The sequence below is a fragment of the Cronbergia sp. UHCC 0137 genome, from assembly GCF_034932285.1.
GTDB lineage: Bacteria > Cyanobacteriota > Cyanobacteriia > Cyanobacteriales > Nostocaceae > Cronbergia.
Genome location: NZ_JAYGHC010000015.1, coordinates 49194 through 102900, shown reverse-complemented (window position 1 = coordinate 102900; position 53707 = coordinate 49194). Strand labels below are relative to the sequence as shown.

Below are 53707 nucleotides of genomic sequence, written 5' to 3'. Positions count from 1 at the left end.
ATTTAGGTTTTAACCCAATAAATCACTACGGGGTTTAAAGGTTTCTATTTCTCGCAATTTTTCGTAAAGTTCCCGTTCTTCTGGGGTGAGGTTTTTGGGGGTGAGGATCTGAATTTCTACTAATTGATCACCGCGACTACCGTTTTCGCTGGGGTAGCCTTTATTGGCGAGGCGAAATCGTTGACCAGACCTAACTGCTGGGGGAATGGTCATTTTCACGGGTCCATCTAGGGTGGGGGCTTCTACTTGACCACCTAAAGTTGCTTCACTGGGGGTTACTGGTACTTGACAGAAAATATTAGCGCCTTCTAATTTAAACAAAGGATGGGGTTCAACGGTAATTTTTAAATATAAATCACCACCGCCAATGCCTTGATTTCGCAAGCGGATGGTTTGACCTGTTACCATTGCTGGGGGCATGGTTACTTCTAGCGATCGCCCATCTTCTAATCGTATCCTTTCGTTACCACCTTGATAAGCTTTTTCTAAAGGTAAAGTCAATCTAGCTTCAATATCTCGACGGCTGCTACGGGGTGGGGGAGTATTAACTGTATAGGAAACTTTGGTTCGGGGTGTGCGAAAGGGGTCGCTGGTTGTGGTATTACCTCCACTGGTACGAGAACTTTGGGGATTGTTGACACCAATAACTTGATTAATAAAACTTTCAAAATCATTAAATTCGCTGGGGTCTACCTCCTGTTTACCACTGCGACCATTGGGACGATTATCTTCCCAAACTTTAGTTTTTGGTGCTTGTTTACCACCGGCAAAGCCTTTTTGTTTCCAATGGCGGCTAAACTGGTCATATTGCGATCGGCGAGTGGGGTCAGAAAGAACTTCATAAGCCTCACCGACAATTTTAAATTTTTCTTCTGCTTCCTTATTTCCCGGATTGAGATCGGGGTGATATTGTCTAGCTAACCGACGATAAACTTTTTTAATTTCTTCGTTAGAAGCATCTTTAGATACTCCTAAAATTTCGTAGTAATCGCGGAAATTCTGCAAATTTTGCATAGTTTTTTATTTATCTTAAAAGTGTCATTAATTTAAGGAAGAGGGGATTGGTGATTGGTGATTGGTGATTGGTGATTGGTGATTGGTAATAAAAGATTTATTCCTCCCCTGCCCCCTGCCCCCTGCCTCCCCTGCCTCCTGCCCCCTGCCCCCTGCCTTTTGCCTCCTTTTAATTACAGCCAATCATCATCATCATCCCAATTATCTTGGTAGGTAGGACGTTTTCTAGGGGCTGGACGACTATCATAGGAGGGGGAACGATTGTCTCTGCCATAATCCCTGTTATAAGAATCCCGTTCTCGATAGGTTTCTCTGGAAAAATCCCTTTCCTTTTCTTTATCACCGGTAAAGATTTCACGGATTGCACCGAATAGATCTTCATCTTCGTCTTCAGCATAATACTGACGGACTTCTCGATTCAGTTCATACAAAGCATCTTGAAGATCCACATAAGCTTGATCTATAGCGCGATCGCTATTTTCTTTCAATCCCTCACGTAGTTGTCGGCAAATATTATCAATTCTTTGGCGACGGTTGCGGGCAAATTGCATCCCCATTTCTAAGGATACTTCCCTCAATTGCCGTTCTGCTTGTAAAATTAAAGCTTCGGCGCGAGTGCGTTTTTCTACCCGTTCTTTGCGTTCCCGGTCAACTTCTGAGTATTTTTGAGCATCTTGAATCATCCGATTAACTTCCGATTCGCTCAAAGTAGAAGCCCCTTGAATCGTGATACTCTGTTCTCTTCCGGTGGTGCGATCGAGGGCAGTCACCTGTAAAATCCCGTTGGCATCAATATCATAGGATACCTGGACTTGGGGAATACCTCTCGGTGCGGGGGGGATGCCATACAACTTAAACCGCCCTAAAGACTTGTTGTTGGCGGCCATTTCCCTTTCACCTTGGACAACGTGGATTTCTACGCTGTTTTGGTTATTTTCTGAGGTAGAAAAGATATCCGAGCGTCGTACTGGTATAGTTGTGTTACGGGGAATGAGTTTTTTCATTACACCGCCGATGGTTTCTAATCCCAAAGATAGGGGTGTGACATCTAACAACAGTACATCCTTGAGTTCCCCAGCCAAAATCCCCGCTTGAATAGCTGCACCAACCGCCACCACTTCATCAGGGTTGACGTTTTCGTTGGGTTCTATACCAATTAAATCTCTGACTAGCTGTTTTACCATCGGTATCCTTGTGGAACCGCCCACTAGTACAACTTCTTCAATATCTGCTGGCGATAGTCCGGCATCTTTTAACGCCCGTTTGACTGGTATTCGCACTCTGCTGATTAAGTCGCTGCAAAGTCCTTCAAATTGAGAACGTGTCAGACGGGTTTCGATGTGTTTGGGTCCATCCTCTGTAGCGGTGATAAAGGGTAAGTTAATATCAGTGATGCTGACGGCAGAAAGTTCTATTTTCGCTTTTTCTGCGGCTTCCATTAATCTTTGTAAAGCTTGGCGATCGCGTCTTAAATCTACCCCTTCGGTTTCTAAAAATTGTTCTGCTAACCAATCAACTATTTTTTTATCAAAATCATTACCACCAAGTTGAGTATCTCCACTGGTAGATTTAACTTCAAATACGCCGTCACCTACTTCTAGAATCGAAACATCAAAAGTTCCACCACCCAAGTCAAAAACCAAAATTGTTTCTGTATCACCTCGTTCTAAACCGTAGGCTAAGGAGGCCGCCGTAGGTTCATTGAGGATTCGCAACACCTCCAACCCAGCTATTCTGCCAGCGTCGCGGGTAGCTTGGCGTTGGGAGTCATTGAAATAGGCAGGAACAGTAATCACAGCACCAGTTACCGGTGTACCCAAGTAACGACTAGCATCATCTGCCAGTTTTTTGAGAATCATCGCCGAAATTTCTTCCGGGGCAAATTCTTTATTAAGACGGGGACAGGCGACTTTTATATTACCAATTTCATCTTTACGGATTGTGTAGGGTACACGCTTAGAATCTGGGTTGAGTTCACCATATTTACGCCCTATGAAGCGTTTAACGGCAAAAAATGTATTTTGGGGATTCAGGACGGTTTGTCGTCGCGCCATTTGCCCTACTACCCGTTCACCTTCTTTACTGAAGCCAACGACGGAGGGGGTTGTTCGCATTCCTTCTGCATTGGCAATTACCACCGGCTTGCCACCCTCCATCACGGCGACTACTGAGTTGGTTGTACCCAAGTCGATGCCGACTACCTTGCCCATGCGTTACTCTTCTCCTCAATAATGAAATGAAAATTGGACTAAACTACCTTTAGCTTGCTGCTGATGGTATGATACTCATCAAAGCACATAGGGCTGTAACCTTAGCTTGAGGTGTTACTTGCAAAACTAGGATAGCATTGACAAAGGTGAGTGTGTCTCAGTACCCTCAAAACTGTTAGTTTAATTGATCTTAGAAATATTTTAAACAATTGTAAATAATTGTAGGTCATGTTGGGGACTGGAGAACGCTGGACTAGCATCTCGTAGACAATCGCTCAATTTTAGCTCAATTTTAATTATCAGCCCCATGTCTACCAAACGGCAAAGTTTTTCTTCAAGCCAGACTAATTGCCCTTAATTAACTTAAAGGATTGGCAAAGATGTTATTGGAATTAAAGCGCATTCATGTACCACCAGGACAAAGAGTAGTATTAAAAGATGTCACTTGGCCAGAATTAGAAACAATTATTGAAGAATTAGGAGAACATCGTGCAGCCCGAATTGCTTATGATAGGGGAACATTAGAAATTATGGCTCCATTACCAGAACATGAATATGATAAAGAAATAATCAGTGATTTAGTTAAAGCATTGCTAGAAGAACTAGATCGTGAGTTTGTTAGTCTTGGCTCTACTACATTTAAAAATAAATTCATGGTTCAAGGTATAGAACCAGATCAATGTTTTTATATTAGACATGAAACTCTAATTCGCGGTAAAAAGCGATTAGATTTAACGATTGATCCTCCACCAGATTTAGCCTTAGAAATTGATATTACCTCCCGTACATATCCTCATATTTATCAAACTTTAAAAGTCCCAGAATTGTGGCAATTTGAAAAAGGCAAGTTAAAAATTAATATCTTGCAAAATGGTATTTATGTAGAATCTCAGTCAAGTTTAAATTTTCCAAATTTACCTTTAATCGAAGTTATTCCCCAATATCTTGAAAAAAGTATGACAGCAGGTAGAAATGCAACAATTAAAGCTTTTCGGATTTGGATAAGACAGCATTTGTCGATAATTTAAAAACCGAAAACAATTATTTATTTTTGTACACATTATTAAGGATTAACGATGGAACCTATTTCTCTGATTATTGCTGCTTTAGGGGCTGGTGCGATCGCTGCTGCTAAGGATACCGCCGGAACTGCCGTTAAAGATGCCTATCTGGGTTTAAAAACCTTGATTAAAAAGAGGTTTGCAGAACAAGGAAAAACAGATTCATCCACAATTTTAGATAAATTTGAACAGAAACCAGAAAAAACGAAAGCTCTTTTAGAAGATGAGTTAACAGAATCGGGGCTTGATCAACTCGAAAAGGATGACGAAATTATTCAGTTAGCTCAAAGTTTACTCAATCAAGTTAAAGAACAGCCCGGTGGACAGCAAATTATTAACCAAAATATCAGTAACGTCAAATATGCAGCCACCTCTGGTTCTGGTAATGCTAGTATTAGTGGGATCACAGAAAAAGGCACGTCAAGGGAAGAATAGCCCTGGCGACTAGAAGTCGCGGCTACACAAACAAAGTCCGCCTACGCGGACTAATTGAGGATTTAAAACCCACGGTGGCTGTTAATGTCTGAACAAAGGGAGATTCAACAAAATATTACAGGGACTGAATACGCAGCTACCTCAGCAACTGGGGATGCAACTATCACCATCACCAACTACTACTATCGAGAAGAAGCAAAATTAGCCCCTGCAGATTCTACTGGTGCTGTTGATGAAGATATACCTTGTCCTTATCGGGGTCTGTTTCACTTTGGACCCAATGATGCTGAATTTTTCTTTGGACGGGAAATATTTATAGACAAACTTGATAAATGCACTAAAAACAGTAATTTTATTCCCGTGCTAGGTGCTTCAGGAAGCGGTAAGTCTTCGGTGGTACTAGCTGGATTAGTCCCTAAATTGCAAAAAGAGGGTCATTGGCAGTTTACACACTTCCGTCCTGGTTCTGATCCTTTTCAGGCGATCGCTCTAGCTCTTGTCCCTCTTTATACACCCAACCTAGATCAAACAGAACAAATTTTCCAATCCCGCAAGTTAGCTGATTACTTGCAAAATGCCTCTGTGCCTCTAGCTGATATTTTTGCTAAAATTCACCAAAATCACCCTAATTACCGGCTGTTACTGATTGTAGACCAATTTGAAGAAATTTACACCCTCTGTCACAATCAGGAAATTCGCCGCAAATTTCTCGATTGTTTATTAGCTAGTTTAGAAACCCCTACTTCCCTATCTTCATCAGCTACCGTGTTAGTAACAACAATGCGGGCAGATTTTTTAGGAAATGCTCTTTCCTATCGTCCCTTTGCTGATATCTTGCAAAATGCGGACATCAAGTTGGGACCAATGAATCGGGAAGAACTAACAGAAGTTATTGAAAAACCTGCCGAAAAATTAGGGGTGAAATTTGAAACAGGACTGGTAGAACGCATTTTAGATGATGTGCAGAATCAACCTGGCAATTTGCCTTTGTTAGAGTTTGCTTTAACTGAATTGTGGAACAAGCGAACAGGTAAACAATTAACTCATAAAACCTATGAAGAAATTGGTCAAGTAGAAGGTGCATTAGCTCGTCATGCTGATGAGAAATATGGCAATTTAAAAGATGAAGAGAAGGAAAAAGTCCGGCGGATTTTTATTCAATTAGTACGTCCAGGTGAGGGAACAGAAGATACAAGACGTATAGCCATGAAAGCAGAATTAGGGGATGAAAATTGGTTTTTGGTAAAACAATTGGCTGATGCTCGGTTAGTGGTGACAAGTCGCAATCTTACCAGTCAAGAAACAGTGGAAGTAGTTCATGAAGCTCTGATTCGGAACTGGGGAGAACTGCGAGAATGGATGAATACAAACCGTGTTTTTAGAGCTTGGCAAGAACGACTGCGTTCAGCAAAGGGACAATGGGAAGCAACGGAGCGAGATTCGGGTTCATTGTTGCGTGGTGCAGCATTAGAGGAAGCAGAAGAAAAACTGAAAGAACGCTCAGAAGATTTAATTGATGAGAAAGAATTTATCGAGCAGAGTATCCAAGAACGCGATCGCCTTAAACAAGCTGAAGCACAACAACGACAACGAATTATTCAATGGCTTTCTGGAGGTTTATTAGCAGTTTCAATTTTAGCTGGTTTAGCTCTCTGGCAATGGAAATTAGGAGAAGATGCACGCACAGCTACAAGACTTGAATTAGAAGGTGTAAATTCTCTCAATAAATTTGACGCTGATCAAGATATAGAATCGTTACTTTTAGCAATACGATCTGGTAGAGATTTACAAAGCAAAGTAAATAATAGCCGTCCTTTAAAAGATTATCCTGCCGTTAGTCCAATTTTAGCTTTGCAAACTATCTTAGATCGCATTCAAGTTAAAAATCAAGTTAAAGCTTCTCAAAATTCTGATTTATTAAAAAATTTCTCAAATAAATCTGCTTTAAAAAATAAATTGGCTGATTTTAACACAGGTCATGGAAAGAGCATAATTATCTATAATCCTGACATACCTAATTTTATCACATTAGGAGAAAATGGGACAATCCGATTTTGGCAATCACCGCAACAACCAATAAATACTGCTTTTAAAATCACTGATTCTTTTGATATTAATAATTTTCAAGAATATGAAAAAATATGGTTTAGTCCTAATTTACAAATAATTGCCGTCAGAAATTCATCTGAGGATGGCAATAGTGATGTTAGTTTTTGGGATGTAAATGGTACAAAAATCGGAAATTTTGGTAGTAATCAGATATTTTCTGTTAGGAAAGTAATTTTTAGTCAGGATGCCAAAAATATTGCTGTTTTAGAACAGTGGGATGGTGGTGAAGGCACACAAATTTTACACTTCCTGAAATATATTGACTCAAATCAGATTATAAATACTTCTCAATCTATACTTAGTTATTATGGAGAAATAAAATTTACTCAAGATGGAGAAAATATTCTGACTGGAGAAGTATCTGAATATCAAGACTTTATTCAAATTTGGAAATCACAGCCAGAATTACAAATTGTAGCAGTTCCAAAAGAGACATCAAGAAAAATTCTGGGTAATAAATATTTTAATAGTGAGGTAGATGATTTCATTTATCCATTATGGGCTGATGGCAAGGTTGAACTGGAATTAGGAAATAAACAAATAGTTGAATTAAAAGGTCAAAAAAATTGGTTTAATACGGTTATATTCAGTCCAAATAAACAACATATTGCCAGTTTAAGCGAAGATGGAAAAGTTAGATTTTGGAATTTATCTGGTAAATTGGTAGAAGAATTAAAATCTTCTCAAACTAAAATCAGCAAAATAATTTTTAGTCCCGATAGTCAATATATTGCGACTGTAGATGATAGCGGCTTGATGATCAGACAAGTAGGATCTAATTACAAAATTATCGCTCAAATTAAAGGACAACAAAGCTGGTTTTTTAGCATTAGTTTTAGTCCCGATGGGCAGAGAATTGTAGCAGGAAGCACTACTAACAGAATGGTGAGAATGTGGGATTTAGCAGGGCGTAAACTTGCTGAATTAAAAATTACAGATCCACGAGTTTTTGCAAAAATTAATCGGAGATTGAGTACAGGAGATGGATATTCTCTCAACGTGGGTTTTACTGTTGATAGTAAATATATTGTCATTGATACTTACATAGAGAATCCTATCCTACTCTGGAAAGTAGAAGGATTAGATGATTTATTAACGCGCGGCTGTAATTGGTTAGATGCTTATCTCAAAAATCCTGATATTAGTGAAAGCGATCGCTATCTTTGTCAGGGAATTTGAAAAAATAAGGGTAGCCAATAGTAAACATTATAGACAACAGGGTTTCTATTTTAATGGTAACCTACTCAAACACAGGTGGCCATATTTCAGAAATCGCCACTTCCCAACCAGGAAATAACTCAACAATCGTTAACTTATCATCCCCGGTCAAAACTTCAACATCACCATTGGGACGATAAACACTCACAGTTAATTCATCTGGATTAATTAAAATTCCTATTCTTGCACCTAACTCTAAAAACAACTTAACTTTATCTTCTAACTTAGAAATTCTATCTGTTTTTGATTTTATTTCCACAACCAAATCAGGGACTAAATTACCAAAATCTCTTACCGTTCTTTTTAACCTTTCCGCAGCTACAAAAGAAACATCAGGTGCGCGTAAATCTGTATTTGGCATAATAAAACCACCACTTGAGTCAAATATCCGTCCAAGTTTCCGGGGATTAATCCATAATTTCAGCAAAAATATTAACTCGGCCCCAATTTCACTAGATTCAATATCCGATGGACCCATAACTAAAATATTCCCCTCTTGCAATTCAACTTGATAGTCATCCTCATCTTCCCTTAATTTTTCTTGGAGCCTTTCTACATCTTCAATGGTGAGAGTCATATAAATTTCCAGATTTCCACTACTTTATATATTACTCCAATTCTCTCCGCGCCTCCGCGCCTCTGCGTGAGACAGCCAAAAATCCCTGTAAATCCAAAAAATCCTGATTTAGACAGTTACCGGATACTGTTGCAACACCTGGCGTAAATATTCCCCAGTGTAAGATTTAGGATTTTTCGCCACATCTTCTGGTGTTCCCACTGCAATTATTTCTCCTCCTTTATCTCCCCCTTCTGGACCCAAATCTATTACCCAATCAGCACAACGAATTACATCTAAATTATGTTCAATGACTAAAATTGAATTCCCCTTATCAACTAATCTTTGCAAAACATCCAATAATTTATGGACATCGTAAAAAGATAAACCTGTTGTTGGCTCATCTATTAAATAGAGTGTCTTTCCTGTGGCACGTCTAGATAACTCTGTCGCTAACTTCACCCGTTGCGCTTCTCCACCAGATAAAGTAGTTGCAGGTTGTCCTAACCTGACATAACCCAAACCAACATCAAATAAAGTTTGTAATCTAGTTACAGCTTTGGGAATATTTTGACAAAATTCTAAAGCTTCTTCAACAGTCATGTTGAGAACATCAGAAATTGATTTATCTTTATATTTTACCTGCAATGTTTCCCGGTTATATCTCGCACCTTTACAAACTTCACACTGTACATAAACGTCGGGTAAAAAGTTCATTTCAATGACATTTACACCTTGTCCACTACAAGCTTCACAACGTCCACCTTTAACATTAAAAGAAAATTGTCCGGGTTTATAACCTCTGGTTTTCGCTTCTACAGTTTGGGAAAATACGTCACGAATCACATCGAACACCCCTGTATAAGTTGCAGGATTAGAGCGAGGAGTTCTCCCAATGGGTGATTGGTCAATCACAATGGCTTTATCAACGGCATTTAATCCTTTGATTTCTTCCATTCCTTTGGGTAAAGGAGCTTTTTTCAACAGGTGATGTTGTAAAGCTGGATAAAGTAATTCATTAACTAAAGTAGATTTCCCTGAACCAGAAACACCTGTCACAGCAACAAGTTTTCCCAAGGGAATTTCTACATCTATATTTCTTAAATTGTTCTTTTGAGCATTTTTAATTACTAAATTGCGTCCGTTACCTTCCCGGCGTTGGGAGGGAGTATGAATTACTCTCCTACCTGATAAATAAGCACCTGTTAAAGAATCTTCTGCATCTAATAATGATTGTAAATCTCCTTGGGAAACAATATGTCCACCATGAATTCCTGCACCGGGTCCAATATCAACTATATGGTTAGCTGCGCGGATGGTTTCTTCGTCATGTTCAACTACTATTAGGGTATTTCCTAAGTCCCGTAATTTGGTTAAGGTTTTTAATAATTTACCGTTATCTCTTTGATGCAAACCTATACTGGGTTCGTCTAAAACATAGAGAACTCCTGTTAAACCAGAACCAATTTGTGTGGCTAGTCGAATGCGTTGGGCTTCTCCACCAGAAAGGGTCATGGCTGGACGATCCAGGGTGAGATAATTTAAACCGACATCTAATAAAAATTGCAATCTGGCTTTAATTTCCCTTAACACTAAATCGGCTATTTGGGTTTGCCGATCGCTCAGTTTCAATTCTTCCACTCTTTCTCGACAATCGCGAATGGAAACCGCTGTTAAATCTAAAATTCCATATTGTCCCAACTTCACTGCTAAGGCTTCCGGTTTTAATCTTTTTCCCCCACAAACTTCGCATGGTTGATCAATTAAATAATCTTCTAATTTTTGTTTTACCAATTCCGAACCACCCTCATATTGCCGTTGTAAGGTGGGAATTACGCCTCTAAAATTTTGTTTCCTGCCTTCAGTGGTTTTTCCTTCTTCTCCATACAAGATAATTTTTTGTTGCTCCTCTGTCAGTTGACTCCAAAAGGTCTGTAATTCAAACCCGTATATCTGTCCCAAACTATAAAGTAACTCTAAATAATAGGAATTATCCTTTTCTGACCATGGTGCGATCGCTGTATAAATCGGTGTTTCTGGGTTGGGTACTACCAACTCCGGCGCGAATCTCCTCAAACTACCCAAACCATGACAATGGGGACAAGCACCATAGGGAGAATTAAAAGAAAACAATCTTGGTGATAATTCCTCCATTACCGCACCATGTTCTGGACAAGCAAAGTTTTCAGAAAACACCATTTCTTCGGGTAATTCCTGTGAGGAAATAGTTGCATTTTCTGGGTCGGTTATGTTATACTTACTATCACGTCGCTCCAGCGTTACCTTATCGGATGTATCTTTTAATACTTCAATTATAGCAATTCCGTTAGATTGCTGAAGGCAGGTTGAGAGAGAATCTACCAAACGCTCCTGAATACCGGACTTTTTAACCAATCTATCAATAACCAGTTCAATAGTGTGGGTAATATTTTTATCTAACTCAATGGAATCAGACAGTTCTCGAACCTCTCCATTGACCCTGACGCGGACAAATCCTTGGGCTGCTAAACTAGATAAAAGTTTGCGGTGAGTTCCCTTTTTACCACGAACCACAGGGGCGAGAATTTGGAACCGGGTGCGGTCGGGTAGTTCTAAAATGCGATCGCACATCTCGTCGATAGTTTGGGGAGCAATACAGCGATCGCAGATGGGACAATGGGGTTCACCGGCTCTACCAAACAACAGTCGCAGATAATCGTAAATTTCTGTCACCGTCCCCACAGTGGAACGGGGGTTATGAGAAGTTGATTTTTGATCAATGGAAATCGCCGGACTTAAACCTTCAATGGCTTCCACATCCGGTTTATCCAACTGTCCCAAAAATTGACGAGCGTAGGCGCTGAGAGATTCCACATAACGACGCTGACCTTCAGCGAAGATGGTGTCAAAGGCCAAAGAAGACTTACCCGAACCAGAAACGCCAGTAAATACAATTAGGCGATCGCGTGGCAACTCCAAATCAATATTTTTGAGATTATGCTGCCTAGCACCTCGAATCCGAATTGTATTTTGGCTGTTGCTGGGGTGGGGAAGATGTTCGTTTAAGGATGCTGCTAGGTTTTCTGACATATTGACAGGCTGAAGGAATGTTGCACAGTGAAATAGCTTTCAATAATACTATCTTTACTCAAGTTATAATAGGGTATCAATCAACCTAATTTCCTACCCAGGACATCATCCTATATTAGAACGCAGATAAACGCAGATAAACACAGATAAAGGGAGAAAATCAAAACACGATACTTTTAAAATAAGATCCTCTAAATCTTAAAATCCTGGATATCCTGATTTAGATAAATAATCAAGTCGTATTATAATTTTACCTCAAGGAGTATTGATTTTGCCATTGATCCGAGTCCGTCAACACGTTAACCCACTAGCTAAAAAGTATCAAACACCAGCCAATCCCCTAGAATGGGAGAAAATATATACACAACCACAACAACAACTACACCTAGATATCGGTTCTGCTCGGGGAAAATTTATTTTACAGATGGCTCAATTAGCACCGAACTGGAATTTTTTAGGTTTGGAAATTCGAGAACCTTTGGTGGTTGAAGCAAATAGATTGGTTTTGGAGTTGGGTTTAACGAATTTACACTATCTGTTCTGTAATGCGAATAATTCTTTAGAACCACTTTTATCTTCACTACCACTAGGAGTATTACAGCGTGTAACAATTCAATTTCCTGATCCTTGGTTTAAGAATCGTCATGCAAAAAGGCGTGTAGTACAACCAGAATTAGTCAAAGAATTAGCCAATTATTTATCTATTGGGGGGGTTGTGTTTCTCCAATCGGATATAAAATTTGTAGCAGAGGAAATGCGCGATCGCTTTGCGGAACATCCGGCTTTTGAGAAAGTTGGTACAGAAACATGGTTAGCGGAAAATCCCCTACCTATTCCCACAGAAAGAGAAACTGGTGTTTTATCGCGGGGTGAACCTGTTTATCGAGCTTTATTTACCAGAAGACCTCTTGCATAAATACTTTGGTGTTCCCAAGAATATTCTTGAAAAGCTCACGCAATCGCGCAAAGACGCAAAGAAGAATTTGAAAATCACGACTTTTGCAAGAAGTCTAGAGTAGATGGTTAAGTTTTTTAGTTACATAGCTGTTGTTATTTCTAAATAACTGAGAAAAATTAATTGTGCATTTTTGAATTATCAGAAATCACTGTATTGTTCCCCAATCACCAATCACCCATTCTAATGACTAAAAACTGGTTCAGAGTCGGAATGTTAGCGATATTCATTCTTTCATTCAGTTTACGTTTTTGGGGACTGAATAGATTTAACACTTTAGTATTTGATGAAGTTTATTTTGCTAAATTTGGGAATAACTATCTTACTCATACACCATTCTTTAATTCCCATCCACCACTTAGTCAATATATTATTGGAATCGGGATTTGGCTTTCTCGTTATTTTCACTTTTGGCAAGATCCAGTAAATAGTCTCACAGGTTCTTTATTATCCCCTTGGAATTATCGCTGGACAAATGCCTTAATCGGTTCATTTATTCCCTCAATAGTTGTTTTATTAACTTATCAGTTAAGTTATCGACGCAGCTTTGCTTTATTAGCAGGGTTATTCACAGCTTGCGACGGTTTATTTTTAGTAGAATCGCGTTATGCTTTAAGTAATGTTTATATTATCTTTTTTGGTTTACTAGGACAGTGGTTTTTATTATTAGCTTTAGCAAATAAAAAACGTTGGTTATGGCTAGTTTTAGCCGGAATCAGTTTTGGTGCTTCAGTTGGAACTAAATGGAATGGTTTATGGTTGCTTGCCGGTGCTTACTGTCTGTGGATATTAGCTTGGGTAATTCGCTTTCTACAATCTGGTATTTCATCTATTTTCAAAAATTCATTTTCTAATCAATTACCAATACAAAAACTTACAGAAATTAACGCGATTCAAAAAATATTTTATTTGGGAATTATCCCAGCATCAGTTTATAGTCTGATTTGGATTCCTCATTTACAACTTGATAAAACTTATGGATTTATAGCCGTTCATCAACAAATGCTAAAGTTTCACCTCCAGTTAGGTGGTAATAGTTCTAGCGTCCATCCTTACTGCGCTGCGTGGTACAAATGGCCGTTAATGACTCGTCCTATGGCTTATTATTACCAAACTACTCAAAATATTCAAGATTCTCTACCTGTCTTGGGTCCTCCTTTACCTCCTGGTACAGGAAAAATAATTTATGATGTCCATGCAATGGGTAATCCTATTTTATGGTGGTTTGGTGTCGCAGCTATAGTATTTTTGGTAGGAATGCTATTAGGAAAAATTTTGGTATATAGGATCATCCAAAAGCGGTTTTTTCTACCTGAGAAATTAAGTGTCGATACGTGGATTGCATTGTTTTTAGTCATCAATTACGCTGCAAATCTATTACCTTGGGTAAAGGTAAATCGGTGCGTTTTTATTTATCATTATATGGGTGCAGTCATATTTGCGTTTATAGCGATCGCTTGGTTTGTCGATCAATGTCTCCATAGCTATTATCGCATAATCCGTGTTCTTGGTGTGACAATTACCTTCACTATCATCGCTGCATTTATCTTCTGGATGCCCATTTATTTGGGTTTACCCCTCTCCCCTCAAGACTATCAATTACGAATGTGGTTTAAAAGTTGGATTTGAATTAAAACTTCATATAACTACATATTTCAAAAAATTAGTTAATCACAGATTTTTACATTTCTTATCTGTATATTAGGCAGCAGACTGTTAGACTATAACAGACTAGCAGATTAGGGAAACTGTCTTTCAGACGACTGAGTAACCACAATAGATCAATCAGCATCACAATATAAATAAACTCAATAGGAGTGGCAATTTAGACTTAAACAAAGTGGTGATGAATGATAGAAAAGATTTTCATTTTTGACTTAGATAAATAAATAACTACAGCGTCCCCCTTGTTTTCAAAATATCTGCGAGTTAGTGAAATACAACCACCAAAAAGACTTAATCAAGTTGATTAATAGTCTTGATTTAGATTATCAAGGAAAAAAGGGATGCAAACAGATTTAAAACTGCAAAATATTAATGTAATTAGCTTGAAAGAAGCACCAATTCATCTTTCTAGCCAAATTCAACCCCACGGGATTCTGTTGGTTTTAGAAGAACCAGAATTAAGAATATTACAAATTAGCAATAATACTTTTAGCGTTTTCGGAACGACTCCCGAAAATATGCTAGGCAAAAAGTTAGAAGATTTAGTAGATCCCTACCAAATGGAGGGAATTAAAGCCGGGTTATTACAGCAAAACCTAGATTTTATTAACCCGACAAAAATCTGGATTAGAAAGAAAGGTGATGAATATACCGTATTTGATGCTATATTTCACCGCAACCCTGAAGGAGTTTTAATTTTAGAATTAGAACCAGCTATTTCCCAAACAAATATTCCCTTTTTAAGTTTTTATCACTTAGCAAGAGCCTCAATTAATCGTTTAGAAAGCAGCAAAAACCTCCGGGAATTTTGCCAAATCATCGTCCAAGAAGTACGTCAAATGACCGAATTTGATCGGGTGATGCTTTATAAATTCGATGAAGATGGACACGGTTCTGTAGTTGCAGAAGCCAAAATAGACGCATTAGAATCTTATTTAGGTTTACATTATCCTGAATCAGACATTCCTCGACCAGCTAGAAAATTATTTGTTTCCAACTCCATTAGATTAATCCCGGATACAAATTCTCAACCAATCCAACTTTTTCCTATCAATAATCCCGTAACTGGACGTTCAATTAATTTAACAAACTCTCATCTCAGAAGTGCCGCAAATTGCCATATAGAATATTTGCACAATATGGGTGTCGGTGCTTCTTTAACCATCTCATTAATTAAAGATCAAAAACTTTGGGGATTAATTGCTTGCCATCATCAGACCCCTAAATTTGTTTCCTATGAATTGCGGAAATCTTGCGAATTTTTAGGAAGAGTTATCTTTGCAGAAATTTCTGCTAAAGAAGAAACAGAAGATTATGATTATCGGATGAATTTGACCCATATTCAATCATTGTTAGTTGAATATATGTCTCAATCCGATCATTTTATTGATGGGTTAGTCAAAAATCAACCGAATCTTCTAGATTTAACTAATGCTCAAGGTGCGGCTGTTTGTTTTGGGGGAAATTACACCTTAATTGGTGAAACTCCGAAAGAAGAAGAACTAAACTTTTTAGTGGAATGGTTAAAGCATAATATTGAGGACGAGATATTTTATACAGATTCTCTTCCCAGTCTTTATCCAGATGCAATAGGGTTCAAAAATTATGCCAGTGGGTTGTTAGCGATTCCTATTTCCCAACGCAATTATGTTTTATGGTTTCGACCAGAAGTAATTCAAACTGTGAATTGGGGTGGAGATCCTAATAAGGCTTTTGAAGTTAATCAATCTCAGGGAAATTTACGTCTGTGTCCGAGAAAATCATTTGAACTGTGGAAAGAAACGGTTCGTTTAACATCTTTACCTTGGCAATTTGTAGAAATCAAAGCAGCTTTAGAATTACGAAAAGCCATTGTGAATATTGTGCTGCGTCAAGCTGATGAATTAGCTCAATTAGCTGAAGATTTAGAACGTTCTAACGCAGAATTGAAAAAATTTGCTTATGTTGCTTCCCATGACTTGCAAGAACCACTTAATCAAGTAGCCAATTATGTGCAACTGTTAGAGATGCGCTATCACGAAGAACTGGACGCAGATGCTAAAGAATTTATTGGCTATGCAGTCGAGGGAGTGAGTTTGATGCAGACCTTGATTGATGATGTGTTAGCATATTCTAAAGTCGATACGCAAGCGATCGCTTTCCAAGTCACAGAAGTAGATACAGCATTACAACGGGCTTTAAGCAACTTACGCAAACGCATTTCCGAAACAGGAACGATCATTACCCATGACCCCTTACCCACCGTCATGGCTGATTCCACCCAACTAATGCAGCTATTTTTGAACCTGATTGGTAATGCGATCAAATTCCGTAGTGATAAACCACCAGAAATTCATATAGGAGCAGAGAGACTAGAAGATGAATGGTTGTTCTCAGTGCGCGATAATGGAATTGGCATAGATCCACAATTTAGCGATCGCATTTTTATCATTTTTCAACGCCTGCATACAAGAGATGAATATCCTGGTACAGGTATGGGTTTAGCCATTTGTAAAAAAATTATCGAATGTCACCGGGGACGGATCTGGGTAGAGTCAGAAATCGGCCAAGGTGCAACTTTCTACTTTACCATTCCAGCCGGAGGACGTGAGCGTGACCGTAGAAACGGAAGAAAAACAGAGAATCATCTTTTTAGTTGAGGATAATAAAGCCGACATTCGCCTGATTCAAGAAGCATTAAAAACTAGCTCTTTACCCCATCAGGTAATCACCGTTAGAGATGGTGTGGATGCAATGGCTTATCTCCGTCAAGAAGGTGAATATGCTGATGCACCACGCCCTGATTTAATCTTATTGGATTTGAATTTACCCAAAAAAGATGGGAGAGAAGTATTAGCGGAAATTAAAGCCGATCCCAAACTAAAACGTATTCCCGTTGTCGTCTTAACAACTTCCAAAAACGAGGATGATATTTTCCAAAGTTATGACTTGCACGTAAACTGTTACATCACTAAATCTCGTAACCTCACCCAACTATTCCAAATTGTCAAGGGAATTGAGGAATTTTGGTTCTCCACCGCCACTTTACCTTTAGAGTAGACGGTGGGGAAATGGGAGGTAGGAGACTCAATATTTAGAGGGGGGATAAAACCAAAAAATTATGGCTGTGAGCTACTCAGTAAAAATCTTGTTGATTGAGGACAACTTGGCAGAAGCTCGGTTGTTACAAGAGTTTCTCAAGCAAGCCGCATCTCAAGAATACAATTTAGTTCATGTACAGCGATTGCGAGAGGGAATAAATCAACTAAATCAACATAATTATGATGTAATTTTGTTAGATTTAACCTTACCAGATAGCCAAGGATTATCATCATTACCTTTATTAATTAGTAAATCTCCTAGTACACCAATTGTTGTTTTAACAAATACAAACGATGAAGAACTAGCAATTGAAGCTGTACGAGAAGGAGCGCAAGATTATCTAGTTAAAAGGCAAGTTAATTGTGATGTGTTAGTGCGATCGCTCCGTTATGCAATAGAACGAAAACAGGTTTTAGAATCATTACGCACAGTCAACCAAGCATTAGAAAATAGAGTAGAAGAAAGCACTGCTGAATTGGTAAAAGCACAAGAATTATATCAGTTCAAATCAGAATTTGTCTCTATGCTTTCCCATGACATCCGTAATCCCCTAAATACTATTCTCTTAGCTGCGGGACTACTACAAAACAATGATGATAAATTAAGCAAAGAGAAAAAAACCAATCATTTGCGGATGATTCGTACTGCTATCAAAAATGTTGCTCAGTTATTAGATGAAGTTTCATTTATTGGTAAAGCTGAATCTGGTAAATTGCCATGTCAACTTACACATTTTAATATAGAATGTTTTTGTCATCAAATACTAGAAGAAGTACATTTAACTGCTTTAGAAAAAAATGTGAGAATAGATTTCACCAGTGTTGGTAAATTTGGTGATGCTTTTTGGGATGAAAGTTTATTACGACATATTTTAGGTAATCTACTCAGTAACGCCATTAAATATTCTCATTCTGGTGATCAAGTAAAAGTCGAATTAATTGCTGAAGAAAAAAAAGTAATTATCCGAGTTCAAGATTGGGGAATTGGCATTGAAAAACAAGATCAAAAACGCCTATTTCAAGCCTTTCACCGGGGTGAAAATGTGGGAAGTATTGCCGGCACAGGCTTAGGATTAGTTATTGTTAAAAAGTGTGTGGAAGCACATGGAGGTGAGATAATAGTCAATAGTCAACAGGGAGTGGGTACAACATTTACCGTTACCCTACCTTTAAGGGTTTAGTAAGCCTCTTTAGAGGGTGTTTTAAAAGCTTTGGGCGAATATAATAGAGCCTCCGGCTCCCGTAAGGGATACGCTACTACACAGGCAAAGTCCACCTGCGTGGACTAATGAAAAAATGGTTTGTTAACCCGCGCAGACGGGTTTAGTTTGTATAGCCGCGACTTCCAGTCGCCAAGGCTGTAATAAATTAGACTTTTGAAACAACCTCTTTAAAACTCCCAATTCAGCACTTGTTCCACTGTAAAAGGACATTCGGTGGGAAATATATCTATTGGATTTTGAGTTTCCTTCGCTGCATCCCTACGTGCGCGACGATAATATTTATCTATCCATTCCGAGTCTGCCAAAAAACGTTGCAAACTAGGAGTATCTTCCAAACAATCCTGAATTTTAGTTCGACAGTTCGAGATAGTGTTATCCCAACTTTTAGTTTTGCGTTCTGGTTGATACTGACATTTGAGTAAGTGCATTAACAACACTTGCAGGTAACTTCCCAGTTCCTTTTGTTCACTCCGTCCCAATGTTTCTAGTTCCTCAACCAAATTTTCCACATCCAACTCAGTCCAGCGTCCATTCTTGAGATATTCAGCCTGTTGCTGTGTCCATAGCAGAAAGTCTGTTGTTTTACTCATCAACGGTTCGCTAACTCTTAACTGCTAATAAAATTTTACTACAAACAAGTACAAAACCTCATTTCTCTGTGAACTCTGTGTCTCTGTGGTTAGTTTATTCCGTAACTTGTGCATAAGTCCTAAAGTATCTGCTCAAGAAGGTAACTTAACATTGCTAAACTAACTATTATTACTTGAGTGATCACAAAAATTCATTGAGGGAGATGGCAATTATGAAGAAGTATGATAAGGTATTTAACTCAGAAAAACGCTCTAAAGAATCACTGAGTCCAGAAGAGGCCGTTGCAGCGATCGCTGTCATTACCGCCTTAGTCGATTCTACCGTAGAAGACGTAGATGCCGAAAGTTTAACCGATATTCTCTGGGAATTTGAGGTTTTTGACGAATATTCAGAAGATGATATGGTGGAAATAGTGTATCGGCTAATAGCGATCGCTGAAGCTGAAGGACTAGGCCCTCTATTTAACACCGCTAGTGCCAGTCTCTCAGATGAACTGGTGCTGGATGCCTTTGCTGCTGGGGTGATCATGGTTTTAAATGACGAAGACCTGACAATTCCTACCCAAAAACAGCCTTATATTAAAAAACTACAGGCAGCTTTAGAACTGGAAGAAGAGGAAGCGGAGGAAATTATCAAAGAGGTAATTGCCGCTTTAGAAGAAGATGATGATGAAGAATATCCAGAAGACGAATATCAAACAGTCTTATTAGAAGATATTGATCAGCAGGTGTATCAATCACCTATGGGTAATTTTATTGTTCCCATACCAGTTACTTCCGAACAGGGAGGCAAAATTCAAAGTCAATCAGGAGTAGTCAGATTTTCTGATGATTTTGATAGTTTATTGAGAATTGATTATTATCCCTTTTCACCAGAACAAATTGAGGAAATAGAATCTCAAGGAAAGGAAAATTATCTCAAATCAATTCTTGAAGATAAATATGTACCTCAAGCCATATTTGCTAATTTACCAGAAGCTAGTATTAAGTCTAGCGAATACCTCAAAGATATCTGGCATGGTTCTTACTACGTGTTAGTTGATATGCCCCAAGGTTCGACAATTTCCAAACTAGACAATAACGGTTCTTCTGCCAGATTAGATGCTTATAGAGGTTTATTAGCCTTGATTAATCAGGATTTTTTATATGTAGTTAGTAGCCAACGTAGCTTTTTAAAAGGAGATTCTCCTGGTTCTATTGCAGAAGAATCTGAGAATATCAAGGAAAGTATTTTAAAGTTTGTTGATACAATTGAGTTTACCTAACTGCACATTTTAACCAATAGAGACGTTCTATAAAACGTCTCTACATAGGGTTTGATGAAAAAGTCTTTTCATTAGGGCTAGGAGTCAGGAGTCAGGAGTCAGGAGTCAGGAGTCAGGAGGAAGAATTAGAAGAAGAGAAGAATATACTTGAATCTGGTCAAGTGATAGATTTTTGGTAGTTTCAACGCTTATTCCTTGCACCAGACTCACCTTTTCAACCTTCAAACTCTTGATATATCTAAGTTTTAGCTTTATTAAGCAAGCCCTACATAGGGTTTCCAGAAATAGTCTTGAATCTGGTTAATTGAATAATTTTTAGTAATTTCAACGCTTTTATTCACCAAGCTTTAAATAAACTATATTCTATAAAAAAACTCAAGATAATCAAAGCTGTTAGCCCAACTGATTATTTTTTTAACTAAATACTTGAGAGGGAGTTGGCAATTGTATTGGTAAAGAAAGCACATAACGATAGCCTGAGTTTGTTGAACCTTGCATTACAACTTCTCCACCGTGTAGTTCTGCTAAACGGCAACTAAGCAATAAACCAAGTTTTTCACGAGACAAATTATTAGATAATTGGGCTAATTCTTCATCTAAATCATTGATGATAATATCTGAATGATTATCACTCAAATTCTCTAACTTCTCTAAGGTGGTTGATAATTTAGTTCTAGTTTCTGAATTAGTTTTGTAATCTGCTGCATCACCGACAATTTCCATCATTGGTAAGGTATTGATGTGAAAATAAGTATCAACTTCAGTAATACCATCTCCTAACCACGGATGAGAAACCCAAACTGTAATGCAAAGAGTATCTTGTTTATAAGAAATATGGATTCTCACAATGCTACCCGTAGCAGAAAGTTGAATCACGCTGAAAACTAAATGGTACACCATTTGCCGCACTTTGTCTTTATCTAAAGAAAAAATCCGACTGCGACCTGGTTCTATAGATAGACGAATATCTTGTTCACGACGACTTGCTATTTCTTCTAAAGTTTTGATCGCTTGTTGACATAACATTTCGATGTCTACAGAAACTAAATTCAGCACGTATGCACCTTCATCTATTACTCCTAATTCGGTAATTTCATTGATTAAGGAAAGCAAGTATCGTCCACTATGTTGGATAATTTCTACATATTCTTTCTGTTTGGTTGTTAAAGTCCCATAAATTTCACGACCCAGGACACTAGCCATACCAAGTACAGATGTTAAAGGTGTCCGTAACTCTTGAGTTAACTGTTCCAAGAGTTGTAACTTTACTAACTTAGTAGGCTCTGAGTCTTTTTCTAAAATTGGTGAATTAATTTTCTCCGCTTTGAGTGATAAGCTAGAAGTGCGTCTGACAGAAATTTTTTCTTGCTGATTTTGTAACAATCGGTTACGCTCAAATTCACTCATGCACCAACGAGCGATGATTTGCAAAAACTCAACATCTCGTTCCGCAAAATTCCGTGGCTTGCGATCCATTACTGCTAATGCACCTAAGCAATTTCCCTCAGCATCAATCAGTGGCACTCCCAAGTAAGAACGGATACCATAATTCAGAACCAATTTACTAGCACTCATCACTGGATCTGTAATATCTTTCGTGTCATTAATAACGACCAACTGAGCATTTTCTACTACTTGGCTACAAAAAGATTCTCTCCGTGGTAGTTGGCGAGTTTGTGCCAAATCATTCATTAGTCCTAATCTTGATAAGCCTATGGATGATTTAAACCAGTGAAGTTCTTGATCGATAAATCCCAAAATAGAAATTTCTGCTGCCAAAAAGTGAGCAGCGGTTTGAGTAGCTTCTTCAAAGACTGGAATTGTTTCTGAACGCCGCAAATTTAGTTCTAACAATACTTTGAGCCGTTGTTCTTCTTTTGTTGTTAGAGAGATATTAGTATCCGAAAATAGCTTTTGTTTAGACTGTACCATTAGCAGTGCTACCTTGATAATTAATCAATACTGTATTTTATGATTATGGGTTGAATATTTTCTTTTTTTCAGTATTCCCTCATTTAGCCTCCTAATCAACAATTTATTAACTCAACTGTATAAAATTCCAAACTTCATAAAAATTTTACTACTTTTTCATAATTTAGATTCAGACAATAAATTACGCTGAAATCAGAATATGTTAAACCAGGCAAGATAGTATTTTGATACTTAGTTTTTCCAGAGCCAGAAAATGAATCAATTGCCGATCAGGATTCCTTTTGTAGATTTAAATTTACAACACCGACCGATAGAGTTTGAGTTGCAACAGGCAATACAGGAGGTTTTAAACAGAGGTGATTTTATTTTAGGGAAGGGACTTTCAGATTTTGAAACTGCCTTTGCAAGTGCTTGTGGTACAGAATACGGGGTTGGGGTGGCATCTGGTACTGATGCGATCGCTCTTGGGTTGCAAGCTTGTAATATTGGTATCGGTGATGAAGTAATCTTACCAGCAAATACCTTTATAGCAACTTTAATTGGAGTTCTCCGGGCTGGAGCAAAACCAATTTTAGTTGACTGTCACCCAGAAACAGCCTTAATTGACTTGGAAGCAGCTACTAAAGCCATTACAGCACAAACTAAAGCAATTATACCAGTTCATCTCTATGGTCAAATGGTATCACCACGGCAATTGCTAGATTTAGCCGATACCTACAAACTACTAATTTTTGAAGATGCAGCCCAAGCACACCTAGCGGAACGGGAAGGATATCGTGCTGGTTCAGTGGGAATAGCCGCAGCCTTTAGCTTCTATCCTAGCAAAAATTTAGGTGCATTTGGGGATGGGGGGATGTTGGTGACAAGAGATGCTGATGTGGTGGCAAAAATGAGGTGTTTGCGGAATTATGGGGCATCACAAAAGTATGTGCATATTGAAATCGGGACTAATAGCCGCTTAGATAGCTTACAAGCCGCAGTGCTGCACCAAAAATTACCTTATTTATCGCAATGGAATAGCGATCGCTTAACCCTTGCCCAGCAGTATGATCTAGAACTAGCACCCTTAGCATCTGCTGGTATTATCCCCATGGAAAACCAAAGTTCTACAGGTCATGTTTATCATCTTTATGTAGTCAAAGTTAAGGATACCTTTCCCCTAAAACGTCAGCAACTACAAGATCACCTCACCGCAGGAGGTATTCAAACAGGTATCCACTATCCAATTCCCTGTCATCTACAACCAGCATTGGCCTATCTAGGTTATCAACCAGGAGACTTTCCTATAACTGAACTACTAGCAAAACAAATCCTATCCTTACCCATCTACCCAGGCTTAAAAAATACCCAAGTTACAGAAATCGCCACTACCATCAAATCAAGTTGTATAGCAGTTAGCACCTGAGAAGAAAAACAATCTTGATCAAATTATGATCAATACCACAGGGAATTAGGGAAATACAAGTAGGGCTTCTACAAGATTAGGACTTACACAAAAATCGCTCAAACTCTTATTTCTCTGTGTTCTCTGCGCCTCTGCGGTTAGTTTTCCCATAAATCCTAAAAATTACAAAAAACCTAGATTTGTAAAGATTGGAGTATCCCTTTTATGTATCAACTTAAAGTAAAACCTATTATAGGACTCCTAAATGATTTCTAAATAAATCTCAGTATTGTAGGGTGGGCTATGCCTTACAAAACCCGCAGATTATCGGCAATGTCCAACCTACGTGTATGTTCAAAACTCAAATAGGAGTCAAATATCAAAGATCATGCTAGTAAAATCACGAATTACCAATAAATTACCCACAGAGCTATTCAACCTAAGCATAATTAGTATCTTATTACTACTCTATGCCCCCCTAATATGGCATTGGTTTGATGGGTGGCTGCACAAAAACATTAGTACAGAACATGAATATTTCAGCCACGGAATCATCGGTTTACCCTATGCCGCTTATCTAGTTTGGATATACCGAAAAAAATGGCAACGTTTACCAACAATAAACCATCCCTTTAGTTTTTTTATATTATTAATCGGGGGAATTTTTTATGTAAGTGGTGTTACCGACTGGGTTAACCTTTCCTTACCCATCATCCTAGCCGGACTATGCCTATCCTTCAAAGGAATCCCCGGCCTAAAGATGCAAATATTTCCCCTCCTCCTAGTATTTTTAGCAACCCCAACAGCATTACCTTACCTCATAGCGCCCTATACCCTTCCGCTGCAAAGCTTTATTGCTGGTACAGCAGGTTTTATCATCAACCAATTTGGTATGGCAGTAACAGTTGAAGGTATTAACCTCTATGTTGGGGGAAGAATAGTAGAAGTTGCCCCCTATTGTGCCGGATTAAAAATGTTATTCACAACCCTCTATGTTAGTTTGATGTTGCTTTATTGGACAAATACCTTATCTTATCGTCGTCTAACCCTGACTTTTTTATCAATGTCCATAACCATTAGCGTCACTGCCAATATCATTCGTAATACCATACTCACCTTCTTTCATGGTACGAACCAAGATACAGCCTTTGCGTGGCTGCACGATGGTTGGGGTGGTGATCTGTACTCTGGGTGTATGCTTTTATTATTAGTTCCTTTATTAAACTGGCTCAGTAATTATATTGCCATAGAGCCAGAAAACCACCTAAAAAAAGAATCTCAAGATACACTACCTAACGTACAGAACTCCCCATAAAATCCCATATTTCCTTTCTCTGTGTCCTCCGTGCCTCTGTGGTTAGTTAACAAAACACTTATGATTTCCTCACTTGCATTTCTCAAAAAACACCAATGGAGACAGATAGCAGTGCTTGGTTTACTCCTACTAATACTAGGAATAGGAGCAATCCCCGGATACCTAACAGGCAAATGGCAATGGAAACAACCACCATCTCTCACCAATCTCCAGTCATTAAAACATCTCCGTGATGTAGGATTAGATATTCCTGGTTGGAAAACTATTGAGCAGTCAGTACAACCCATTGGTGAACATAAATGGTCTTTACAACTAATTCAAAAACAAGACTCGTCAAGTCAAGCTATACTACTTTTGTTACCGCAAAATGGATTAAGAGATCAACCAGAAGTCGAGTGGACAGAAATTAACAGTTGGGGGAGGATAAATAGGGGAAAGTGGAATTTAGCACAGTACCGCTCTGCTAATTTTACTGTTAAAAAACCAGAAAAATTAAATACAACAGGTGAAATTAAGATAGAAGCTAGATTTTTTCGTGTTACTACACCACAAGAAACCTTTGCTGTATTGCAATGGTACGCAATGCCAGATGGTGGTAATCAATCACCTTTTAAATGGTTTGTGGCAGATCAATTAGCACAATGGCAAAAAAGACGGGTTCCTTGGGTAGCTGTGAGCATTCTCCTACAAATTGAACCATTGGGACAAGTGGAACAATTTTGGGCAGAAACACAGTCTCTTGGTGCAACAGTTCAAACAGCTTTAATGGCAGGAGTTTTGTAGTGTATGGCTAATTAACAAAAAACTGTTCCTTTATTTAACCTACTAATACTTATATGCGTACATTAACTGCTCTGTTCTTGATTAGTTTTCAGGTAGGTGTTGGTTTAACAACATCTTTTCGACCTGTTGTAGCACAAACATTACCAATTTTAAAAAAGTTACCAGAACAATTACCCTCACCTGTAACTACCGATATTGTTTCTCCTAACATCAACGAAGAAATATCCTCACAATTTAACAATTATCTCTTAGGCAAAGGAGATACAGTCAGAGTTGTAATTCAGCGCCCTCCTGGCCCATATAAATTAGGCATTGGAGACACAATTAGTGTGTCAGTTCAACGGTTTCCTGATTTGACCTTTCAAGCGCCAATTAATCCAGAAGGTAATATAGTAGTACCGCTATTAGGAACAGTAGCCTTAAAAGGTTTAACTTTGACGGAAGCGCAAGAGAAAATTTACACTGGATTAAATCGATTTGTCATTAATCCCATCACAGTGTTATCGTTGGTAGGACAAAGACCTGATTTAAGTTTTGAAGCTTCAATCGGTCCCGATGGAAATATCGTTGTACCCCAAGCAGGAAAATTATTTTTAGAAGGTTTGAGTTTAGAAGAAGCACAGGAAAAAATCCGCTTGGCATTAGTTGGTAATATATCAGATCCAATTGTACAAGTATCATTGGGGGCAATGCGACCAGTCAGAATTACTATTACTGGGGAAGTATTTCGACCAGGAATTTATAATTCTGGTTCATCTATGCCCTATATTACAGATATTTTACCATTAGCTGGTGGCTCAAATTTATCAGCAGACTTACGCAAGGTGGAAGTACGTCGTAAGTTAAGTGATAACTCGATAGTTTCACAACATATTGATTTATATGGAACTTTGCAAAGTGGAATTTCTCCACCTGATTTGCGTCTGCAAGATGGTGATGTAGTTATTGTCCCACGTCGGGAAATTAGCACTACTGACAACTATGATCGTAATTTGATTGCGCGTTCTACCCTAGCTGTACCGAAAATTAAAGTTCGGGTTTTAAACTATGCTGCTGGTGGGATTGTCACTCAATCGTTACCCAATGGTAGTACATTTGTAGATGCTTTGGGAGGTATCAATGTCAATAATGCTAATCTACGTGAAATTGCTTTAATTCGATTTGATCAACAAGGAGGTAAGGCTATTACCCGGAAACTTGATGCTAAAAAGGTATTTGAAGGGGATATTTCTCAAAATGTAGCACTTCAAGATGAGGATGTAATTGTGATTGGTCGGAATCTGATTGGTAAGATTACTAATGTGTTGAATACAGTTACTCAACCATTTTTTAATATTCAAGGTTTTGTGCGCTTTTTTCAAAATTTTGGTAGTGGAATTTTTGGGGGAAATTCCGATTGAAGTTTTAAATATTTTAAGTTTGAATCCTGACTTTTTAATTAATTATGACACCACCAATTGTTAAACGTTATCTGATTGCTTTCGATAAGTATAAATGGATTGGATTAACCAGTTTTGCTTTAGTTGTCGCTGGTTCAACAGTGGTAGCTATGCAACCAGATCCGGTAGTTCAATACATAGCAGAATCAGCCTTGACTTATAACGGTCCGCCAGTTTCTTTTTCTCAAACTGGTAACGAAATTCAACAACAGGGGAAGGAATTAGAGGAAGATATTTTGTTATCTAATCAAGTTATTGAAACGGTAGCAGCAAAGGTGAATCTTAGACCCCGGAATTTGGCTAGAAATTTGGTTTTAACGATGCCAACCAAAAATAAAGAGGGCGTGTTAGAATCGACAATTATAGATATAAAATATAGAGATAACGATCGCAACAGAGCCAGAGACGTATTGCAGGAATTAATGGAGGCGATAATTCAGTTAAGTAGTGATATTAATACCAGTCGATTAAAGGCGATTATTCAAAAAATTACTGAGCGTTTACCTCAAGCAAAGTTAGAGTTAGAAGCGGCTGAAAACCAATTACAAAACTATGATCGTCGAGAGCGTCCGGCTATTTTGGCCGCAGAGAATGGTAGTTTATTAAGTGGAGTCACATCTAGCCAAAATCAACAACGGGAAATTCAACTAAATATTGCGGGGATTGATGCCCAAATTCAAAGTTTAAAGGGTAAGTTAGGGTTAACAGTGGATCAGGCTTATGTTTCTTCGGCTTTGAGCGCTGATCCGATTTTAGCGAGTTTGCGATCGCAAATCTATCAAGTAGAGTCACAAATCGCCCTGGTGAGGAAAGACCTACGACCAGAACACCCAACAATGGTTCAATTACAACGTCAAAAGCAAGCTGCGGAAGAATTACTAGAACAACGTGCGAATGAGGTATTAGGTGGTGGTGGTATGGCTGCACCATTTCGGGGTGATTTAGCCAAAATTCGCACTCAAAGCAGCTTAGATCCCACTAGACAAGGATTAGCAAATCAGATGGTGGCTTTGCAAACCCAACAAGAGATGCTAAAACAACAGCTAAGGCAGCAAATCGCCGAAGAAGCTAAATTAAGAAAAGAGTATTCCCAAATCCCCAATAAGCAGTTAGAGCGATCGCGTTTAGAACAGACTGTTACACTCAAAAAAGCTATTTACGACCAAATGCAAACCAAACTCACAGATGCTAGAGCCGCAGAGGTAGAAACTGTGAGTAGTTTCAGTGTGGCTAGAATCCCCATCGCTATCCCTGAACCAGCTAAACGTAAAAGTTTAAGTGTAACTCTAGGAGTTGGTGGTTTCCTGGGGCTGACAATAGGGGGTGGTGTGATTTTCTTGTTGGGGTCATTGGAAGGAGTTTTCAAAACCAGAGAGGATATCCGCGACAACCTCAAACAGTTAGAGGTGTTGTTGTTGGGAGAATTACCTTTGATGTTAGTGGACGACTTAGATCCTGAAGCTTTACCAGTCGCCCTTGCTCTCGATTCTCCTTATTTGGACTTTTATGAGAAATTTCGTAGTAATTTGCGGCGAATTGGCGGAAAAACTCTAAAAGTGGTGTTAATTACTAGCCTCAATCAGCAAGAAGGAAAGACCGTCAGTGCTTATAATTTAGGCATAGCTTCAGCCCGTGCGGGTAAGAGAACCTTAATTATTGAAACAGATTTGCGATCGCCCTCCCATGCTCCATCCCTAAAAGTTACACCCGATCCCGAAGCTGCTCTTGAACCCTTGCTTTATTACTCTAATTTGAGTAATTGTATTCGATTAGTTCCAGATGTCGAAAATTTATACATTATCCCCAGTCCCGGACCCCTTCGTCAATCTGCTGCTGTAATCGAATCTAGCGAAATGCGAAAACTGATGGAAGATGTGCGTCATCGTTATGATTTAGTGATTCTAGATACTAACGCCCTCAGCGTATCCAATGACCCACTATTAATTCAGCCTTATAGTGATGGGATTGTGTTGGTAACACGACCTAATTATACTCAAGAAAATCTACTCAGTGAGGTTGTTGAGCAATTAGTTGACTCTGAATTAGGGCTATTAGGAGCTATTATTAATAGTGCTGATATTGCTGTTGATTTACCCGAAATATTAGAATCTTTTAACCCTATATTAGAATCAGACTCAGAACCAGAAATCGTCGCTGTTGGACATGAACTGTAACCCCTATTCAGTATTCTTGAATTTTCCCGCTTTTTCAGCAAACCCTACTTAAATCGCTCTAGTAATTCTTCTATACTGGCATTATGATTAAAGAAGGAAAATAGGTGTCTATAAAGTAGTTTGCCATTTTCATCTAAGACAAATTGAGCCGGTAAAGGCGCGCCTAATGCTTGTCCTACTTGATAAGTCCGAAAGACATGACAACTAGGATCATTTAACAAGGGCATCTTTAAACCTAAATCTTTAACAACTATTTGGCTTTGCTTTTTATCGGTGCTAGTAATTAATAAAATTTCTATACCCTGATTTTTAAACTGGGTATAATTTTCATTTAAAGCTTGAATATGGGGATAACAAAAGGGACAATATTGCTTTTCTGTAAATATCCGCGTAAAAGCCAGTAATACAGGTTGTTTACCTTTAAAATCAGATAATTTTAAGACTCGATTATTGGTAATATCCGATAATTTAAAATCTGGTGTTTCCATTCCCAACTTTAGGGTATCTGTGGCTGGAATTGGCAAAATATTACGAAAGAAGCGCTCGTTAAATAAGCCTGTAAAATCCGTTGATGTTAGCATAGATAATTTTTGTGAAATGTGCAACCTGTTTTTTCTAAAAACTGAATTAATTCCCAAGTTGTTAGTTAGTAAAAGGGAGAAAGCGGAAGTAGAAATTTCATTGCTTTTTCCCCTATTACCCATTACCCATTACCCATTACCAATTACCCATTACCAATATCTAAACCGCAGCGAAATACACTTTAGATTTTACAGGATCAGGAACCATTGTTTTTTCACCAGGTTGCCAACCAGCAGGGCAAACTTCATCGGGGTGAGATTGGACGTGTTGAATGGCTTGCAATGTGCGTAGGGTTTCTTCCACACTGCGACCAAAGGCGAGGTTGTTAATGGTAGCGTGTTGAATAATACCATCTTTGTCGATGATAAATAAACCGCGTAGAGCTATGCCTGCGGCTGGATCGAGGACGTTGTAAGCGGCGCTAATTTCTTTTTTGATGTCAGAAATTAGAGGATAGTTTAAGTCTCCGACTCCACCAGATTTGCGATCGGTTTGAACCCAAGCCAGGTGAGAAAATTCGCTATCAACTGAAACACCGAGAATTTCAGTATTGAGGTTTTTGAAGTCTTCGTAGCGATCGCTAAATGCTGTGATTTCAGTTGGGCAAACAAAGGTAAAGTCTAAAGGGTAGAAAAACAATATTACATATCTACCACGACAATCGGAGAGTTTTATGGTCTTAAATTCCTGATCTACCACTGCTGTTCCTGTAAAGTCAGGAGCCTGTTGACCAACGCGGAGACATCCTTCTATTCCATAATTGAGGGTCATTAACCTAATTCTCCTTCTATATGCTTTTTTAGTGGTGGAGTTTGGCTCGAATAAAATTTACCTATCCACGGTGTGACAATTTGATTAGGATCTATTACAAATATATCATCATCATCACAATTTTGGGTCATAAATGAACGATTTAGATACAAGAGAATGGTTACTGATCAATAGGTTGGCTAGTTTTGCCAGTGCTACTATTTCTGATGTTCGGACAATAACTGATCATGATTGGCTATTTGCGGCTATAAATCTACCTGGGGGAAGAAAATCCAAGGTATTTTGATTAAGTATGGTTTTGAGGGGAAAACCCAGGGGTATTAAGGTGATCCTGGTAGCCCATTGCATAAATAATTTAAAGGATTTACAAGTATGTTTATTGCTCATGGAGATTGTTACCTTTGGCAGTCAGGTTTAATGGCTTTACACATTATTAGTAACGGATTAATTGCACTAGCTTATCAATCTATTTCTTTAATGTTATTATATTTTATTAGTCGGCTATCAGATATTACTTTTAAATCAATATTTGTCTTGTTCGGGATTCTGATTATTTGCTGTGGAACAACACATTTGTTAGAAATTTGGACAATTTGGCATTCAAATTATTGGTTATCTGGTTTGATCAAAACCCTTACAGCCTTAATTTCTATCTATGTAGCTTTGGAACTAAGACATTTATTACCGAGAGCCTTTGCTCTATCCAGTTCTAGAGAATTAATAACAATTAATAAAAAGTTACAAAATGAACTTGTTGAACGTCATCAGGCAGAGGAAAAAATGCGTCATACCCAAGAATTTTTAAGTTCGATTGTTAAAAATATGCCTAATATGATATTCCTGAAAAAATCTGATGATTTGAAATTTGTGAGTATTAATCAAGCGAGTGAAGATATGCTTGATCATTGGACAGAAGAACTATTAAATAAAAGTGATTTCGATTTTTTTGCGGAAGAATTTGCAGATCCAGAATTTTTGATGGAGCGTATATCAACAATAACTGCTAATAAATCTATTGTAATTAACGAAGAAGTGTTAATGGCAGATGGCAGGATTTTTGAGCATGATTATATCCCTGTTTTTGTCGAAAACGACTACTATGGACATTTATGTAAATATCAAGATATCACCCAACGTAAACAAGTAGAAAAAGAATTAAAGCAGAATGAGGCAGCCTTGCGAGCGCTGTATGAGGTAGCATCGGCTGAAAATTTTAACTTTAATCAACGCATCCAAGGTTTTTTAAAGATGGGTTGTGAAAAGTTCGGATTAGAATATGGTTTTCTCGGTCGCATGGAAGATCAAGTTTATCACTTATTAGCAATCCAAGCTCCAGATTCAGATATACAACAACAAGATAAATTTGAGCTTGCACAAGTTTTTTGTGATGAAGTTATAAATAGAAATGAACCTTTAGCAATTGAGTATATTGAAGTTTCCGAATGGTGCGATCATCCTCAACACAAGATTTTTGGAATAGAAACTTATATAGGTGTCCGAGTCTTATTGGAGGGTAAAGGTTACGGTGCTTTGAGTTTTTGTAGTCACCAACCCCGACAAAAACCATTTACATCAACAGAAAAAGAACTATTAAAGTTAATGGCACAGTGGGTAGGCAGTGAAATTACCCGTAATTACGCCGAAAATGCCTTAAAACAACAATTTAATCGAGCTTTATTGCTTAAAGAAGTGACAGAAGAAATTCGTCAAAGTTTAAATAGTCAAACAATTTTTCAAATTACAGCTAATCGGATTGGTCAAGAGTTCCAGCTTAATCGTTGTTTGATACATACATATATTTCTACTCCCATACCTAAAATTCCCATTGTAGCTGAATATTTAGAATCAGGTTATCAATCTTTATTGGGTATAGAAATTCCTGTGGTTGGTAATCCCCGTGCTGAAAAAATTCTGAAACAAGATAGAGCGCTCGTTTGTAATAATGTGTTGACAGACCCCTTATCAAGACCTCACGACCCAAATTGTCGTGTTAAAGAACTAAAATCCATGTTAGCAATTCGTACATCTTATCAAGGAGAAGCCAATGGAGTAATTGCACTACATCAATGCGATCGCTTCCGTAATTGGACCCAAGAAGAAATAGAACTACTCGAAGCAGTAGCAGCACAAGTGGGAATAGCGATCGCTCAAGCTAAACTTTTAGAACAAGAAAAACAACAAGGTCAAGAATTAACTCTGAAAAATTTAGCCCTTGAACAGGCAAAAGTGGAAGCAGAAACCGCTAACCGAGCTAAAAGTGAATTTTTAGCCATGATCAGTCATGAAATTCGTACTCCTATGAATGCTGTTATTGGCATGACTGGCTTACTTTTAGATACCAATCTCAACACCGAACAGCGCGATTTTGTATCCATTATCCGCAGTAGTGGTAATGCCTTATTATCAATTATTAATGATATTCTTGACTTTTCTAAAATTGAATCTGATCAATTAGATTTAGAAGAACAACCTTTTGGTTTATGCAACTGTATAGAAGAATGTTTGGATTTATTAGCTCCCCAAGCTGCTGCTAAAGGAATAGAACTAATTTATCTAATTACTCCTCAAACACCAAGCACTATTATCGGAGATGTTGCCCGTCTGCGCCAAATTTTAGTTAACTTATTGAGTAATGCTGTTAAATTCACTCAAACAGGAGAAGTAATCATCACTGTGACAGCTAAGAAATTAGAGCAAACCGCCAATACTTATGAAATTGAGTTTGCGGTTAAAGACACAGGGATTGGTATTCCCTCAGAAAAAATACATCAACTGTTCCAACCTTTTAGTCAAATAGATTCTTCTATGACTCGCAAATATGGTGGTACAGGATTGGGTTTAGTAATCAGTAAACGCCTGACTGAAATGATGGGGGGAAGAATGTGGGTAGAGAGCCAAATCGGCCACGGCTCTACTTTTTATTTTACGCTTACAGCCGAAAAAACTCCTAATTGCGAACCGATAAATCTAGGGAATCATGTAGATCAATTAACCGGAAAACGCCTATTAATTATTGAAGAGAATCAGGCTAATCGGCAATTTTTAACTTTGCAAGCAACCTCCTGGGGAATGGTGATAAAAACTGCCCAATCAATTGACCAAGTATATGAATATTTGCAACAAATAGAACAGTTTGATTTAGTAATTTTAGACCTGCATTTTATAGAAACCAGTGGTCTAGATTTATTAATGGAATTTTGTCAATTGCCCAATTATCAAAGATTACCCTTGCTACTATTGAAAGATATAACTAAACCAGATTTGGACGATAAAATTTCCTTAGATAGTGTCATTTTTTTAAATAAACCTTTAAAACGATCGCAACTTTATAACTCCTTACTCAGTCTCATTAATCAGCAACCGATGAGATTTAGTAGATCCGAACATAAAAATCTGGACTTATACCCTAATTTGAGTAATCTTAATAAACGAATTTTAATAGCAGAAGACCATCCTGTGAATTTAAAAATGGTACTCTTAGTTTTAGGAAAGTTAGGCCTGAGAGCAGATGTAGCAGGTAACGGTTTAGAAGTTTTATCTGCTTTGCAACGTCAATCCTATGACATTATTTTGATGGATGTGCAGATGCCAGAAATGGATGGATTAGAAACTACTAGACAAATCCGTAAATTTAGCTCTAGTCAACAACAACCACACATTATTGCGATGACAGCAAATGCCATGCAGGGCGATCGCGATATCTGTCTAAATGCCGGAATGGATGACTATATCACCAAACCGATTAAGGTGCAGGATCTAGTTAAGGCTTTGACTCAAGGTGAATTAACTTTCAATCATCAAGTCCCAAAAACTCAAGAGATACCACAGCCAAATTTTGCCGATGCTATTGATTCTCAAATCTTTGAGTCGCTTAGGGATATGGCAGGTGCAGATGCTGGAGAGTTTATTCCTCAATTGATTAATACTTATTTACAAGAGACAGCTAAATTGCTGGTAACTATTACCTTGGCAGTAGCACAACAAGACTCAATAGCGATCGCCCAAGCAGCCCATAAGTTAAAATCTAGTAGTGCGTCTGTTGGTGCGATCGGTTTATCTAATCTGAGTAAAAATATCGAATCAATCATCCGTCTTGGAGATATTACCAACTGCACACCAATATTAGAGCAGCTTAATCTGGAATATGAGAAAGTCAAAATAGCTTTAAAAATGGAATTATGTGAATAAAATAGTAATCTCACCTTTAAAATCCCAATACCCCCTAATAGGCATGAACTCTATTCACACAAATCAACCCCTAGTTCTAGTGGTAGACGATGACCTAGTAATACAAATGCAGTTACGTCAAGCTATGGAAAACGAAGGGTATAAGGTCATCATAGCTGGTAATGGTGAGGAAGCCTTAAATATTTACACTCAAGTACATCCAGATATAGTCCTGTTAGATGCAATGATGCCAGTTATGGATGGATTTACCTGCTGCGCTCAATTGCAAGCACTTAACATCAACAAATCAACTCATGATTTAAATCAAGGCACACCCATATTAATGATTACGGGACTAGATGATCCTCATTCTGTAGATAAAGCCTTTGCTGTAGGTGCTGCGGACTATATTACTAAGCCGATTCATTGGGCTGTATTGCGACAAAGAGTTCGTCGCTTATTACAAACCCATTGGGCAATGAAAGAATTACACCGCAAAATCGAACAAGAACAACTCATTGCCAAAATAACCCAAAAAATTCGCCAATCCTTAAACTTAGAAGTAATTCTTAACACGACAGTTAATCAAGTTAGAAAATTATTGCAAACTGACCGGGTAATTGTCTATCGTTTTGATCCAGATCATACTGCGACGGTGTTAGTCGAATCTGTCAACTCCGAATGGGAGTCAGTATTAGGTAAACAATTTAAAAACTGCTACTTTTCCGAAAAATGTAGTTATGAATATCGAAAAGGTCAGGTGTATGTCACTGATGATATTTATGCAGCAGATTTTTCCCAATGTCAAATTGAGTTACTCCAAGAGTTGGAAGCTAAGGCTAATTTAGTTGTACCTATTGTACAACCAGATAAATTATGGGGATTATTAGTAGCTTATCAATCTTCCAGTCCCCGTCAATGGCAGCAGTTAGAAATTGATTTACTCAAACAATTAGCAGATCAATTAGTGATAGCTATTCAGCAAGCAGAACTTTATCAACAGTTACAGGCAGCTAATAAAGAGTTAAAAAATCTAGCATCTATAGATAGTTTGACCCAAATTGCTAACCGCCGAGCTTTTGATGAAGTGTTATTGAAAGAATGGAAGCGGATGGAAAGGGAGCAGGGTTTTTTATCTTTAATTATCTGTGATATTGATTGTTTTAAGGCCTATAACGATACCTATGGACACCCAGCCGGCGATGAATGTTTGAAACAGGTTGCTCAAATTTTAAATCAGTCTATTCAACGTCCTGCTGATCTGGTAGCTCGTTATGGGGGTGAAGAATTTACCTTGATTTTACCTAATACAGACCCGGACGGGGCGGTTAAATTCGCTGAAATGATTCGCAATCAGGTGAAAGAACAATCTATGGCTAATGTTTGTTCCCAAGTTAGTCGATATGTTACCCTCAGCTTAGGAGTTGCCACTGTTATCCCTAACTCTGAAGATTCTCCTGAATCCCTAATTGCCAAAGCAGATGAGGCTCTGTATCAGGCAAAACAAAGAGGACGCGATCGCGTTATTAAGGCCGAATAATTATTGATGTGCAATAAATTTAAGTATTTGTAGTAAATTAGTTTTAATTAATACATTCAGTTGACTAGGAAAGAAGGGTAAGCATTCCAAAATTGATCCCAAAATTTATCCTGTAAATCTTGCTTAGAGAATGGAAGTCTAATTAATAATGAAGTAGATTGGACTAGATACAATTTGATCGTTCGTAATTTTAGACCTTTTTTGTGGTGTAGGAGTTGAGGAGTAAAGGAAATCACTATGTCTGCATCTTATATCTCAAAATCAACTATAAAAGCCGACCAGATGCCTTGGAGTCAAGAAAAACAACAATTGCTAATACAGGGCGAAATTCTGGTAAAAACACAAAATTTGAATCATTCTGCACAACTCCATTCTCTCTGGGGTGGTTCTGTCACAGCTTGGATGTATTTACCTTTAGTGCGATCGCACGTCTGGCAGCAAATAACTGATTACCCCCGTTGGGTACAATATTTTCCTGACATCACAAAAAGCGAAGTCTTAACTAAAGGTGATGTAAAACGTCTGTATCAAGCAGCACAAAAAGCCTTTTTCCTATTCACGGCTCAAGTAGAAATTTACCTGAACGTGGTAGAAGTTCTAGGGCAACAAATTCAGTTCCAGATGGAAAAGGGAACTTTTGAAGATTTTTACGCCAAGTTAGAATTTCAGGATTATGGTGAGGGTACATTGTTGGCTTACACTGTTCAAGCCATACCAAATATCCCTATCCCCTCAATTTTCATTCAACAAGCCATGAATTTTGAATTGCCAGCAAATATGCGTAAAATGCGACAAGTGCTTTGTAGGGAATAAGGCAGAGGGCAGGGGGCAGGAGGGAATTAGGTATTATTTCAATACTGCTCGGTTAAGCAAATTTGTGAGCCGAAAACCCCTGTAGAGACGTTCCATGGGTAGGGATTCTCGTCTCTACACTCCTTAACCGAGAAGTATTAGATATTATTTCTCTTTGCTCTACGTCCTCTACTTCCTGTCACCTTCTTCTAAATTATTCATCTATCATTAGTACAATTCAAATTATCATAAATGGTAATTTAGTTAATTAAAAAATATAGTCATTAAATTAGATTAAAAAAAATATTAACCTCGTTAAAATAGAGGCCGCAAGATGAGTTTTAAATCTTTAATAAAGCATAGCTACTTAGTAAAAATAGGGCAGTAGGTTCTGGGATAAACAAAAAAATCACTAAATAAAGTGAAAATTGCCCTATACAAACCCACGCACTGCAAGAGGAGAAAATATGCCACGACCGATAAAAAATTCAGTCATAGTAATTACTGGTGCATCTAGTGGAATTGGGCGGGCTACGGCTTTAGAATTTGCTAAACAACGGTCAAAATTGGTACTGGCTGCCAGAACAGAAGAAGCTTTAGAAGAAGTTGCCCAGGAGTGCGATCGCTTAGGTGCAAATGCTATAGTAGTAAGAACAGATGTTAGATATGAATCAGCAGTACAAGATCTAGCAGAACGGGCAATAGATTCCTTTGGACAGTTGGATGTTTGGGTGAACAATGCCGCTATCAGCCTATTTGCCCGGTTTGAAGAAACTCCCTCAGAAGCTTTTCGACAGGTAATTGAAACAAACTTATTTGGTTATATCTATGGTGCGCGTGCGGCTTTACCTTATTTTCGTCGTCAAAGTAGCGGTAACTTAATCAATGTTTCTTCAGTAGTCGGAGTTACAGGTCAGCCATACACAATTCCCTATACCATCAGCAAATATGCCATTCGGGGATTATCTGATTCTTTGCGAATGGAGTTGTATATAGACAACGCCCATGATGTTCATGTTTGCACAGTATTACCAGCTTCTATTGACACGCCAATTTTTCAACACGCAGCTAACTATACCGGTCGTCAAACTAAACCAATGAATCCCATATATCCATCTAAAGAGGTGGCCGAGGCAATTGTTGGGTTAGTCGAAAGACCACAGCGCGAAATTATCGTTGGTCAAGCTGCCTATCTTCAGATATTAGAAAAGACCTTAGCACCAGATTTATATGAACAAATGATGGCACATCAAGTTGATAGAGATCACTTCCAAGACTACAAATCAGCCCCCCGCACTGATGGTAATCTATTTGAGTCGATGCACGATTACACTGGCATTAGTGGTAATTGGTTGGGTACAGACGGGACAACTACCCCAGATTTTTGGGATATCGCAAAACAAACAGCCAAGAGAATTGGTTTACCTACTGTTAATTAACCCCTGTCTTAACCCTATTCTCTGAGTCAAAAAGTAGAGATGTTCCATGGAATGTCTCTACATAAGTAATGAAACAGAATTAATTACACAACTGGTTTTTCTGTTCCCTGTTCCCTGTTCCCTGTTCCCTTGCCCCAACGACAATTTTTAACGCCCACCTACTTACTTAGCAGACAATCTTTTTTAGCTAATGATAAAAATATGCTATTGTAATCTCAGTTAAAGTTAACCTACATCTAGATTATCAAGAATATTAATTAGAATTAATTGCAATAAATCTATTTAAAATTTGAAGCCTATAGCTATATACTCCTTACTGTATAAGACTTTGATAGATTTATTTGGTGTAGATTGGCAGTGAATGTTTTACAGTAAAATTCATAGAACTTAAATTTTATAAATTATCTATGAATTACGATAACCGTGCCGAAGTACAAAAGGTTTTAGTGATTACGCTCCTGTTGAATTTATTGGTGATGGGATTAAAAGCATTTGTTGGTTACTCAACTGGTTCTTTAAGCCTGTTAGCTGATGCCTTGCATAGTGTGACAGATAGCGCCAACAACGTTTTAGGATTGGTAGCTAGTCGGTTTTCTTCTCCATACCCTGACCGAGAACATCCCTATGGACACCATAAATTTGAAGCAGTGGGGGCTTTGGGAATAGCGGCGTTTTTAGGTATAGCTTGCTTTGAAATTTTACAAGGTGCAATAGAAAACCTAATTAAAGGCGGTACTCAAGTAAAAATTACATTACCGGAATTGTGGTTATTGTTAATAGTTTTGGGGGTAAATATTTTTGTTAGCTTTTATGAACGTGGTGTAGGGAAACGGGTAAATAGTCCGATTTTGATTGCTGATGCTACACACACTATGAGTGATGTTTGGGTAACAATTTCAGTAATTGGTGGATTGATTGGTATTTGGTGGCTAAATTTTCAATGGTTAGATGTGGTGTTAGCTTTTCCAGTGGCTTTGTTGGTATTTTGGAGTGGTTGGTCAGTTTTAAAAGAGAATTTACCTTGGTTGGTAGATCAAATGGCGATCGCCCCTGAAGCAATTCACGCGATCGCTATTTCTGTCCCCGGTGTAATCAACTGTCACGATATCGCCTCCCGTGGTGTTCTTGGCCGCCAAGTTTTTATAGAAATGCACTTAATTGTCAATGCACCAGATGTAGAAACAGCCCACATCATTACCGAAGCAGTAGAAAATGAACTACAACAACACTTCAAGCCAGTCAGAATTTTAATCCACGTTGAACCACCAGCATATAAATCTAACAATATTACCTTTGAGCCATAATCAATTGGTGAATATTTTTAATTTACTCACAACTTACACAAGATTAACTAGGAGTTACACATTGACAGAATCTATTAGACATCTCCGATAAAGATTGTAGAGACGTTCCATGGAACGTCTCTACAGGGGTTTTAGGTCACGCATATTTAGTTTCTGGAGATGTCTATTACATAAGAATTATGAATTTTATCTCTTGTAGGGTGTGGTTCGGCAAGCTCACCAACCACGTCAGACCCGATAATTTGGGACACAACAGATTTTTTCCATCTGACGCACCGCACTAATAGGGGATAACAAAAGCCTGAAACTAGACCATACATATCATCTGCATTTTGTACAGTGCATAAGTCCTGTTACTCTTAAATAGACCATTATTAGGAATTTTATGAATCATTTAAAAAATAACTTGCTGCCAGAAATGGTAGAAATTTGGCAACAAACTCTTAATTGGCAACCTACAACCCAACAACAAGAACAATTCCAACAGCTTTATCAGTTAATTTTAGCAGGAAACCGTCAACTTAATCTGACACGTATCACTGAATCAGAAGACTTTTGGGAAAAACATCTTTGGGATTCTCTGCGGGGAATTGCACCAAAACAACAATTTATTCCCTCCCTCCAAGCAGGAGCATCTGTGATTGATATTGGTACTGGTGCAGGTTTTCCGGGTCTACCACTGGCAATTATAGCTGTTAATTCTAAGATTGTGTTGCTGGATTCAACTCGCAAAAAGATTAATTTTATTGAGCAAATTATAACTACACTTGCTCTGACTAATGCACAAACTCTAGTTGGTAGAGCAGAAGAAATTGGTCAGCAAATTCAGCACCGTCAAAGCTATGATTTAGCTGTAATTCGCGCTGTGGGGACTGCTGCGGCTTGTGCTGAATATACATTACCGTTAGTAAAAACAGGTGGCTTGGCTGTGATTTATCGGGGTAATTGGACAGAGGAAGAAACCACAACTTTACAAAATGCTGCTAATCAATTGGGTGGGGTAATTGAATCAATTGAAGAATTTACGACTCCTATAACTAATAGTATTCGTCACTGTATATATTTACGAAAAGTAGTCAACACACCAGCTATTTTCCCCCGTGCAGTTGGTATTCCCACACAGAATCCACTTTAATACAAAAACTACAAAAATATTTCTTTGAAATGTACCACAGATGGAAGAGGAATTAAACGCAGATTAACGCAAATAAACGCAGATGAAGGATAAATTCCAGATTATTTTTGTGGTGGGTTTAATCGAAAACTGCTGTAAGCTATTGTGGTTTCTAATTAAATGAAATATATCATAGCCCCCTCCTCGCTTGCGGGGAGGGGGTTGGGGGTGGGGTTCTTGTATCTCACCCAATCAAGAACCGCTATATATTTATACAAATTTTATAGCATCTGCAAATCGCCGATTAATTTCATCCCAATTTACCACATTCCACCAAGCATCTAAATATTCAGGACGACGATTTTGATATTTGAGATAATAAGCGTGTTCCCAAACATCATTCCCCATAATCGGATATTTACCTTCCATAAATGGACTATCTTGGTTAGCTGTAGTTGTTATTTCTAAATTACCTTTTTTAGTGCGAACCAACCAAACCCAACCACTACCAAAACGACTAGCACCAGCAGCATTAAACTGTTTTTTAAACTCTGCAAAATTGCCAAAACTCTGATTTATTGCTGATGCTATTTGTCCTGTTGGCTCTCCACCACCATTGGGTTTCATGATTTTCCAAAACATCGAGTGGTTGACGTGACCACCACCATTATTACGGACTGTAGTACGAATATCTGAGGGAACTTTGTTAATACTTCGCAATAGTTCTTCCACAGATTTATTTTTCAGTTCAGGGTGTTTATTTAAAGCTCCATTCAGGTTTTTAACATAAGCCGCATGGTGTTTATCGTGATGGAACTCCATTGTTCTTGCATCAATGTGCGGTTCTAGGGCATCATAAGCATAGGGTAAGGGAGGTAACTGGATAGCTGCGGTTGTGGTAGTATTGGAGCTAAGAACATTTTCTGCAAAAGCACTAGTCTCTAATGCAAAACTACCTGCACCTGCTCCGAGTAAAAACAAGAAATGACGACGATTTAAAGTCATAAACCTTTTGACAGCTAATATCTGTATATTTCCTAACAACTCTTATTATTTTATATCCTATTTACAAAAAATGTAACCAGTATTAAATATCTTTACTCTATCTACCAATTTACTGATAAAATATAATCATTAATTTGTTAATCATTTAAGGTTAATACAAATGACTCAAGAATTAACCGACCTCAGAAATAGTATTTTAGAACAACGTTATACAGATGCTTTGATAATTGTCGATGAATTAGAGGGAATGAGTAAACAAGCAATTGTACGGAATATCCAATCATATCTCCATATCTTACTCATTCATTTACTAAAAAACCAAATAGAACAGCGATTAACTGCTTCTTGGGTTAATTCTATTCGTAGTTCAATCCGAGAAATTAAAAAGCTCAATATTAAAGATAATAAAAAATCTTACTATATTAGTCAAGATGAATGGGAAAATTTGATAGAAGAGGAAGTAATTGAAGATGCGATCGCTGATGCAAGTTTAGAAGTATTAAATGGAAAATACAATCAATTTCAACTTGCTGATATCATAGATAGAAGAGAGTTAATTCAGACGGTATTAAAGTTTTTGATGCTAACCTATATCTATTCAGCTAAGGAATTACCAAAGGTTGTCGCAGAAACATTAACTCAATTACCAGGTGGGGAAGATTGGAAAACAGGGAGACGCTAAACAATGACTCAAGAATTAATCGACCTCAGAAATAGTATTTTAGAACAACGTTACGCTGATGCTTTGGCAATTGTCGATGAATTAGAGGGAATGAGTAAGAAGGCAATTTTACGACAAATTAAATCCTTTTTAAAGATTTTATTGATACATTTAATTAAAAATCAAGTTGAACAACGATTAACAAATTCTTGGATTGCTTCTATTCGTAATGCAATTTTAGAAATTCAAGATATAAATTTGAAGGAGAATAAAAAATCCTATCATATCAATCAAGAAGAATGGAAAACTTTCCTGGAAGAATCTGTGATTGAAGCTGCTATAGCTGATGCAAGTTTAGAAGTATTAAATGGAAAATACAATCAATTTCAACTTGCTGATATCATAGATAGAACAGAGTTAATTCAGACTGCATTACAGTTTTTACTGCTAACTTATATCTATTCAGCCAAGGAATTACCAAAAGTTGTCGCAGAAACATTAACTCAATTACCTGGTGGGGACGATTGGAAAATAGGGAGACGCTAAACAATGACACAGGAATTAAGTGATTTGAGAAATAGCATTTTAGAACAACGTTATACAGATGCTTTGGCAATTGTTGATGAATTAGAAGGAATGAGTAAGAAGGCAATTTTACGACAAATTAAATCCTTTTTAAAGATTTTACTGATACATTTGATTAAAAATCAAATAGAAAAACGATTAACAAATTCTTGGGTTGCTTCTATTCGCAATGCTGTCCGGGAAATAAAAGAAGTGAATATCAAAGAGAATAAAAAGTCTTATTACATCAATCAAGATGAATGGGAAAATTTGATAGAAGAGGAAGTGATAGAAGATGCGATCGCTGATGCAAGTTTGGAAGTATTAAATGGGAAATACAATCAATTTGAACTTGCTGATATCATAGATAGAACAGAGTTAATTCAGACTGCATTACAGTTTTTACTGCTAACTTATATCTATTCAGCTAAGGAATTACCAAAGGTTGTTGCAGAAACATTAACTCAATTACTTGATTCTGACTTAAACCCATAAAACCCCTCCCCGCAAGCGAGGAGGAGAACTGGATTTTTGGTTAATCGAAATGTTTGATGATTGCGTCGGCAAATTCAGAACACTTTAATGGTTTTACAGGTGGTTCTATTAACCGCGCTAGATCGTAGGTGACTTGAGAATTAGCGATCGCACTCCCCAATCCCTTTTTTACCAAATCTGCGGCCTCTTGCCAACCCATGTATTCCAACATCATCACACCGGAAAGAATCACTGAACCGGGGTTAATCTTATCTAACCCAGCGTGTTTAGGTGCTGTACCGTGGGTAGCCTCAAAAATAGCACAGGCATCACCAATATTCGCCCCAGGACCCATCCCTAAACCGCCAACAATAGCCGCAGCAGCATCAGACAGGTAATCACCGTTCAAATTCATTGTCGCCAAAATCGAATACTCATCTGGACGAGTTTGGATTTGTTGGAAGATACTATCGGCAATGCGATCGTTGACCATGATTTTATCTTGCCATTTGCCGTTTCCGTGACTTTCCCACAAATCATTAAGAACTGTTTCCACTTCCTTGACAATTTGCGCTTTCTTCTCTGGAGTCAGGGAATCAAAACCAGGATCAATCATCCGGGCATTTTCTTCTAAGGTGATATTGGCGTTTTTCTCCTTATTTCCCAAAATCCAAGATTCCCGTTCTGTCACAGTTTCTTGACGAAATTCCGTAGTTGCCAATTCGTAACCCCAATCCCGGAAAGCCCCTTCCGTATATTTCATGATATTGCCCTTATGCACCAAGGTCACTTGTTGCTTATTTTTCGGCAATAACAAGGCGTGTTTGATAGCGCGACGGACAAGACGCTGAGAACCGCTTTTACTGATGGGTTTAATGCCAATTCCTGCATCGAGGGGAATTTGCTTTTTACCGTGTTCTGGTGTAGCCGGAATCAATTCTTCATTGAGAATTTTAATCAGGCGATCGCCAATTTCGCTTCCTTGTTTCCACTCAATTCCCAAATAAATATCTTCCGTATTTTCCCGGTAGACAATTACATCCAGCTTTTCAGGATTTTTGTGGGGAGAAGGCGTACCAGCATAGTAGCGGCAAGGACGCACACAGGCATATAAGTCAAAAATTTGTCGCAACGCCACATTTAAAGAACGAATTCCACCACCCACCGGAGTAGTTAAAGGCCCTTTAATTGCCACGCCATACTCTTCAATTGCTGTTAAGGTATCCTGGGGTAAATACTGGTATGTACCGTATAAATCACAGGCTTCATCACCAGCATAAACCCTAAACCAACTAATTTTCCGCGTACCTTTGTAAGCCTTAGCTACTGCTGCATCCAGCACTTTTTCCGTAGCAGGCCAAATATCTATACCCGTTCCATCACCGCGAATAAACGGAATAATTGGATTATCAGGTACAACAGGCTCACCATCTTTGAAAGTGATTTTTGCTCCAGTTGTCGGGGGGGTAATCTTGTCGTACATTGTGTCACACACTCCAGATTGAAAAAGAAATTGAGTAGTTTCGTAATTGAGGAATGAAATCTATCATCCTGCAACTGACCTATTCTCAACCCCTTGTGTCCTTGGTCGGTTAATAGATTTCGCTGTTCTTTGTATTTACCCAGTCATGAGGCGCAGATTATACCCTGGTTGACCTGATGCAGCAATCTCATCTCTATTACACTCAAATTTATCAGACCTTTGCAGCCCGATAATATTTACAATACCACTTTGGTTAATTGAAAATCCAGTCATAAAATAGTTTATAATACTGCCGGGGTGAAGAATCAAGTAACTAAAAAATAATGGTGTCGTGCATAATCTTAAATCATACTCTCACCCTAAATAGGTTTTCTCACATCTGAAAAGTTCTATGACAGACTCAATGATTTTATCAGGCACTGCAAATCACATCGACTCCCTACGCCAAACCTTAATCGCTGGGTCTGAAAAAGTCCAACAGCAAACAATTCTCCAGTTAGCTGAATTGGGAAATGAGGGATTGGAGGTATTGCAGGAATTTTTACTCAAACGTCGTGAAAACCCGCCAACTTGGATAGATGGTAAAGCCTATCAAGTAGTTTACAACTCTGATGCACCTACAGCCAAACAATTTTTACAAACTTATTTTCCTCAAGGAATTGTACCATTAAAATCGGCTTGCGGTATTAATTATCATCCCTTACAACAATTACTCGTTAATCAAAAATTCCAAGAAGCTGATCTACTTACCATTCAACAAATGTGTGAAGTTGCAGGTTCTACCGCAGTACAAAGAAAATGGTTGTATTTTACTGACATAGATAATTTTCCAGTGGAAGATCTACAAACTATTAATCAATTATGGTTAATTCACTCAGAAGGCAAATTTGGCTTTTCTGTCCAGAGAGAAATTTGGTTAGGTTCAGGTAAAAATTGGGATAAATTATGGATGAAAATTGGCTGGAAAGATGGTAACAAATGGACACGCTATCCCCACGAATTTACCTGGGATTTAACAGCGCCTAAAGGTCATTTACCCCTCTCTAATCAACTGCGCGGAGTGCGTGTCATTGCATCTTTACTTTCTCATCCAGCTTGGTTATAGGGAACAGGTTAAAATTATTTTCACCTATACTCTTTGATTGGCATTTAGAGGATGTTTAAAAGGTCTAATTTATTACATCCCTGGCGACTAGAAGTCGCGGCTATATAAACTAAACCCGCCTGCGCGGGTTAAAAAAACCCTTTTTTCATTAGTCCACGCAGGTGGACTTTGCCTGTGTAGTAGCGTATCCCTTACGGGAGCCGGAGGCTCTATTATATTCGCCCAAAACTTTTAAAACTTACACTTTTTTGGCTAATTTTACCCAATGTTCAATTCCGGCTTTTGTCGGTTGACCAAGATTACCAAAAGTCCAAATATCTCGTTTATGTTGAAATCCATAACTAATATGAATGGGTCTTTGGCTACCATAAAAATACAGAGAATCGAAGGGTAACTTTGTTTGCAAAATCCAATCTACAAGTTGTTCACTTGGTAAATCTATAATTAAAAAATCACAAGCAGCCCCTAACCTTTCACAGTAATATTTACCCTTGCTGTTAACTTCGTAGCTGATATGTTGATCAAGATTAGGTGCTATACGACCATTCTTTTGACCTGTAATCGGGTCTTTTTTTTGTAAATATTTTTTTAAATCTTGGGAACAAAAACCGTAGGTAAGCTGAAATTTTTCTATGCCGAAAAAATCTATAATTGGGTCAAGGATGAACTTATTTAAATCTTGCAAGGCTGGAATTACCTCTTTGACATTTTTGGGAAACGGGTTGATGTGATCTTTGTATTTTTGATAAGTCTGGGTACAGGTACAAAACTCTGTTAATTTCAGGTACTTACCTAGACTTAAATCTTTAATATCCATATAAAAATTACAGGTATTTCATCTATTAAAAAATTATCAATATTTATCATACCCACTTTTGACTATTCCACTATAATTAAAGAATATATTAGCTAATTATTACTTGATTGAGGAAATAATGAATGGATGCCCAGGAACTTTTAAGCAGATATGCCAAAGGGGAAAGAAGCTTTAACAGGATTGTACTGCCAGAAGTAAACCTAGAGAGAGCCAATTTAGGCGGTGTAGACTTTGGTAGAGCAGACCTTAGAGGAGCTAATTTGACAGGAGCATCTTTAAGTGGAGCAAATTTAAGTAAAGCAAATCTCAGAGGAGCAAAACTAGAAGGAGCGAATTTATCTGAGGTGATTTTAAGTGGTGCTGATTTAACTCAAGCTATTTTAACAAATGCCCATTTAAATGAGTCAGATTTAAGTGGTGCGTCTTTGAGTGGGTCAAATTTATGTGATGCTAATTTGCACATGGCATCAATTAGTGCTGCTAATTTGCAAGGTGCAAACCTGAGTGGGGCAAAAATGGGTGGTGTGAGAATGTGGAAAGCAGATTTGCAAGGTGCAAATTTATGTGGTGCTGATTTGAGTGAAGCTAATATGAGTGAAGTGAATTTGAAAGGAGCTAATTTAAACGCGACAGATATGAGTGAGGCATTTTTAACTGGGGCAATTATGCCAGATGGTACTATTCATAGTTAGGACTTACGCAAAAACCCTCCCAAACTCTCATTCCTCTGTGACCTCTGCGCCCTCTGTGGTTCGTTTTCCGTTACCTTTACGTAAGGTGGGCATTGCCCACCCTACATTAGATAGGTAAACTCTAACTTTAATACGAACCACGAGTTACACCTAATTGATTTTGCAGTTTCAATTCTCGCCAAAGTTGAGAACCTTTAATTTTTCCTTGCAGTAATTGGCGATAAAGTTGGATAATTTTTGTTACATCCTCTGGGGTTTCGTTGACAAACTCAAGGCGAAAGTGTTTCAAACCCAGATTTAGCAAGCGTTGTACATATTCTGCCCCAGTTTGAGCCGTGCCATTAAAAACAGTGTTTCGACAGCCTGTATCGGCTTGTAAAACGTGTTCACTGCCTACTCTATCTCTCAATTTTACTTCATAGCGATCGCACGGTCTACCGCAATTGGTGTAATCAGTTCCCTCAGAAAGAAACGCACAAAATACGCAGTGTTCCATGTGAAACATCGGAATATGTTGATGTATTGTCACTTCAAAAATTTGGGAACAATAACTACTAATTAAATCTTCTAGTTGGTTAATATTCAAATCATAAGAAGCCGTCAATCGTTCTAAATTAAACTGTTGTTGTAGGTAATCTGCTGTTAAAGGATTAGCGACATTAAGAGAAAAATCACCAATACATTTATCTTTGGCAAAATATTCTAATTGGTCATAGTTTCTGATTAAATAACCATCAGCATTAGAATCTCGAACTTGTTCTAAAATCCAATTTTCCCCAGGTTTGGTAATGCGGGGTGGTGCTACCCAAATCGTAGTGATTAAAGAATTTTTAGATTCGCGGACTATTTTGACTGCTTCTCGGTACTTGCGGGGATCTTCAAATTCACAGTAAACAGTTTCAATATCTGCTTTTAGTGCAGCTTGGAGTTGCTTGAGGTTTCTGACTAGAACAATTAAAGAGGGAGAAGAAGGAATAGGTAAAGATTTAGGGGTGATTATATCTTCCCATTTCATACTATGATTTAATTGCCAAAGTTTAGGTTGACTGCGGATTTTTTCTAATTGGGTGACTATTTCTCGTCGTATCCGGTTTAACTCACTAACGGGTAACATCACAGCATTATTAAGGTGATTGGTGAGAGTTCCTAAACAAAAAGGAGTGTTACCCAGACGACCAAGTTGTTCTTGTAAACGTTCTGTAGTTAAAGGTTTGGTGTGTGCTTCAACGAGCAATATTTCTGATTCTACTTGGATAATATTAGCAAATTCATCGTGCGCTATGGCTATTAATTTATCCCCAACTTCTCCATATACTTCTATATTAATTGGTCGTTGAAATTGGGGATTTTCTCCTGCATAACTTTGACGCAATTGCTTATCTAATTCTGGGTCACTGGTTTTCCAAACTTTATCACCTATATGTATACGACGCAGATTAATATCATTTCTGCCAAAAGTTAATATTCCCTCATTTCCTTTCTGCACAACCGCATATATTCTTCCCCCTTCCTCCTTTGTTTCTGGATGTCCGCAATCAAAAACAATACCATCTCCCGGCTTAACAGGTGCTTCTAGTTTGATTGTTATTTGTTCATTGCGAATGCGAGTAACTTCTCCTAAATAAACACCGCGTTTTTTTCCAAACCTCGCATGAACAAGTTCTTGATTATTAATTCCCTCAAACCAGCCGGTATAAAGCCCGCGAGAAAATGCCATTTCTAAATTATATTGGTCTTTTGAATGTAGAAAATTGTCTACATTAGTTTCCATAATTCTATCTAAAGCTTTTCGATAAACTTGCGTAACGTTAGCAACATATTCTGGTGCTTTTAATCTTCCTTCAATTTTTAAAGAAGTAACTCCAGATTTGACTAATGCCGGTAAAACTTCCAACCCTGCTAAATCTTGGGGACTTAGTAAATATTTACGATTTTCTAACTCTATAACTTCCCCATCTACAATTAAATCATAAGGCATTCGGCAAGCTTGGGCGCATTCTCCCCGATTTGCAGAACGTCCCCCTAATGCTTCGCTGGTTAAACATTGTCCAGAATAAGCGACACACAAAGCACCGTGAACGAAGACTTCTAACGGTAAGGAAGTATTTTGTTTAATTTTATTAATTTCTTTAATGGAACATTCCCGGGCTAAAACCACCAATTGACAACCGAGAGATTTAGCAAATTCTACCCCCGCAGCACTGGTAATAGTCATTTGGGTAGATGCGTGAATAGGAAAGTCGGGGGAAAGATGACGAATCAGGCGACAAATACCGATATCTTGGACAATGACGGCATCAACACCCGCCGAAATGATTGTTTTGAGGTATTGCTGTACTTCCGTCAGTTCTTGGGGGAAAATCAGAGTGTTTAAGGTAACGTAACCTTTGACTCTCCGCAGGTGCAAAAATTCCATTAATTCGGGTAAGTCGGCTTCTGTGAAATTCTCAGCCCGCATTCTGGCGTTAAACTTGTCTAAACCAAAGTAAATTGCATCTGCACCATTTTCTACTGCTGCTTTGGCGCATTCCCAGTTACCCGCAGGTGCGAGGAGTTCGGGGAGTTTGATTTTTGTGGTGGTGCTTGTCATTGCGGTCAGGGTTTACGTCAGTTTATAGATTGTATCTAAATTGGTGGTTGGTTGTGGGTAATATATATAATTATATTTACATAAGATAAATTCAACACTTCTGGCATAATATATTAGTTGGCTACAGATAGAAACTCCTAGACATAAAATGCCTATAAATAAAAGTAGAACACTAACAATTGTCAACAAAGAAACAAGCATATCCGATGATTTATTAACTCAATTTTATGTCATTAATTTAGCTGCAAACAATCAAGTAAAGCAATTTAATAAAAATAAATTTGGGCAATTTTTCACCCCATTACCAATAGCTAAATTAATGGCTGGTATGTTTGATTTTAGTTTGCCAGAAATATCATTACTAGATGCTGGTGCTGGTGCTGGTTCGTTGTTAGTAGGTATTATATCAGAATTATGTCAACATCAACAAAAACCCAAAAGTCTACATATTACAGCCTACGAAATTGATCCTACCTTGATTGATTTTTTGCAACAAACATTAAAATTATGTCATAATGCTTGTGAGCAATTAGGTATAAATTTCACCTATAAAATCTATAATATTGATTTTATTGAATCAGTATTTGAGTTATTACAATATCCTTTATTTAATCATTCAATCACAACAGAATTTACCCACGCTATTCTTAATCCACCATATTACAAAATCAATTCTCAATCAAAATACCGTCTCTTATTAAGTTCTTTAGGTTTAGAAACGACAAATATATATACAGGTTTTATTTTTGCCGCAATTCAATTACTTAAAATAAATGGTCAATTAGTAACAATTACACCTAGAAGTTTTTGCAATGGAGCATATTTCCGAGAGTTTAGGAAATTTTTTATAGAAAAGATGGCTTTAGAAAAGATTCATTTATTTGATTCTCGACAAAAAGTATTTTCAGATGATAAGATCCTACAAGAAACTGTGATCATTCACGCCAGCAAACAAAACAGAAAGCCAGAGAATATATCAATTAGTTCTAGTTTGAATGGAGAAAATAATATAATTTCATCTCATATTCTTGTGTATAATGATATTATTTCTGATCATGATCCTGAACAATTCATACATATTATTCCTGATAATGTCAGCCAGAAAATAGTTGAGCAAATTAAACAATTTAATTGCACTATTCAAGATTTAGGTTTAAATGTTTCTACTGGTAAAGTAGTTGATTTTAGAATCAAATCATATTTGAAACTAAATCAAGAAGAAGATACAGTTCCCTTGATTCATCCAACTCACTTTGAAAATGGTTATATCAATTATCCAAAGAATACTAAAAAGCATCAAGCCATCTTATTAGCAAAACAAACAACTAATCTTTTAATTCCTAATGAAAATTATGTATTGACTAAACGTATTTCTGCTAAAGAAGAAAAAAAACGAGTTGTAGCTGTTATTTATGATGCTACAAAAATTAATACTACTAGCATTGGATTTGAAAACCACTTGAATTATTTTCATCAGCAAGGACAGGGATTAGATTTAGTTTTAGCTAAAGGTCTTACCGCTTATCTCAACTCTAGTTTAGTAGATTCATTTTTCCGTTTATTTAATGGAAATACCCAAGTAAATGCTACAGATTTGCGTAGTTTAAATTATCCAAATTTGACACAACTTTATGCACTAGGTCAACATATAGGAACAGAATTTCCTAACCAGACAGAGATAGATAAATTGATTAATCAGGTGTTATTAAATATGACTAATTCATCAGAAAATAATCCAATTATCATCAAATCACGTATTGAGGAAGCAATAGAAATACTAACTACTTTAGGGTTTCCACAAAAACAACTAAATAGCCGATCAGGTTTAACCTTATTAGCATTACTTGATTTAAAACCTCATGAACCCTGGACATTAGCAAAAGCACCACTCCAAGGTATCACACCAATCATGGAATTTATGGAAAAAAATTATGGTAAAAAGTATGCACCTAATACACGAGAAGTAGTACGTCGTCAAACCATACACCAATTTATAGATGCTGGTTTAATAGTTATTAATCCTGATCATATTGAGCGTCCTGTTAATAGTTCTAAAACAGTATATCAAATTGAAGCCGGTGCTTTACAACTACTACGGACATTTAAAACTGATGAATGGGACAAAAATCTTAAAACTTATTTAGCATCTATTGAAACTCTAAAAACTAAATATGCTCAAGAAAGGTTAAAAGCCAGAATAGAGGTTGATATTTCTGGAACATCAATTACAATTTCACCAGGTGGTCAAAATATTTTAATTGAGAAAATTATTAATAATTTTTGTCCACGATTTACACCTAATAGCCATATTATTTATGTTGGTGATACAGATGAGAAATTTGCATATTTTGATGAATTAGCTTTAGAAGAATTAGGAATTAAAATTGATACTCATGGCAAAATGCCAGATATAATTATTCACTTACAATCTAAAAACTGGTTGGTTTTAATTGAAGCTGTAACATCTCATGGTCCAATCAATGCGAAACGTAAAAATGAACTTGAAAATTTATTCAAAAATTCTCAAATACCACTGGTAATGGTTACAGCTTTTCTTAACCGTAAAGTAATGAAGGAGTATCTCACAGAAATCGCATGGGAAACTGATGTATGGGTAGCGGAAGATGCAACCCATTTAATTCATTTCAACGGTGAACATCTTTTACAACTTTATTAATGATGGGAAAATAAAATTAAATTATCATGGGTGATTCAACGTAAAGAGTGGGTTCTTCCATTGTAAATTTTATCCCGTAACTAAGCAATTTTTTAGAAATCTTTTCATTTGCTAATTCTAGTAAACGTTTGCGGAAGTCAATTGAATTTTCATTAGAACCCAAAATAAAAAAACTGACTCTAGCACGCATTCCTGTTTGATTATCTTGGGGAAATAAGTTTATTTTTTCGCAATTTGCGCCGCATTCAAGATTCTGTAAAAAATATGGTGCAGCTTCTTGATGATATTTTAACGATCAATCGTGCAGAAACAGGCAATTTAGAATTTAATCCCACACAGTTAGATTTAGAAAAATTTTGTCGTCAATTTGTTGAAGAAATTAGACTTAGTGATGGTTCTGAACATATCATTAATTTTGTTTGTGAAGGAAACAGATAACAAGCATATTTAGGG

The 53707-nt window shown here is 37.6% G+C and carries 40 protein-coding genes and 2 pseudogenes; 28 read left to right on the top strand and 14 right to left on the bottom strand.

The genetic code is table 11. The features are described 5' to 3' along the window. Positions 1–9: 9 nt before the first annotated feature. Both VB711_RS09735 and dnaK read right to left on the bottom strand, forming a co-directional pair. Positions 10–1014, bottom strand: coding sequence for a J domain-containing protein (locus tag VB711_RS09735; RefSeq protein WP_323285714.1), 1005 nt, complete (start codon positions 1012–1014; stop codon positions 10–12). A gap of 173 nt (positions 1015–1187) precedes the next feature. Continuing rightward, positions 1188–3224, bottom strand: a complete 2037-nt coding sequence (gene dnaK, locus VB711_RS09730; RefSeq protein ID WP_323285713.1) for a molecular chaperone DnaK — start codon at positions 3222–3224, stop codon at positions 1188–1190. 380 nt (positions 3225–3604) lie between these two features. Here dnaK and VB711_RS09725 point away from each other — a divergent pair, with 380 nt between their 5' ends. From VB711_RS09725 to VB711_RS09715, 3 genes are all read left to right on the top strand, one after another. Further along, the gene (locus VB711_RS09725) at positions 3605–4252 is read left to right on the top strand and encodes a Uma2 family endonuclease (protein ID WP_323285712.1); all 648 of its coding nucleotides are present in this window, start codon (positions 3605–3607) and stop codon (positions 4250–4252) included. Between the two features lie 48 nt (positions 4253–4300). Then, complete coding sequence (locus VB711_RS09720) at positions 4301–4720, top strand: hypothetical protein (protein WP_323285710.1); 420 nt, start codon at positions 4301–4303, stop codon at positions 4718–4720. An 84-nt stretch (positions 4721–4804) separates the two neighbouring features. Continuing rightward, positions 4805–8008, top strand: a complete 3204-nt coding sequence (locus tag VB711_RS09715; protein WP_323285709.1) for a WD40 repeat domain-containing protein — start codon at positions 4805–4807, stop codon at positions 8006–8008. A 61-nt stretch (positions 8009–8069) separates the two neighbouring features. On the opposite strand, the gene VB711_RS09710 is transcribed toward VB711_RS09715, so the two are convergent. Together VB711_RS09710 and uvrA are read right to left on the bottom strand one after the other, a co-directional pair. Next, on the bottom strand, positions 8070–8624 hold the full coding sequence (locus tag VB711_RS09710; RefSeq protein WP_323285708.1) for a Uma2 family endonuclease: 555 nt from the start codon (positions 8622–8624) through the stop codon (positions 8070–8072). 108 nt (positions 8625–8732) lie between these two features. Beyond that, on the bottom strand, positions 8733–11672 hold the full coding sequence (gene uvrA, locus VB711_RS09705; RefSeq protein ID WP_323285707.1) for an excinuclease ABC subunit UvrA: 2940 nt from the start codon (positions 11670–11672) through the stop codon (positions 8733–8735). 271 nt (positions 11673–11943) lie between these two features. Here uvrA and trmB point away from each other — a divergent pair, with 271 nt between their 5' ends. The 5 genes from trmB (at position 11944) to VB711_RS09680 (ending at position 18553) form a co-directional block, all read left to right on the top strand. Next, positions 11944–12588 (top strand): tRNA (guanosine(46)-N7)-methyltransferase TrmB, encoded by a 645-nt coding sequence (trmB, locus tag VB711_RS09700; RefSeq protein WP_323285706.1) that lies wholly within the window; start codon positions 11944–11946, stop codon positions 12586–12588. 225 nt (positions 12589–12813) lie between these two features. Further along, positions 12814–14256, top strand: a complete 1443-nt coding sequence (locus VB711_RS09695) for a dolichyl-phosphate-mannose--protein mannosyltransferase (protein ID WP_323285704.1) — start codon at positions 12814–12816, stop codon at positions 14254–14256. Positions 14257–14633: 377 nt separating this feature from the next. After that, positions 14634–16931 (top strand): ATP-binding protein, encoded by a 2298-nt coding sequence (locus VB711_RS09690; RefSeq protein WP_323285703.1) that lies wholly within the window; start codon positions 14634–14636, stop codon positions 16929–16931. Continuing rightward, complete coding sequence (locus VB711_RS09685; RefSeq protein WP_323285702.1) at positions 16885–17331, top strand: response regulator; 447 nt, start codon at positions 16885–16887, stop codon at positions 17329–17331. Before VB711_RS09690 ends, VB711_RS09685 begins: the two co-directional genes overlap by 47 nt. Positions 17332–17392: 61 nt before the next feature. Beyond that, on the top strand, positions 17393–18553 hold the full coding sequence (locus VB711_RS09680) for a hybrid sensor histidine kinase/response regulator (RefSeq protein WP_323285701.1): 1161 nt from the start codon (positions 17393–17395) through the stop codon (positions 18551–18553). Positions 18554–18762: 209 nt separating this feature from the next. Here the strand turns inward: VB711_RS09680 and VB711_RS09675 are convergent, their stop codons facing one another. Then, positions 18763–19185 (bottom strand): DUF29 domain-containing protein, encoded by a 423-nt coding sequence (locus tag VB711_RS09675; protein ID WP_323285700.1) that lies wholly within the window; start codon positions 19183–19185, stop codon positions 18763–18765. A gap of 212 nt (positions 19186–19397) precedes the next feature. On the opposite strand from VB711_RS09675, the gene VB711_RS09670 reads away from it, so the two are divergent. Continuing rightward, positions 19398–20450 carry a tellurite resistance TerB family protein gene (locus tag VB711_RS09670; RefSeq protein WP_323285699.1) on the top strand — a complete coding sequence of 351 codons (1053 nt, stop codon included), beginning with the start codon at positions 19398–19400 and terminating at the stop codon, positions 20448–20450. A gap of 414 nt (positions 20451–20864) precedes the next feature. Here VB711_RS09670 and VB711_RS09665 read toward each other — a convergent pair whose 3' ends face one another. Beyond that, positions 20865–22382: a GAF domain-containing sensor histidine kinase gene (locus VB711_RS09665; RefSeq protein WP_323285698.1), complete on the bottom strand. Its 1518-nt coding sequence runs from the start codon at positions 22380–22382 to the stop codon at positions 20865–20867. 253 nt (positions 22383–22635) lie between these two features. On the opposite strand from VB711_RS09665, the gene VB711_RS09660 reads away from it, so the two are divergent. The 5 genes from VB711_RS09660 to VB711_RS09640 all read left to right on the top strand — a co-directional run bounded on the left by VB711_RS09660 (position 22636) and on the right by VB711_RS09640 (position 29477). After that, complete coding sequence (locus tag VB711_RS09660; RefSeq protein WP_323285697.1) at positions 22636–23787, top strand: DegT/DnrJ/EryC1/StrS aminotransferase family protein; 1152 nt, start codon at positions 22636–22638, stop codon at positions 23785–23787. Positions 23788–24154: 367 nt separating this feature from the next. Further along, a complete protein-coding gene (gene crtB / locus VB711_RS09655) occupies positions 24155–25081 on the top strand; it encodes a cyanoexosortase B (RefSeq protein WP_323285696.1) in 927 nt (308 codons plus the stop codon). A 60-nt stretch (positions 25082–25141) separates the two neighbouring features. Next, positions 25142–25864 (top strand): cyanoexosortase B system-associated protein, encoded by a 723-nt coding sequence (locus VB711_RS09650; protein WP_323285695.1) that lies wholly within the window; start codon positions 25142–25144, stop codon positions 25862–25864. A gap of 53 nt (positions 25865–25917) precedes the next feature. Then, a complete protein-coding gene (locus VB711_RS09645) occupies positions 25918–27264 on the top strand; it encodes a polysaccharide biosynthesis/export family protein (protein ID WP_323285694.1) in 1347 nt (448 codons plus the stop codon). Between the two features lie 44 nt (positions 27265–27308). Beyond that, positions 27309–29477 carry a polysaccharide biosynthesis tyrosine autokinase gene (locus VB711_RS09640; RefSeq protein WP_323285693.1) on the top strand — a complete coding sequence of 723 codons (2169 nt, stop codon included), beginning with the start codon at positions 27309–27311 and terminating at the stop codon, positions 29475–29477. Between the two features lie 44 nt (positions 29478–29521). On the opposite strand, the gene VB711_RS09635 is transcribed toward VB711_RS09640, so the two are convergent. The 3 genes from VB711_RS09635 to VB711_RS09625 form a co-directional block, all read right to left on the bottom strand. Next, positions 29522–30058, bottom strand: coding sequence for a peroxiredoxin family protein (locus tag VB711_RS09635; protein ID WP_323285692.1), 537 nt, complete (start codon positions 30056–30058; stop codon positions 29522–29524). A gap of 160 nt (positions 30059–30218) precedes the next feature. After that, the gene (locus tag VB711_RS09630; protein WP_323285691.1) at positions 30219–30830 is read right to left on the bottom strand and encodes a peroxiredoxin; all 612 of its coding nucleotides are present in this window, start codon (positions 30828–30830) and stop codon (positions 30219–30221) included. After that, positions 30830–30961, bottom strand: a complete 132-nt coding sequence (locus VB711_RS09625; protein ID WP_323285690.1) for a hypothetical protein — start codon at positions 30959–30961, stop codon at positions 30830–30832. Before VB711_RS09625 ends, VB711_RS09630 begins: the two co-directional genes overlap by 1 nt. A gap of 2 nt (positions 30962–30963) precedes the next feature. Here VB711_RS09625 and VB711_RS09620 point away from each other — a divergent pair. The 7 genes and pseudogenes from VB711_RS09620 to rsmG form a co-directional block, all read left to right on the top strand. Then, positions 30964–31098 (top strand): annotated as a pseudogene (locus VB711_RS09620) (glycogen debranching enzyme N-terminal domain-containing protein); the annotation flags it as partial. 104 nt (positions 31099–31202) lie between these two features. Next, on the top strand, positions 31203–35018 hold the full coding sequence (locus VB711_RS09615; protein ID WP_323285689.1) for a response regulator: 3816 nt from the start codon (positions 31203–31205) through the stop codon (positions 35016–35018). Positions 35019–35061: 43 nt separating this feature from the next. Next, complete coding sequence (locus VB711_RS09610) at positions 35062–36537, top strand: diguanylate cyclase domain-containing protein (protein ID WP_323285688.1); 1476 nt, start codon at positions 35062–35064, stop codon at positions 36535–36537. A gap of 237 nt (positions 36538–36774) precedes the next feature. Further along, a complete protein-coding gene (locus VB711_RS09605) occupies positions 36775–37350 on the top strand; it encodes an SRPBCC family protein (RefSeq protein WP_323285687.1) in 576 nt (191 codons plus the stop codon). 446 nt (positions 37351–37796) lie between these two features. Beyond that, positions 37797–38768, top strand: coding sequence for an SDR family oxidoreductase (locus VB711_RS09600; protein ID WP_323285686.1), 972 nt, complete (start codon positions 37797–37799; stop codon positions 38766–38768). A gap of 407 nt (positions 38769–39175) precedes the next feature. Next, positions 39176–40072: a cation diffusion facilitator family transporter gene (locus VB711_RS09595; protein ID WP_323285685.1), complete on the top strand. Its 897-nt coding sequence runs from the start codon at positions 39176–39178 to the stop codon at positions 40070–40072. A 385-nt stretch (positions 40073–40457) separates the two neighbouring features. Continuing rightward, positions 40458–41207 (top strand): 16S rRNA (guanine(527)-N(7))-methyltransferase RsmG, encoded by a 750-nt coding sequence (gene rsmG / locus VB711_RS09590; RefSeq protein ID WP_323285684.1) that lies wholly within the window; start codon positions 40458–40460, stop codon positions 41205–41207. A gap of 249 nt (positions 41208–41456) precedes the next feature. On the opposite strand, the gene VB711_RS09585 is transcribed toward rsmG, so the two are convergent. After that, positions 41457–42191 carry a superoxide dismutase gene (locus VB711_RS09585; RefSeq protein ID WP_323285683.1) on the bottom strand — a complete coding sequence of 245 codons (735 nt, stop codon included), beginning with the start codon at positions 42189–42191 and terminating at the stop codon, positions 41457–41459. A 160-nt stretch (positions 42192–42351) separates the two neighbouring features. Here VB711_RS09585 and VB711_RS09580 point away from each other — a divergent pair, with 160 nt between their 5' ends. The 3 genes from VB711_RS09580 to VB711_RS09570 are packed head-to-tail and all read left to right on the top strand — an operon-like array spanning position 42352 to position 43911. Next, positions 42352–42873 (top strand): hypothetical protein, encoded by a 522-nt coding sequence (locus VB711_RS09580; RefSeq protein ID WP_323285681.1) that lies wholly within the window; start codon positions 42352–42354, stop codon positions 42871–42873. 3 nt (positions 42874–42876) lie between these two features. After that, on the top strand, positions 42877–43398 hold the full coding sequence (locus tag VB711_RS09575) for a DUF29 family protein (RefSeq protein ID WP_323285680.1): 522 nt from the start codon (positions 42877–42879) through the stop codon (positions 43396–43398). 3 nt (positions 43399–43401) lie between these two features. Beyond that, positions 43402–43911 carry a DUF29 family protein gene (locus VB711_RS09570; RefSeq protein WP_323285679.1) on the top strand — a complete coding sequence of 170 codons (510 nt, stop codon included), beginning with the start codon at positions 43402–43404 and terminating at the stop codon, positions 43909–43911. Positions 43912–43951: 40 nt separating this feature from the next. On the opposite strand, the gene VB711_RS09565 is transcribed toward VB711_RS09570, so the two are convergent. Continuing rightward, positions 43952–45373 carry an NADP-dependent isocitrate dehydrogenase gene (locus VB711_RS09565; protein ID WP_323285678.1) on the bottom strand — a complete coding sequence of 474 codons (1422 nt, stop codon included), beginning with the start codon at positions 45371–45373 and terminating at the stop codon, positions 43952–43954. 391 nt (positions 45374–45764) lie between these two features. Here VB711_RS09565 and VB711_RS09560 point away from each other — a divergent pair, with 391 nt between their 5' ends. Further along, entirely contained in the window at positions 45765–46478 is a 714-nt protein-coding gene (locus VB711_RS09560; RefSeq protein ID WP_323285677.1) for a GUN4 domain-containing protein, read from the top strand. A gap of 238 nt (positions 46479–46716) precedes the next feature. Here VB711_RS09560 and VB711_RS09555 read toward each other — a convergent pair whose 3' ends face one another. Next, complete coding sequence (locus VB711_RS09555) at positions 46717–47295, bottom strand: hypothetical protein (RefSeq protein WP_323285676.1); 579 nt, start codon at positions 47293–47295, stop codon at positions 46717–46719. A gap of 122 nt (positions 47296–47417) precedes the next feature. Here VB711_RS09555 and VB711_RS09550 point away from each other — a divergent pair, with 122 nt between their 5' ends. Further along, positions 47418–47987 carry a pentapeptide repeat-containing protein gene (locus tag VB711_RS09550; protein ID WP_323285675.1) on the top strand — a complete coding sequence of 190 codons (570 nt, stop codon included), beginning with the start codon at positions 47418–47420 and terminating at the stop codon, positions 47985–47987. A gap of 127 nt (positions 47988–48114) precedes the next feature. On the opposite strand, the gene VB711_RS09545 is transcribed toward VB711_RS09550, so the two are convergent. Beyond that, positions 48115–50577, bottom strand: a complete 2463-nt coding sequence (locus VB711_RS09545; RefSeq protein ID WP_323285674.1) for a U32 family peptidase — start codon at positions 50575–50577, stop codon at positions 48115–48117. A 148-nt stretch (positions 50578–50725) separates the two neighbouring features. On the opposite strand from VB711_RS09545, the gene VB711_RS09540 reads away from it, so the two are divergent. Next, on the top strand, positions 50726–53254 hold the full coding sequence (locus tag VB711_RS09540) for a BsuBI/PstI family type II restriction endonuclease (RefSeq protein WP_323285673.1): 2529 nt from the start codon (positions 50726–50728) through the stop codon (positions 53252–53254). Positions 53255–53270: 16 nt separating this feature from the next. On the opposite strand, the pseudogene VB711_RS09535 reads toward VB711_RS09540, so the two are convergent. Then, a pseudogene (locus VB711_RS09535) lies at positions 53271–53441 on the bottom strand (mechanosensitive ion channel family protein); the annotation flags it as partial. A 77-nt stretch (positions 53442–53518) separates the two neighbouring features. On the opposite strand from VB711_RS09535, the gene VB711_RS09530 reads away from it, so the two are divergent. Then, positions 53519–53692: a hypothetical protein gene (locus VB711_RS09530; protein ID WP_323285672.1), complete on the top strand. Its 174-nt coding sequence runs from the start codon at positions 53519–53521 to the stop codon at positions 53690–53692. Positions 53693–53707 lie beyond the last annotated feature (15 nt).

What these genes read in the sequence shown, in the direction of transcription:
- VB711_RS09710 (WP_323285708.1), bottom strand. Translation starts at nt 8,624, where the DNA reads ATGACTCTCACCATTGAAGATGTAGAAAGGCTCCAAGAAAAATTAAGG.
- VB711_RS09640 (WP_323285693.1), top strand. Translation starts at nt 27,309, where the DNA reads ATGACACCACCAATTGTTAAACGTTATCTGATTGCTTTCGATAAGTAT.
- VB711_RS09645 (WP_323285694.1), top strand. Translation starts at nt 25,918, where the DNA reads ATGCGTACATTAACTGCTCTGTTCTTGATTAGTTTTCAGGTAGGTGTT.
- crtB (WP_323285696.1), top strand. Translation starts at nt 24,155, where the DNA reads ATGCTAGTAAAATCACGAATTACCAATAAATTACCCACAGAGCTATTC.
- VB711_RS09545 (WP_323285674.1), bottom strand. Translation starts at nt 50,577, where the DNA reads ATGACAAGCACCACCACAAAAATCAAACTCCCCGAACTCCTCGCACCT.
- VB711_RS09630 (WP_323285691.1), bottom strand. Translation starts at nt 30,830, where the DNA reads ATGACCCTCAATTATGGAATAGAAGGATGTCTCCGCGTTGGTCAACAG.
- VB711_RS09650 (WP_323285695.1), top strand. Translation starts at nt 25,142, where the DNA reads ATGATTTCCTCACTTGCATTTCTCAAAAAACACCAATGGAGACAGATA.
- VB711_RS09690 (WP_323285703.1), top strand. Translation starts at nt 14,634, where the DNA reads ATGCAAACAGATTTAAAACTGCAAAATATTAATGTAATTAGCTTGAAA.
- VB711_RS09560 (WP_323285677.1), top strand. Translation starts at nt 45,765, where the DNA reads ATGACAGACTCAATGATTTTATCAGGCACTGCAAATCACATCGACTCC.
- VB711_RS09530 (WP_323285672.1), top strand. Translation starts at nt 53,519, where the DNA reads ATGGTGCAGCTTCTTGATGATATTTTAACGATCAATCGTGCAGAAACA.
- VB711_RS09585 (WP_323285683.1), bottom strand. Translation starts at nt 42,191, where the DNA reads ATGACTTTAAATCGTCGTCATTTCTTGTTTTTACTCGGAGCAGGTGCA.
- VB711_RS09565 (WP_323285678.1), bottom strand. Translation starts at nt 45,373, where the DNA reads ATGTACGACAAGATTACCCCCCCGACAACTGGAGCAAAAATCACTTTC.
- VB711_RS09550 (WP_323285675.1), top strand. Translation starts at nt 47,418, where the DNA reads ATGGATGCCCAGGAACTTTTAAGCAGATATGCCAAAGGGGAAAGAAGC.
- VB711_RS09660 (WP_323285697.1), top strand. Translation starts at nt 22,636, where the DNA reads ATGAATCAATTGCCGATCAGGATTCCTTTTGTAGATTTAAATTTACAA.
- VB711_RS09725 (WP_323285712.1), top strand. Translation starts at nt 3,605, where the DNA reads ATGTTATTGGAATTAAAGCGCATTCATGTACCACCAGGACAAAGAGTA.
- VB711_RS09555 (WP_323285676.1), bottom strand. Translation starts at nt 47,295, where the DNA reads ATGGATATTAAAGATTTAAGTCTAGGTAAGTACCTGAAATTAACAGAG.
- VB711_RS09605 (WP_323285687.1), top strand. Translation starts at nt 36,775, where the DNA reads ATGTCTGCATCTTATATCTCAAAATCAACTATAAAAGCCGACCAGATG.
- rsmG (WP_323285684.1), top strand. Translation starts at nt 40,458, where the DNA reads ATGAATCATTTAAAAAATAACTTGCTGCCAGAAATGGTAGAAATTTGG.
- VB711_RS09670 (WP_323285699.1), top strand. Translation starts at nt 19,398, where the DNA reads ATGAAGAAGTATGATAAGGTATTTAACTCAGAAAAACGCTCTAAAGAA.
- VB711_RS09720 (WP_323285710.1), top strand. Translation starts at nt 4,301, where the DNA reads ATGGAACCTATTTCTCTGATTATTGCTGCTTTAGGGGCTGGTGCGATC.
- VB711_RS09580 (WP_323285681.1), top strand. Translation starts at nt 42,352, where the DNA reads ATGACTCAAGAATTAACCGACCTCAGAAATAGTATTTTAGAACAACGT.
- VB711_RS09600 (WP_323285686.1), top strand. Translation starts at nt 37,797, where the DNA reads ATGCCACGACCGATAAAAAATTCAGTCATAGTAATTACTGGTGCATCT.
- VB711_RS09610 (WP_323285688.1), top strand. Translation starts at nt 35,062, where the DNA reads ATGAACTCTATTCACACAAATCAACCCCTAGTTCTAGTGGTAGACGAT.
- VB711_RS09735 (WP_323285714.1), bottom strand. Translation starts at nt 1,014, where the DNA reads ATGCAAAATTTGCAGAATTTCCGCGATTACTACGAAATTTTAGGAGTA.
- VB711_RS09680 (WP_323285701.1), top strand. Translation starts at nt 17,393, where the DNA reads ATGGCTGTGAGCTACTCAGTAAAAATCTTGTTGATTGAGGACAACTTG.
- VB711_RS09595 (WP_323285685.1), top strand. Translation starts at nt 39,176, where the DNA reads ATGAATTACGATAACCGTGCCGAAGTACAAAAGGTTTTAGTGATTACG.
- VB711_RS09675 (WP_323285700.1), bottom strand. Translation starts at nt 19,185, where the DNA reads ATGAGTAAAACAACAGACTTTCTGCTATGGACACAGCAACAGGCTGAA.
- VB711_RS09665 (WP_323285698.1), bottom strand. Translation starts at nt 22,382, where the DNA reads ATGGTACAGTCTAAACAAAAGCTATTTTCGGATACTAATATCTCTCTA.
- VB711_RS09570 (WP_323285679.1), top strand. Translation starts at nt 43,402, where the DNA reads ATGACACAGGAATTAAGTGATTTGAGAAATAGCATTTTAGAACAACGT.
- VB711_RS09540 (WP_323285673.1), top strand. Translation starts at nt 50,726, where the DNA reads ATGCCTATAAATAAAAGTAGAACACTAACAATTGTCAACAAAGAAACA.
- VB711_RS09635 (WP_323285692.1), bottom strand. Translation starts at nt 30,058, where the DNA reads ATGCTAACATCAACGGATTTTACAGGCTTATTTAACGAGCGCTTCTTT.
- VB711_RS09695 (WP_323285704.1), top strand. Translation starts at nt 12,814, where the DNA reads ATGACTAAAAACTGGTTCAGAGTCGGAATGTTAGCGATATTCATTCTT.
- VB711_RS09575 (WP_323285680.1), top strand. Translation starts at nt 42,877, where the DNA reads ATGACTCAAGAATTAATCGACCTCAGAAATAGTATTTTAGAACAACGT.
- VB711_RS09625 (WP_323285690.1), bottom strand. Translation starts at nt 30,961, where the DNA reads ATGACCCAAAATTGTGATGATGATGATATATTTGTAATAGATCCTAAT.
- VB711_RS09615 (WP_323285689.1), top strand. Translation starts at nt 31,203, where the DNA reads ATGTTTATTGCTCATGGAGATTGTTACCTTTGGCAGTCAGGTTTAATG.
- VB711_RS09715 (WP_323285709.1), top strand. Translation starts at nt 4,805, where the DNA reads ATGTCTGAACAAAGGGAGATTCAACAAAATATTACAGGGACTGAATAC.
- uvrA (WP_323285707.1), bottom strand. Translation starts at nt 11,672, where the DNA reads ATGTCAGAAAACCTAGCAGCATCCTTAAACGAACATCTTCCCCACCCC.
- dnaK (WP_323285713.1), bottom strand. Translation starts at nt 3,224, where the DNA reads ATGGGCAAGGTAGTCGGCATCGACTTGGGTACAACCAACTCAGTAGTC.